This is a genomic window from Streptomyces sp. NPDC014870, assembly GCF_043081505.1.
Classification (GTDB): Bacteria; Actinomycetota; Actinomycetes; order Streptomycetales; family Streptomycetaceae; genus Streptomyces.
In genome coordinates this window covers 545,738-601,217 of sequence record NZ_JBIBWQ010000004.1, presented here as the reverse complement: position 1 = coordinate 601,217, position 55,480 = coordinate 545,738, and the positions used below count along the sequence as shown (strand labels likewise).

The 55,480-nt window shown below is 72.7% G+C and carries 54 protein-coding genes (2 of these 54 cut by a window edge); 24 read left to right on the top strand and 30 right to left on the bottom strand.

The genetic code is table 11. From position 1 onward, the window contains the following. Window positions 1-633: the 5' portion of a siderophore-interacting protein gene (locus ACF09C_RS15225; protein WP_392091925.1), read on the bottom strand. 93 nt of this gene lie to the left of the window's left edge; the window shows 633 of its 726 coding nt (coding positions 1-633); the start codon lies at window positions 631-633; its stop codon lies beyond the left edge, outside the window. A gap of 80 nt (window positions 634-713) precedes the next feature. Here ACF09C_RS15225 and ACF09C_RS15220 point away from each other — a divergent pair, with 80 nt between their 5' ends. Both ACF09C_RS15220 and ACF09C_RS15215 read left to right on the top strand, forming a co-directional pair. Continuing rightward, on the top strand, window positions 714-2,915 hold the full coding sequence (locus ACF09C_RS15220; RefSeq protein WP_392091924.1) for a penicillin acylase family protein: 2,202 nt from the start codon (window positions 714-716) through the stop codon (window positions 2,913-2,915). Then, window positions 2,899-3,486, top strand: a complete 588-nt coding sequence (locus ACF09C_RS15215; RefSeq protein ID WP_392091923.1) for a GNAT family N-acetyltransferase — start codon at window positions 2,899-2,901, stop codon at window positions 3,484-3,486. Before ACF09C_RS15220 ends, ACF09C_RS15215 begins: the two co-directional genes overlap by 17 nt. A gap of 24 nt (window positions 3,487-3,510) precedes the next feature. Here ACF09C_RS15215 and ACF09C_RS15210 read toward each other — a convergent pair whose 3' ends face one another. Both ACF09C_RS15210 and ACF09C_RS15205 read right to left on the bottom strand, forming a co-directional pair. Then, a complete protein-coding gene (locus ACF09C_RS15210; protein ID WP_392091922.1) occupies window positions 3,511-4,596 on the bottom strand; it encodes an amidohydrolase family protein in 1,086 nt (361 codons plus the stop codon). 40 nt (window positions 4,597-4,636) lie between these two features. After that, window positions 4,637-6,184, bottom strand: a complete 1,548-nt coding sequence (locus ACF09C_RS15205; RefSeq protein ID WP_392091921.1) for an esterase — start codon at window positions 6,182-6,184, stop codon at window positions 4,637-4,639. A gap of 250 nt (window positions 6,185-6,434) precedes the next feature. Here ACF09C_RS15205 and ACF09C_RS15200 point away from each other — a divergent pair, with 250 nt between their 5' ends. From ACF09C_RS15200 to thpD, 5 genes are all read left to right on the top strand, one after another. After that, window positions 6,435-7,535: a pyridoxal-phosphate-dependent aminotransferase family protein gene (locus ACF09C_RS15200; protein WP_392092015.1), complete on the top strand. Its 1,101-nt coding sequence runs from the start codon at window positions 6,435-6,437 to the stop codon at window positions 7,533-7,535. Window positions 7,536-7,862: 327 nt separating this feature from the next. Then, entirely contained in the window at window positions 7,863-8,390 is a 528-nt protein-coding gene (gene ectA / locus ACF09C_RS15195) for a diaminobutyrate acetyltransferase (RefSeq protein WP_392091920.1), read from the top strand. Continuing rightward, window positions 8,387-9,682, top strand: coding sequence for a diaminobutyrate--2-oxoglutarate transaminase (gene ectB, locus ACF09C_RS15190; RefSeq protein WP_392091919.1), 1,296 nt, complete (start codon window positions 8,387-8,389; stop codon window positions 9,680-9,682). Before ectA ends, ectB begins: the two co-directional genes overlap by 4 nt. 32 nt (window positions 9,683-9,714) lie before the next feature. Next, window positions 9,715-10,113: an ectoine synthase gene (locus ACF09C_RS15185; protein WP_392091918.1), complete on the top strand. Its 399-nt coding sequence runs from the start codon at window positions 9,715-9,717 to the stop codon at window positions 10,111-10,113. Window positions 10,114-10,115: 2 nt separating this feature from the next. Beyond that, a complete protein-coding gene (gene thpD / locus ACF09C_RS15180; protein ID WP_392091917.1) occupies window positions 10,116-10,982 on the top strand; it encodes an ectoine hydroxylase in 867 nt (288 codons plus the stop codon). A 60-nt stretch (window positions 10,983-11,042) separates the two neighbouring features. Here the strand turns inward: thpD and ACF09C_RS15175 are convergent, their stop codons facing one another. The 4 genes from ACF09C_RS15175 to ACF09C_RS15160 all read right to left on the bottom strand — a co-directional run bounded on the left by ACF09C_RS15175 (window position 11,043) and on the right by ACF09C_RS15160 (window position 15,067). Beyond that, window positions 11,043-12,116 (bottom strand): aminotransferase class V-fold PLP-dependent enzyme, encoded by a 1,074-nt coding sequence (locus ACF09C_RS15175; RefSeq protein ID WP_392091916.1) that lies wholly within the window; start codon window positions 12,114-12,116, stop codon window positions 11,043-11,045. A gap of 110 nt (window positions 12,117-12,226) precedes the next feature. After that, complete coding sequence (locus ACF09C_RS15170; RefSeq protein WP_392091915.1) at window positions 12,227-12,937, bottom strand: DsbA family oxidoreductase; 711 nt, start codon at window positions 12,935-12,937, stop codon at window positions 12,227-12,229. A 65-nt stretch (window positions 12,938-13,002) separates the two neighbouring features. Beyond that, entirely contained in the window at window positions 13,003-13,482 is a 480-nt protein-coding gene (locus ACF09C_RS15165; RefSeq protein ID WP_392091914.1) for a GNAT family N-acetyltransferase, read from the bottom strand. A gap of 79 nt (window positions 13,483-13,561) precedes the next feature. Continuing rightward, entirely contained in the window at window positions 13,562-15,067 is a 1,506-nt protein-coding gene (locus ACF09C_RS15160) for an aldehyde dehydrogenase (NADP(+)) (protein ID WP_392091913.1), read from the bottom strand. Window positions 15,068-15,191: 124 nt separating this feature from the next. On the opposite strand from ACF09C_RS15160, the gene ACF09C_RS15155 reads away from it, so the two are divergent. The 7 genes from ACF09C_RS15155 to ACF09C_RS15125 all read left to right on the top strand — a co-directional run bounded on the left by ACF09C_RS15155 (window position 15,192) and on the right by ACF09C_RS15125 (window position 23,124). Beyond that, window positions 15,192-15,962, top strand: coding sequence for an IclR family transcriptional regulator (locus tag ACF09C_RS15155; RefSeq protein ID WP_361958596.1), 771 nt, complete (start codon window positions 15,192-15,194; stop codon window positions 15,960-15,962). Window positions 15,963-16,099: 137 nt separating this feature from the next. Continuing rightward, window positions 16,100-17,107: a hypothetical protein gene (locus ACF09C_RS15150; RefSeq protein ID WP_392091912.1), complete on the top strand. Its 1,008-nt coding sequence runs from the start codon at window positions 16,100-16,102 to the stop codon at window positions 17,105-17,107. Window positions 17,108-17,166: 59 nt separating this feature from the next. Then, the gene (locus ACF09C_RS15145; protein ID WP_392091911.1) at window positions 17,167-18,390 is read left to right on the top strand and encodes a sensor histidine kinase; all 1,224 of its coding nucleotides are present in this window, start codon (window positions 17,167-17,169) and stop codon (window positions 18,388-18,390) included. A 29-nt stretch (window positions 18,391-18,419) separates the two neighbouring features. After that, window positions 18,420-19,106, top strand: a complete 687-nt coding sequence (locus tag ACF09C_RS15140) for a response regulator (protein WP_392092014.1) — start codon at window positions 18,420-18,422, stop codon at window positions 19,104-19,106. Between the two features lie 109 nt (window positions 19,107-19,215). Next, window positions 19,216-20,664 carry a peptidoglycan D,D-transpeptidase FtsI family protein gene (locus tag ACF09C_RS15135; RefSeq protein WP_392091910.1) on the top strand — a complete coding sequence of 483 codons (1,449 nt, stop codon included), beginning with the start codon at window positions 19,216-19,218 and terminating at the stop codon, window positions 20,662-20,664. Window positions 20,665-20,737: 73 nt separating this feature from the next. Further along, complete coding sequence (locus ACF09C_RS15130; RefSeq protein WP_392092013.1) at window positions 20,738-21,127, top strand: hypothetical protein; 390 nt, start codon at window positions 20,738-20,740, stop codon at window positions 21,125-21,127. After that, complete coding sequence (locus tag ACF09C_RS15125) at window positions 21,124-23,124, top strand: hypothetical protein (protein ID WP_392091909.1); 2,001 nt, start codon at window positions 21,124-21,126, stop codon at window positions 23,122-23,124. The genes ACF09C_RS15130 and ACF09C_RS15125 overlap by 4 nt, the downstream gene beginning before the upstream one ends. On the opposite strand, the gene ACF09C_RS15120 is transcribed toward ACF09C_RS15125, so the two are convergent. Beyond that, window positions 23,117-24,535: an NCS2 family permease gene (locus ACF09C_RS15120; RefSeq protein ID WP_392091908.1), complete on the bottom strand. Its 1,419-nt coding sequence runs from the start codon at window positions 24,533-24,535 to the stop codon at window positions 23,117-23,119. The two genes, ACF09C_RS15125 and ACF09C_RS15120, sit on opposite strands and share 8 nt — an antisense overlap. Before the next feature lie 152 nt (window positions 24,536-24,687). On the opposite strand from ACF09C_RS15120, the gene ACF09C_RS15115 reads away from it, so the two are divergent. Continuing rightward, complete coding sequence (locus tag ACF09C_RS15115; RefSeq protein ID WP_392091907.1) at window positions 24,688-25,875, top strand: MFS transporter; 1,188 nt, start codon at window positions 24,688-24,690, stop codon at window positions 25,873-25,875. A gap of 59 nt (window positions 25,876-25,934) precedes the next feature. On the opposite strand, the gene ACF09C_RS15110 is transcribed toward ACF09C_RS15115, so the two are convergent. Then, window positions 25,935-27,068: a hypothetical protein gene (locus ACF09C_RS15110; RefSeq protein ID WP_392091906.1), complete on the bottom strand. Its 1,134-nt coding sequence runs from the start codon at window positions 27,066-27,068 to the stop codon at window positions 25,935-25,937. Next, entirely contained in the window at window positions 27,065-28,012 is a 948-nt protein-coding gene (locus ACF09C_RS15105; protein WP_392091905.1) for a 5-dehydro-4-deoxyglucarate dehydratase, read from the bottom strand. Before ACF09C_RS15105 ends, ACF09C_RS15110 begins: the two co-directional genes overlap by 4 nt. Window positions 28,013-28,234: 222 nt before the next feature. Here ACF09C_RS15105 and ACF09C_RS15100 point away from each other — a divergent pair, with 222 nt between their 5' ends. Beyond that, entirely contained in the window at window positions 28,235-29,053 is an 819-nt protein-coding gene (locus ACF09C_RS15100; protein WP_392091904.1) for an NAD-dependent epimerase/dehydratase family protein, read from the top strand. A 172-nt stretch (window positions 29,054-29,225) separates the two neighbouring features. On the opposite strand, the gene ACF09C_RS15095 is transcribed toward ACF09C_RS15100, so the two are convergent. After that, a complete protein-coding gene (locus tag ACF09C_RS15095; RefSeq protein ID WP_392091903.1) occupies window positions 29,226-30,164 on the bottom strand; it encodes an AraC family transcriptional regulator in 939 nt (312 codons plus the stop codon). A 100-nt stretch (window positions 30,165-30,264) separates the two neighbouring features. On the opposite strand from ACF09C_RS15095, the gene ACF09C_RS15090 reads away from it, so the two are divergent. Both ACF09C_RS15090 and ACF09C_RS15085 read left to right on the top strand, forming a co-directional pair. After that, complete coding sequence (locus ACF09C_RS15090; RefSeq protein WP_392091902.1) at window positions 30,265-30,504, top strand: hypothetical protein; 240 nt, start codon at window positions 30,265-30,267, stop codon at window positions 30,502-30,504. Window positions 30,505-30,540: 36 nt separating this feature from the next. After that, on the top strand, window positions 30,541-31,761 hold the full coding sequence (locus ACF09C_RS15085; protein ID WP_392091901.1) for a TerD family protein: 1,221 nt from the start codon (window positions 30,541-30,543) through the stop codon (window positions 31,759-31,761). Between the two features lie 86 nt (window positions 31,762-31,847). On the opposite strand, the gene ACF09C_RS15080 is transcribed toward ACF09C_RS15085, so the two are convergent. After that, window positions 31,848-33,422, bottom strand: coding sequence for a TROVE domain-containing protein (locus ACF09C_RS15080; protein ID WP_392091900.1), 1,575 nt, complete (start codon window positions 33,420-33,422; stop codon window positions 31,848-31,850). 351 nt (window positions 33,423-33,773) lie between these two features. Next, window positions 33,774-35,216, bottom strand: coding sequence for an alkaline phosphatase PhoX (locus tag ACF09C_RS15075; RefSeq protein ID WP_392091899.1), 1,443 nt, complete (start codon window positions 35,214-35,216; stop codon window positions 33,774-33,776). Between the two features lie 89 nt (window positions 35,217-35,305). On the opposite strand from ACF09C_RS15075, the gene ACF09C_RS15070 reads away from it, so the two are divergent. Further along, window positions 35,306-36,073 carry an SDR family NAD(P)-dependent oxidoreductase gene (locus tag ACF09C_RS15070; RefSeq protein WP_392091898.1) on the top strand — a complete coding sequence of 256 codons (768 nt, stop codon included), beginning with the start codon at window positions 35,306-35,308 and terminating at the stop codon, window positions 36,071-36,073. 70 nt (window positions 36,074-36,143) lie between these two features. Here the strand turns inward: ACF09C_RS15070 and ACF09C_RS15065 are convergent, their stop codons facing one another. Beyond that, a complete protein-coding gene (locus ACF09C_RS15065) occupies window positions 36,144-37,604 on the bottom strand; it encodes a hypothetical protein (RefSeq protein ID WP_392091897.1) in 1,461 nt (486 codons plus the stop codon). 224 nt (window positions 37,605-37,828) lie between these two features. On the opposite strand from ACF09C_RS15065, the gene ACF09C_RS15060 reads away from it, so the two are divergent. Continuing rightward, complete coding sequence (locus ACF09C_RS15060; protein ID WP_392091896.1) at window positions 37,829-39,667, top strand: endonuclease/exonuclease/phosphatase family protein; 1,839 nt, start codon at window positions 37,829-37,831, stop codon at window positions 39,665-39,667. A gap of 8 nt (window positions 39,668-39,675) precedes the next feature. Here ACF09C_RS15060 and ACF09C_RS15055 read toward each other — a convergent pair whose 3' ends face one another. Continuing rightward, window positions 39,676-40,386 carry an antibiotic biosynthesis monooxygenase gene (locus tag ACF09C_RS15055; protein WP_392091895.1) on the bottom strand — a complete coding sequence of 237 codons (711 nt, stop codon included), beginning with the start codon at window positions 40,384-40,386 and terminating at the stop codon, window positions 39,676-39,678. 83 nt (window positions 40,387-40,469) lie between these two features. Here ACF09C_RS15055 and ACF09C_RS15050 point away from each other — a divergent pair, with 83 nt between their 5' ends. Then, window positions 40,470-40,925 (top strand): GNAT family N-acetyltransferase, encoded by a 456-nt coding sequence (locus ACF09C_RS15050; protein WP_392091894.1) that lies wholly within the window; start codon window positions 40,470-40,472, stop codon window positions 40,923-40,925. Between the two features lie 9 nt (window positions 40,926-40,934). On the opposite strand, the gene ACF09C_RS15045 is transcribed toward ACF09C_RS15050, so the two are convergent. Further along, the gene (locus tag ACF09C_RS15045; RefSeq protein ID WP_392091893.1) at window positions 40,935-41,675 is read right to left on the bottom strand and encodes an SDR family NAD(P)-dependent oxidoreductase; all 741 of its coding nucleotides are present in this window, start codon (window positions 41,673-41,675) and stop codon (window positions 40,935-40,937) included. Window positions 41,676-41,817: 142 nt separating this feature from the next. On the opposite strand from ACF09C_RS15045, the gene dapA reads away from it, so the two are divergent. Beyond that, entirely contained in the window at window positions 41,818-42,696 is an 879-nt protein-coding gene (dapA, locus tag ACF09C_RS15040; RefSeq protein WP_392091892.1) for a 4-hydroxy-tetrahydrodipicolinate synthase, read from the top strand. Here dapA and ACF09C_RS15035 read toward each other — a convergent pair. The 4 genes from ACF09C_RS15035 to ACF09C_RS15020 form a co-directional block, all read right to left on the bottom strand. Beyond that, window positions 42,681-42,902: a hypothetical protein gene (locus ACF09C_RS15035; protein WP_392091891.1), complete on the bottom strand. Its 222-nt coding sequence runs from the start codon at window positions 42,900-42,902 to the stop codon at window positions 42,681-42,683. The two genes, dapA and ACF09C_RS15035, sit on opposite strands and share 16 nt — an antisense overlap. Window positions 42,903-43,004: 102 nt before the next feature. Continuing rightward, entirely contained in the window at window positions 43,005-43,988 is a 984-nt protein-coding gene (gene dapD, locus ACF09C_RS15030; protein ID WP_392091890.1) for a 2,3,4,5-tetrahydropyridine-2,6-dicarboxylate N-succinyltransferase, read from the bottom strand. A gap of 43 nt (window positions 43,989-44,031) precedes the next feature. Continuing rightward, a complete protein-coding gene (locus ACF09C_RS15025) occupies window positions 44,032-44,661 on the bottom strand; it encodes a TetR/AcrR family transcriptional regulator (RefSeq protein ID WP_392091889.1) in 630 nt (209 codons plus the stop codon). Further along, window positions 44,661-44,981 carry a DMT family transporter gene (locus ACF09C_RS15020; protein WP_392091888.1) on the bottom strand — a complete coding sequence of 107 codons (321 nt, stop codon included), beginning with the start codon at window positions 44,979-44,981 and terminating at the stop codon, window positions 44,661-44,663. Before ACF09C_RS15020 ends, ACF09C_RS15025 begins: the two co-directional genes overlap by 1 nt. Window positions 44,982-45,044: 63 nt before the next feature. Between ACF09C_RS15020 and ACF09C_RS15015 the strand changes: the two genes are divergently transcribed. Further along, window positions 45,045-46,127, top strand: coding sequence for an oxidoreductase (locus tag ACF09C_RS15015; protein WP_392091887.1), 1,083 nt, complete (start codon window positions 45,045-45,047; stop codon window positions 46,125-46,127). A gap of 9 nt (window positions 46,128-46,136) precedes the next feature. Here the strand turns inward: ACF09C_RS15015 and ACF09C_RS15010 are convergent, their stop codons facing one another. The 10 genes from ACF09C_RS15010 to ACF09C_RS14965 form a co-directional block, all read right to left on the bottom strand. After that, entirely contained in the window at window positions 46,137-46,502 is a 366-nt protein-coding gene (locus tag ACF09C_RS15010; RefSeq protein WP_392091886.1) for a VOC family protein, read from the bottom strand. A 51-nt stretch (window positions 46,503-46,553) separates the two neighbouring features. Next, on the bottom strand, window positions 46,554-46,892 hold the full coding sequence (locus tag ACF09C_RS15005; RefSeq protein ID WP_362014105.1) for a metal-sulfur cluster assembly factor: 339 nt from the start codon (window positions 46,890-46,892) through the stop codon (window positions 46,554-46,556). Next, window positions 46,889-47,350: a Fe-S cluster assembly sulfur transfer protein SufU gene (gene sufU, locus ACF09C_RS15000; protein ID WP_362014103.1), complete on the bottom strand. Its 462-nt coding sequence runs from the start codon at window positions 47,348-47,350 to the stop codon at window positions 46,889-46,891. Before sufU ends, ACF09C_RS15005 begins: the two co-directional genes overlap by 4 nt. Window positions 47,351-47,359: 9 nt before the next feature. Further along, entirely contained in the window at window positions 47,360-48,628 is a 1,269-nt protein-coding gene (locus tag ACF09C_RS14995) for a cysteine desulfurase (protein WP_392091885.1), read from the bottom strand. Next, window positions 48,625-49,389 (bottom strand): Fe-S cluster assembly ATPase SufC, encoded by a 765-nt coding sequence (sufC, locus tag ACF09C_RS14990; protein WP_384521045.1) that lies wholly within the window; start codon window positions 49,387-49,389, stop codon window positions 48,625-48,627. Before sufC ends, ACF09C_RS14995 begins: the two co-directional genes overlap by 4 nt. Before the next feature lie 7 nt (window positions 49,390-49,396). Continuing rightward, window positions 49,397-49,714, bottom strand: coding sequence for a bifunctional 3-phenylpropionate/cinnamic acid dioxygenase ferredoxin subunit (locus ACF09C_RS14985; RefSeq protein ID WP_362014099.1), 318 nt, complete (start codon window positions 49,712-49,714; stop codon window positions 49,397-49,399). Then, a complete protein-coding gene (gene sufD, locus ACF09C_RS14980; RefSeq protein ID WP_392091884.1) occupies window positions 49,714-50,895 on the bottom strand; it encodes a Fe-S cluster assembly protein SufD in 1,182 nt (393 codons plus the stop codon). The genes ACF09C_RS14985 and sufD overlap by 1 nt, the downstream gene beginning before the upstream one ends. 63 nt (window positions 50,896-50,958) lie before the next feature. Further along, complete coding sequence (gene sufB / locus ACF09C_RS14975) at window positions 50,959-52,374, bottom strand: Fe-S cluster assembly protein SufB (protein ID WP_362420079.1); 1,416 nt, start codon at window positions 52,372-52,374, stop codon at window positions 50,959-50,961. Next, on the bottom strand, window positions 52,371-53,099 hold the full coding sequence (locus ACF09C_RS14970; protein WP_392091883.1) for a helix-turn-helix transcriptional regulator: 729 nt from the start codon (window positions 53,097-53,099) through the stop codon (window positions 52,371-52,373). The genes sufB and ACF09C_RS14970 overlap by 4 nt, the downstream gene beginning before the upstream one ends. A gap of 166 nt (window positions 53,100-53,265) precedes the next feature. Beyond that, window positions 53,266-54,735 (bottom strand): carboxypeptidase-like regulatory domain-containing protein, encoded by a 1,470-nt coding sequence (locus tag ACF09C_RS14965; protein ID WP_392091882.1) that lies wholly within the window; start codon window positions 54,733-54,735, stop codon window positions 53,266-53,268. A gap of 236 nt (window positions 54,736-54,971) precedes the next feature. On the opposite strand from ACF09C_RS14965, the gene ACF09C_RS14960 reads away from it, so the two are divergent. Next, window positions 54,972-55,480, top strand: partial view of an ABC transporter ATP-binding protein gene (locus ACF09C_RS14960; RefSeq protein ID WP_392091881.1) — the 5' portion only. 430 nt of this gene lie beyond the right edge of the window; only the first 509 of its 939 coding nucleotides appear in the window; the start codon lies at window positions 54,972-54,974; the stop codon falls past the right edge of the window.

Below are 55,480 nucleotides of genomic sequence, written 5' to 3'. Positions count from 1 at the left end.
CGTGTCGCAGGCGATCCAGACGTACGGGTCCCGCTCCTCCCCCAGCAGCGCGGGGAGGTCGCCGCAGACCCGCTCGACGAGCGCGGCCCCGCCGCCCTGGCGCGGGACCCGGCGCAGCTCGTGGCGGTCCGCGTCGAGACGCAGCGGCAGTTCCTCGTCCGCCTCGTGCGAGGTCTCGAACCAGAGGGTGGCCGGGACGTCGGGCGCGGCGTCGAGGAGCGAGTTGATGGCGGGCAGCGAGGCGGGGTCGCCGATCACGAACATCCGGCCGGGCCGGGGCTCGGGGGCGGTGAAGCCGGTGCCCTGGAGGGTGGCCTCGACGGTGTCGCCGGGGGCGCAGGAGCGGGCCCAGTCGCTGGCGGCGCCCTCGTGGAGGGCGAACTCCAGGCTGAAGGTGCCCGCCTCGGGGTCGGGGTCGACGAGGGTGTACGCGCGCTGGTGCGGCTTGCCCGCGTTCTCGAACCAGAGCCGCACCCACATCGTCGGGTGGACGCCGGCGGCGGCGAGGAGGCCGCCGTCCGTGAGGTGCACCCGGCGGTAGTGCTCGGTGACCTGCTCCGCCCCGGTCACGGTGAACGTGAAGTCCCGCCCCCGGAACAGCTTGAGGACCACACCTTCCCAGCCATGCCCCACCGCGATCGCCTCCCCTTGCGTTGCCTGTAGATTAATTTAGGCCAGCCTAACCTAAGAGAGCGCAGAGGATCGGGGTCGGAGTGGGTATCGAGGTCTACCGGGACGATTGGGGCATTCCGCATCTGCGGGGGACCGATCAGGACGAACTCGCCTTCGCGCAAGGGCGGGTGACCGCGGTGGACCGGGCCTGGCAGCTGGAGGTCGAGCGCCACCGGGCACAGGGCACGACGGCCGCGTTCCTCGGCGCCGGCGAGACCGGCTGGGACACCTTCGCGCGGCAGGCCAGGCTCGCCGACACCGCGCGCCGCTGCTTCGACCGGCTCGACGAGCGGACGGCGCGCTGGGTCCGGGCGTACGTGGACGGGGTCAACGCGGGCCTGCCGGAAGGCGCGTCGCGCGCGGGCCAGTTCGCGCGGGTCGGACTCGCGCCGGGCCGCTGGGAGCCGTGGACCCCGCTGGCGGTCTGGCTCACCACGCACATCCTGTTCGCGGGCTTCCCCGCCAAGCTGTGGCGCGAGGAGGTCGCGCGCCGGCTCGGCGAGGAGTGGACGGAGCTGTTCGCCACGGACGGCCCCGCCACCTCCGGCTCCAACGGCTGGATCGTCTCCGGCGACCGCACGGCAAGCGGGTCTGCGATCATCGCGGGCGACCCGCACCGCTTCATCGAGGCGCCCGGGGTGTACCAGCAGATCCGCCTCGCGTGCCCGGAGTACGACGTGCTCGGCCTCGCGGTCCCGGGCGTCCCGGGCCTCGCCCACTTCGGGCACACGGGCCAGGTGGCCTGGGCGATCACCAACGCCATGTCCGACTACCAGGACCTGTACCGGGAGCGGCTCCGGCGGACCGCCGACGGCGGCGTGGAGGCCCTGGGCCCGGACGGCTGGCGCCCCGCGAGCGTGCACCGGGAGACGGTGGAGGTGGCGGGCGGAGACCCGGTCGGGATCGAGGTGATCGAGACCGCGCGCGGCCCGGTGATCATCGGCCCGGGCGGCGGCCCGATCGGCGGCCCGGACGCCGCCGAGGGCGAGGACGGCCGGCACGCCGCGGAAGGCCTGGACGGCGGGGACGGCGCGGACGGGGGCGTCTGGGAGGCGATCAGCCTGCGGTACCCGCCGCGGGTGACCGGGGAGCTGGGGTTCGCGGTGCTGCCCGAGCTGCTCGCCGCCCGTACCGTCGCGGACGTGGACCGGGCCGTCGACGGCTGGGTCGAGCCGGTCAACGTCGTCATGGCGGCCGACGTGGACGGCGGACTGCTGCACCGGGTCGCCGGGTACGTCCCGGTCCGCGACCACGCCAACTCCGTCCGGGTGGTGCCCGCCTGGGACGCCGCGTACGACTGGCGGGACGGCGCCGCGGTGCCGACACCGCGCGCGGACGTCGAGGGCCACGCCGTCATGGCCAACGCGCGGGGGCTCGCGGCGCCGCTCGGCATCGAGTTCGCCCCGCCGCACCGGGCGGCCCGGATCGACACGCTGCTCGCCGCCTCCGCGGACTGGACGCCCGAGGCGATGGCCGGCGTCCACACCGACACCGACAACCCCTCCGCGGCCAGGCTCCTCGCGGCGGTCCGCGCCGCGGCCGAGGACGCCGAGGCCCCCGCGCGGGGGCAGGACGTCCCCGCCCTCTCCCCCGCCGCGCTCGCCGTCCGGGCCAGGCTGCTCGCCTGGGACCGCCGGATGGACGCGGACAGCGCCGACGCCGGTCTGTACGCCGCCGTGCGCGGCGCCGTCGTGCGGCGGCTCGCCGGGCACCCGGCGTTCGCGGCGCTCCGTGCGCCCGCCCCGTACCCCGCGGTCTTCCAGCCCTGGCTGGCCCTCGGGCCGCGCGTCGCCCTGGCCCTGGAGACCCTGCTGGTCTCCGGTCCCGTACCGGCCGCCGACGTCGCCGACATCGTCCGCGAGGCGCTGGAGGAGGTCGCCGCCGGCGACGAACCGCCCGCCTGGGGCGTCACCCACCGGCTCGCGCCCTGGCAGGCGCTCCCCGACGAGGACGAGGACGACGTCGACTGGCCGGGCCTCTCCGGGGACCACGACTGCGTGATGTCCTCGACCAGCGTGCCCGGCTACACCGACCGCAGCGCCCGCGCCTCGGCCGCCCGCTACGTCTGGGACCTGGCCGACCGCGAGGCGAGCCTGTGGATCGTGCCGTTCGGCGCCTCCGGGGTCGCCGACGACCCCCACCACCGCGACCAACTCCCCCTGTGGCTGCGGGGCGGACTCGCCCCCGTCACCACCGACTGGCACCACCTCACCAAGGAGCACCCGCATGACGACCGCCACTGAGCCGACCAGCCCGACCAGACCGGTCCACGTCCAGACCGTCGAGGGCTTCGGCACCGTCCGGATCGACCCCGTCGACCCCGAGGGCGACGCCGCCCTCATCCACGGCTGGGTCAACGAGGACCGCGCCCGGTTCTGGGGCATGGGCGGAACGACCGTCGACCAGGTCCGGGAGATCTACGCCCACCTGGACTCGCTCACCACCCACCACGGCTTCCTGGTCCGCCGGGACGGCGAGCCGGTCGCCCTCTTCCAGACCTACGAGCCCTCGGCCGACCGCGTCTCCGAGTGCTACGAGGTGCAGCCGGGCGACATCGGGGTGCACATCCTGATCGCGCCCGCCGACGCCCCCGAACCGGGCTTCTCCGCCCGGCTGTTCGTCGCCCTGACGGAGTTCGCGCTCAACGGCCGCACGCGCGCCGTCGCCGAGCCGGACGCCGCCAACGAGAAGGCGCTCGCCCGGCTGGTGCGGGCCGGTTTCGATCTTGGCCCCGAGGTGGTCCTGCCCGAGGTGGACCTCCCGGAGGTCTTCATCCCGGAGAAGCGCGCCCGTCTGGCGTTCCTCACCCGCTGAGCCCCCGGGCGGGCGGGCGCGCGGTCAGCCGATCACGCGCCCGTTGACGACGACCCTGCGCGGTGCCGCGAGGACGCGGACGTCCGCGCGGGGGTCGTCGGCGTAGACGACGAGGTCCGCCGGGGCGCCCTCCTCCAGGGCGGGCCTGCCCAGCCAGGAGCGGGCGCCCCAGGTGGTCGCCGAGAGGGCCTCGATCGGCGGGATGCCCGCCTTGACCAGCTCCTCCACCTCGGCCGCGACCAGGCCGTGGGCCAGCGAGCCGCCCGCGTCCGTTCCGACGAAGACCGGGACGCCCGCGTCGTACGCCGAGCGGACGGTGTCGTACCGGCGCTCGTACAGCCGCCTCATGTGCGCCGACCAGCGCGGGAACTTCTGCTCACCGCCCTGCGCGAGCTTCGGGAACGTGGCGATGTTGACGAGCGTCGGGACGATCGCGACGCCCCGCTCGGCGAAGAGCGGGATGGTCTCCTCGGTGAGCCCCGTGGCGTGCTCGATGCAGTCGATGCCCGCCTCCACCAGGTCCCGCAGCGAGTCCTCCGCGAAGCAGTGCGCGGTGACCCGGGCCCCGAGCCGGTGGGCCTCGGCGATCGCCGCCTCGACCTCGGCGCGGGGCCAGCAGGCGCCCAGGTCGCCCGCCTCCCGGTCGAGCCAGTCGCCGACGAGCTTGACCCAGCCGTCGCCGCGCCTGGCCTCCTGCCCGACGTACGCCACCAGGTCCTCGGGCTCGATCTCGTGCGCGTAGTTGCGGATGTAGCGGCGGGTGCGGGCGATGTGCCGGCCGGCCCGGATGATCTTCGGCAGGTCCTCGCGCGCGTCGATCCACCGGGTGTCGGACGGCGATCCCGCGTCGCGGATCAGGAGCGTGCCCGCGTCCCGGTCGGTCAGCGCCTGCTTCTCGGCCGTGCCCGCGTCGACCGGGCCGTGCTGGTCGAGGCCGACGTGGCAGTGCGCGTCGACCAGGCCCGGCAGGGCCCAGCCCTCGATCGTGAGCGCCTCGGCGGACGGACGGGTGTACGTGACGCGCCCGTCGACCGCCCAGAGCTCGTCCCGTACGTCCTCCGGGCCGACGAGCACCCGCCCCTTCACATGCAGCACCACGTGATCGCTCATGACTGCACTCTACGAGGGGCGGGCACCGGCCCACAGGGGTTCATTCGTCGATCGCGGCCCCGAAGCGGGCGTCCACGGCCGGTCCGCCGAGCGAGCCCGCGGAGTACGTCCACGAGCCCGACGCCGTCAGCCCTCCCGTACCGGCCGAGAAGACCCAGACGTGCCCGTCGGCGGTGTTCTCGCCGGGGGCCGCCGCCAGCAGTCCGAAGCGGCCGTCGCGGTTCGGGTCGGCCAGCCTGACCTGCGCGCCGAACCGGTCGGCCCGCTCGACCGCGCCGGGCACCGACGGCGAGTCCTGGGTCCACGACAGCGCCCCGGCGGAGGTGAGTCCGCCGCGCGCGCCGCGCAGGACGGTGACCATGCCCGCGTCGGCGACCGTGCCGATGTCCTCCTCGGGCGCGCCGATCGCCACGTCCGCGCGCCCGTCGCCGTTCGTGTCCGCGACGGAGAGGTCGGCGCCCCAGCCGTCGCCGCGCTCGGATGCGCCCGGCACGCCCGGCGAGTCCTGGGTCCACCAGCGCGGCGGGGTGCCGGGCCCCTCGACACCGGCGGGCCCCGAGGGACCGCCCAGGTACACGCCGACCATGCCGCCGGTCATGGACTCGCCGCCGTCGTCCGGGCCGTGCGGCTCGCCCGTGACGAGGTCGTCGTAGCCGTCGCCGTCGACGTCCCCGGACGCGGCGACCGGTCCGCCACGCAGGGCGCGCTCGAAGCGCAGTTCGTCCGCGCGTCCCGAGAGGTACCAGGACCAGCCGTGGCCGGGTTCGGTGCCGGTGGAGACCCCGCTGATCACGAGGTCGGCGAAGCCGTTGCCGTCGTAGTCGCCGGTGGTGAGGGACCGTTCGGAGATCTCCCGCCACTCGTCGGCCGTGCGGGCCGGGCCGTTCAGAGCGGAGCCCCGGTCCGGGCGAGCGGTCGCGCCCGGCTGCGGGGCGGCGGCGAACAGGTGCCGCTCGGCGCCGTTCCGGTCGAGGGTGATCAGTTGGTCGCCCGGGCTCTCCGCGGTGAAGCGGGCGGCGGCGAACGCCGAGCCGAAGCGGGCCCCGGCGGTGGGGCCGAGGAGGCTGTCGAGGCCCTGGGTGCGGGTGCCGACGAGCCCCTTCGGCGAGCCCCAGAGGATCACGGCGCCGCCGGTGTCGGCCAGGGTGCCGATGTCCTCGCCGGGGACGCCGACGATCGCGTCGTCGTAGCCGTCGCCGTCCAGGTCGCCGGTGGCCAGGGCCTGGCCGAAGGCGTCGCCCGCCTCGGCGGTGCCGGGCACGCCCGCGGTGTTCTGGCTGACGACGGCGGCGCGGGTGGTGCCGATGCCCCGGGACGAGCCGTACTGGACGGTGACGAGACCGGCGCCGCGCGCGCCGCCGACGGTCGCGCCGGGCGCGCCGACGAGGACGTCGTCGTAACCGTCGCCGTCGAAGTCGCAGTTGCGGTCGTCCGCGCGGGTGGAGCCGGGCACGCCGGCGTGGGCGGCGGGCGCGGTGACCAGGCCGGCGCCGGCCGTGAGGAGGAAGGTCGCGGCGGTGAGAGCGAGCGCGCGGTGCGTGAGGCGGTGCGTGCCGGTACGGGTGCGGGTGAGGCGGTAGGTGCGCATGGAGCGGCTCCTGGATGCAACAGAGGATGATCCGGGCGGCTGCGGGGGTGTCCGGAAAGGGCCCGTCCCTTGTCCGTCGCACCGTTCGACACCGGATGCCCCGTCAGGGTTGTACGCGCGTGATGACCGGTTTCGGATACGAGAGTCACTCACGTCCCGTAAAGGGGGCGAAGGTCCGAAGCGGTCGGAAACCGGCTCGGTACGCTGAACCGACGCTCGACCCTCCTTTCGAAGAAGGCACCACGTGACCGTGACACACCCGCTGCTGGACCTGGCCCCGCTGACCGCCGCGCACTTCGCGTCCATCGAGCGGCGGGTCGCCGCCCTGCTCTCCACCGAGCAGGACGTGGTGATCACCCAGGGCGAGGCGCTGCTGCCCCTGGAGGGCTGCATCCGCAGCGGGGCCCGGCCGGGTTCGACGGCCCTGAACATCGTCACCGGTCCGTACGGGCAGACCTTCGGCGACTGGCTGCGGGACTGCGGTGCCACGGTCGTGGACCTGGAGGTGCCCTTCCACGCGGCGGTGACGGCCGCGCAGGTGGAGCGGGCGCTCGCCGAGCACCCGGAGATCGACTTCGTCTCCCTGGTGCACGCGGAGGCGGCGACGGGCAACACGAACCCGGTGGCCGAGATCGGCGAGGTGGTGCGGGCGCACGGCGCGCTGTTCTACCTGGACGCGGTGGCGTCGATCGGCGCGGAGCCGGTGCTGCCGGACGCGTGGGGCGTGGACATGTGCATCATCGGCGCGCAGAAGGCGATGGGCGGTCCGGCGGGCGTCTCGGCGGTCTCGGTGAGCGAGCGGGCGTGGGAGCGGTTCGCCGCCAACCCGCGGGCCCCGCGCCACTCGTACCTCTCGCTCCTGGACTGGAAGGAGCGCTGGATCGACGGCGGCCGGAAGGCGCTGCTGCACGCGCCGGCTCAGCTGGAGATGCTGGGCCTTGAGGCGTGCCTGGAGCGCATCGAGTCCGAGGGGCTCGACGCGCTGATGGCCCGTCACGCGTCCGCCGCGGCCGCGACCCGCGCGGGCGCCCTGGCGCTCGGCGGAGGCCTGGAGCCGTACGTCCACGCGGCACGGGACGCGGCCCCGGTCGCGACGACGCTGCGCTCCCCGGACGGCGTGGACGCCTCGGCGCTGGTCGCCGCGGCGCTGGCGGCGGACCCGTCGCTGCCGCTGATCGCGGGCGGCGGGGCCCTGTCGAAGGAGATGATCCGGGTCAACCACTACGGCGTGGACGCGACCCCGGGCGCGGTCCAGTCCTCCCTGGCGGCCCTGGGCGCGGCCCTCGCCGAGACGGGCCGCCCGGTCGACCTGGAAGCGGCCCGTCGCGCGGCCACGGAGGCGTGGAGCTAGGACCTTTCGGGGGCGCGGCCGGCTGTCTTGTCCGGCCGCGCGAATGCCCATTTCCCCCATTTGAATTACGCGCGCATTATTCACTCGAATTCCCGTACACCCTCCGCGCTTCTTCTGCCCGGTTTCCCGGGGCCTAAACGCCAAGGTTCCGTCAGCACTTCCGGCTCATTTCCGTTCTGTGACCGACTCCACATCGCGCCCTTTTCGCCCGGATTTATACGGACAGAACGTCACTGATTCGCGCCCGCGCGAATAACACATCGGGTTTCTCCAGCCCACCCCTCAGGCCCGTGCAATCCGAGAATTCGCTCGGTAAATTCCCTCGCCATGACCGCAGCACAAGCAGCCATGACACTGGAAAGCCCACGCGTGGAGGACGGAGCCGCCATCTGGCGCATCGCCCGGGATTCCCGGGTGCTGGATCTGAACTCCTCGTACAGCTATCTGCTGTGGTGCCGCGACTTCGCCGCCACCTCGCTGGTCGCGCGCGCCGTCGACGGCGGTGAGCCGGTCGCCTTCGTGACCGGGTATCTGCGTCCCGACCGGCCCGGCACCCTCGTCGTCTGGCAGATCGCGGTCGACGAGACCCACCGCGGGCAGGGCCTGGCCGGGGTGCTCCTCGACGCGCTGACCACCCGGGTCCGCCCGGACGCCGTCGAGACGACGGTCACCCCCGACAACACACCCTCGGACCGGCTCTTCAGCGCCTACGCCGCCCGCCACGGGCTGCGCCTGGAGCGCGAAGTCCTCTTCGACGGGGACCTGTTCCCCGACAGCGTCGACGGCGCCGCCGCCCACAAGCCCGAAGTCCTGTACCGCATCGGCCCCTTCCTCACCCCCGGAGCTTCGCTGTGACCATCACCCCGCCCGAACTGAGCGTCTTCGAGACCCTGGAGTCGGAGGTCCGCAGCTACTGCCGCGGCTGGCCCACCGTCTTCGACCGCGCGCACGGCGCCCGCCTCACCGACGAGGACGGCCACGAGTACCTCGACTTCTTCGCCGGCGCCGGCTCCCTCAACTACGGCCACAACAACCCCGTACTGAAACGGGCGTTGATCGACTACCTGGAACGCGACGGGATCACCCACGGTCTCGACATGGCGACGACCGCCAAGCGGACCTTCCTGGAGACCTTCCAGGAGGTCGTGCTGAAGCCGCGCGCCCTGCCGTACAAGGTGATGTTCCCGGGGCCGACCGGCACCAACGCCGTGGAGGCCGCGCTGAAACTGGCGCGCAAGGTGAAGGGCCGCGAGTCCGTCGTCTCCTTCACCAACGCCTTCCACGGCATGTCGCTCGGTTCGCTCGCCGTCACCGGCAACGCCTTCAAGCGCGCCGGGGCCGGGATCCCGCTGGTGCACGGCACCCCCATGCCGTTCGACCACTACCTCGACGGGCAGGTGCCGGACTTCCTCTGGTTCGAGCGGCTGCTGGAGGACCAGGGTTCCGGGCTCAACAAGCCGGCCGCGGTGATCGTGGAGACGGTCCAGGGCGAGGGCGGCATCAACGTGGCCCGCCCCGAGTGGCTGCGGGCGCTCGCCGAGCTGTGCCGGCGCCAGGACATGCTGCTGATCGTCGACGACATCCAGATGGGCTGCGGCCGCACCGGCGCCTTCTTCTCCTTCGAGGAGGCCGGCATCACCCCGGACATCGTCACGCTGTCGAAGTCGATCAGCGGCTACGGGCTGCCGATGTCGCTCTGCCTGTTCCGGCCGGAGCTGGACGTCTGGGAGCCCGGCGAGCACAACGGCACCTTCCGGGGCAACAACCCGGCCTTCGTCACGGCAGCCGCCGCGCTCGACACCTACTGGGCCGACGGCCAGATGGAGAAGCAGACCCTGGCGCGGGGCGAGCAGGTCGAGCAGGCGCTGCTCGCGCTCTGCGAGGAGAACTCGGCGGACGGCGCCCACTACCGGGGCCGGGGCCTGGTGTGGGGGTTGGAGTTCGCCGACAGGACCCGGGCCTCGAAGGTCTGCGCCCGCGCCTTCGAGCTGGGGCTGCTGCTCGAGACCTCGGGCCCGGAGAGCCAGGTCGTCAAACTCCTCCCGCCGCTGACCGTCACCCCGGAGGAGCTCGACGAGGGGCTGCGCACGCTGTCCCGCGCGGTCCGCGAGACGGCCCCGCAGGGCGCAGCGGCCACCACGGCCTGAACAACCGACACACGACAGGGAGTTGCACCACCGTGATCGTCCGATCGTTCAAGGACATCGAGAACACCGAACGCCACGTCCGGGCCGCCTCCGGCACCTGGGAGAGCAAGCGGATCGTCCTCGCCAAGGAGCGGGTCGGCTTCTCGCTGCACGAGACCGTGCTCTACGCGGGCACCGAGACGTCCATGTGGTACGCCAACCACGTCGAGGCCGTCCTGTGCGTCGAGGGCGAGGCCGAGCTGACGAACGACGAGACCGGCGAGACGCACTGGATCGAGCCGGGCACGATGTACCTGCTCGACGGCCACGAGCGGCACACGCTGCGCCCGAAGACCGACTTCCGCTGCGTCTGCGTCTTCAACCCGCCGGTCACCGGGCGGGAGGACCACGACGAGAACGGGGTGTACCCCCTGCTCACGGAGGAGGGCTGATCATGACGGACGTCCTGACCGACCTGTACCCGACCCGCGGCGCCTCCGAGGTGCTGACGCCCCGCCGCGACCCGGTGGTGTGGGGCGACGCACCGGGCCTGGAGTCGTACGACCGGGACGGCTTCCTCGTCGAGCCGGAGCTGCTGACCGACGACGAGGTCGCCGAGTACCGCCGCGAGCTGGACCGTCTTGTCGCCGATCCGGCCGTACGGTCCGACCCGCGCGCGATCGTCGAGTCGAGGTCGGCGACGGTACGGTCCGTCTTCGAGGTGCACCGGATCAGCGAGGTCTTCGCCCGCCTCGTCCGGGACGAGCGGGTGGTGGGCCGGGCGCGCGAGATCCTCGGCTCGGACGTGTACGTCCACCAGTCGCGGATCAACGTCAAGCCGGGCTTCGGCGCCTCCGGGTTCTACTGGCACTCGGACTTCGAGACCTGGCACGCGGAGGACGGCCTGCCGCGGATGCGCGCGGTGTCGGTGTCGATCGCGCTGACCGAGAACCACGACACCAACGGCGGCCTGATGATCATGCCGGGCTCGCACCGGACGTTCCTGGGCTGCGCGGGGGCGACCCCGAAGGACAACTACAAGCGCTCGCTGCAGATGCAGGACGCGGGCACCCCGTCGGACGAGGCGCTGACCTCGCTCGCGGACGCGCACGGGATCCGGCTCTTCACGGGCCGGGCCGGCTCGGCGACCTGGTTCGACTGCAACGCGATGCACGGCTCGGGCGACAACATCACGCCGTACCCGCGCAGCAATGTCTTCCTCGTCTTCAACAGCGTGGAGAACGCGGCGGCGGAGCCGTTCGCCGCGCCGGTGCGCAGGCCGGAGTTCATCGGGGCGCGGGACTTCACCCCGGTGCGCTGAGGGCTCGCAGGTGACGGGTGGGGGACGGGGCCGGACGGGGCCCCGTCCCCCACCCGCGTCTCAGCCCGCGAGGATCTCCAGGGCGCGGTCGACGTCCGCCGAGCCGTTGTAGAGGTGGAAGGACGCCCGCAGGTTGCCCGCGCGGGCGGCCATCAGGACGTCGGCGGCGCGCAGGTCGGGCAGCCGGTCGCCGAGGCCCGGGACGCCGACCACACCGGAGACGTCCGCCACGGGGGCGTGGCCGAGCGCCACGAGGCCGGCGCGGAAGCGGGCCGCGAGGGCCTTGTTGTGGGCCTCGATCCGCTCGATGCCGATCTCTTCGAGGAGGGCGAGCGAACGGGCCGCCCCGTGGTACGAGAGGAACGCCGGCGGCTCGTCGAACCGCCGTGCGGAGGCGGCCAGTTCGCGGACCGGGCCGTAGCTGTTCGCCCACAGCTCCGTTCCGGTGACCCAGCCGGCGTGGATCGCGACCAGGGAGTCCTGCGCCTCCTCGGTGACGGTGAGGAAGGACGTTCCGCGCGGGCTGAGCAGGTACTTGTAGCCGCCGGCCACCGTGTAGTCCCACTCCCCCGCGCGCAGCGGCAACCAGCCGGCGGACTGGGTGGCGTCGAGGAGCGTACGGGCGCCGTGCGCGGCCGCCGCGGCCCGTACCGCCGCGAAGTCCACCGTCCGTCCGTCCGCCGACTGGACGGAGGAGAAGGCGACGAGCGCGGTCTCGGGGCGGACGGACTCGGCGAGCCGCTCCAGGGGCACGAAACGGGTCTTGAGGTCGCCGCGGACGGTGAACGGGGTGATCAGGGAGGAGAAGTCGCCCTCGGGAAAGAGGATCTCGGCCCCGGCGGGCATCGACTGCGCGATCATCCCGACGTGGACGGAGACCGAGCTGCCGACCGCGACCCGGTCCGGGTGGACGGCCACGAGCCGGGCGAAGGAGGCGCGGGCCTCGTCGACGACGTCGAAGCTGCCGGAGCCGTCCGGGTTGCCCGCCGCGACAGCCTCGCAGAGCCGCGTGACGGCCTCGACCGTGCGGCGCGGCAGCAGCGCGCAGGTGGAGGTGTTGAGGTACGTCCCCCGGGGAGCGAACTCGGCTCCGCCGAGGGGTTCGATGACATCCGTGACATCCGTGGCGTCCATGGCCCAAGACTGGGCTCCCCCTCCGCCCCCGTCAATGGCGAATGATCATGGGGAAGCCCCAATCGGGGCTTATAAGCCCAGGTCCGGGGCGGTGCGACGGGTCGAAGCCGTCAGACTTCGCAGGTGCCGTCCGCGTCGCAGGCGGGGGCCGCCGTGTCGGCCGCGCCGCCGATCGGCTGGAGCACCCGGCCCTGCCACGCCTGCTCAAGGGCCTGTGTGAAGACCTCGGCGGGCTGGCCGCCGGAGACGCCGTAGCGGCGGTCGAGGACGAAGAACGGCACACCGTTCGCGCCGAGTTCGGCCGCCTCGCGCTCCTCCGCCCGTACCGCGTCCGCGTACGCGCTCTCGTCGGCGAGCACGGCCTTGACCTCGGCCTCGTCCAGGCCGGCCTCGACGCCGAGCCGGACGAGCGTCTCAGCGTCGAAGACGGACCGCTCCTCGGCGAAGTTCGCGCGGTAGGCGAGGTCGAGCAGTTCGTTCTGCCGGCCGCGCTCCCTGGCGAGGTGGAGCAGGCGGTGGATGTCGAAGGTGTTGCCGCTGTCGCGACCCTCGGTGCGGTACTCCAGCCCCTCGGAGCGCGCGTTGGACGCGACGTGCTCCTCCATGGCGCGGGCCTCGTCCAGGGTCCGGCCGTACTTCTTCGCCAGCGTGTCGATCACCGGCGCGGTGACACCCTTGGGCAGGTTCGGGTTGAGCTCGAAGGAGCGGTGCACGACCTCGACGTCCTCGCGGTGGGCGAAGGCGGCGAGGCCCTTCTCGAAGCGGGCCTTGCCGATGTAGCACCACGGGCAGGCGATGTCGCTCCAGATCTCGACGCGCATGATTCGGCTTCTCTCCGGGGTCGGCGGGTGGGGTCCGAGGGCGCAAACGCCCCCGCCGACCGGATTCATTCCGCCACGGGCGCCAGTGTGAGCCGGAGCACGAGATGGGTGCCGGAGCGCGGGGTGTCGGGGTCGGGGGTCCAGGCGTGGGCGGCGTAGAAGGACCGGGCCCGCTCGTTCTTCTCGAAGACGAGGAGGCGGGCCTCGGCGAAGCCCTCCGCGCGCCACGCGTCCAGGCAGGCCGTGTGCAGCTCGGTGCCGACGCCCCGGCGCCAGCGGTCGGGGCGGACGTGGAGCTGTGTGAGGGTGACGGTTCCGCCGTCGCCTCTGCTGTACGCGGCGACGCCGGCCGGCTCGCCGTCCCGCTCGGCCACGAGCACGTCGCCCCGCTCGACGGCCCTGCTCCATCCCTCCCGGGTGCGGGCGAGCTCTTCGGGTCCGGCGAACTCGGTCTCGGGGAGGTGGCCGCGGTAGTAGGTGGCGCGGGCCTCCAGGTGCAGGGCGGCGATGGCGTCGAGGTCGTCGGGCGTCGCGATTCTGATCATGACAACCGGGACGCGCGGCGCCGGGTCGGCGGTTGCGGGCCGACCGCGCCCGGTGCCCGGCGACCCGCGCGCCCCGGCTTCAGCGGCGCGGCAGTCCGAGCGGGTTGCCGTCGCGCAGCTCCGGCGGGAGCAGGTGCTGCGGGGTCGACTGGTACGTGACCGGGCGCAGCCAGCGCTCGATCGCGGTGGCGCCGACCGACGTGGAGGTGGAGGTGGTGGCCGGGTAGGGCCCGCCGTGGTGCTGGGCCGCCGAGACCGCGACACCCGTGGGCCAGCCGTTGACGAGCACGCGGCCCGCCAGCGGGGTCAGCTCGGCGAGCAGGGAGGCGGCCTCCGGGTCCTCCTCGGCCATCTGGAGGGTGGCCGTGAGGTTGCCGGGGAGCAGCCCGAGGACCGCGGTGACCTCGGCCCGGGAGGCGTAGCGGACGACCAGGGTCACGGGGCCGAAGTACTCGCTCACGAACGCCCCGTGGTACCCCTCGCGGTGGCGTGCGAGCAGGAGCCCGGCGTCGAAGGTCACGAAGCCCGCCCGGACGGTGGACGGACTGGCCGGTCCGGGGTGGACGGGCGCGGTGACGCCCTCGGACGAGGCGAGCTCGTAGGTCCCGGTGAGGAAGGTGCCGCGGATCCGCCGGTCGAGCATCACCCCGGGCTCGGCCGCGCCGATGGCGTCCGTGAGGGCGGCCACGAAACGGTCGCCCGCCTCGCCGGCCGGCGCCAGGACGAAGCCGGGCTTGGTGCAGAACTGGCCCTGGCCGAGGGTCACGGAGGCGGCGAGGCCGGTCCCGATCTCCGCGGCCCGCTCCTCGGCGGCGGCCTCGGTGATCACAACCGGGTTGAGGGAGCCCAGCTCGCCGTGGAAGGGGATGGGCACGGGCCGGGCTGCGGCCGCGTCGAAGAGCGCCCGGCCGCCCCGGACCGAGCCGGTGAAACCGGCCGCCGCGACCAGCGGGTGCCGGACGAGCGCGACGCCCGCGTCGAAGCCGTGGAGCAGGCCGACGACGTCCTCGGGCAGCCCGACCTTGGCGGCGGCCCGGCGGAGCAGGGAGGCGCAGAGCTCCGAGGTGGCGGGGTGGTCGGGGTGGGCCTTGACGACGACCGGGCAGCCGGCGGCGAGGGCGCTGGCGGTGTCGCCGCCCGGGACGGAGAAGGCGAGCGGGAAGTTGCTGGCGGCGTAGACGGCGACGACGCCGAGCGGGATCTTCCAGCGGCGCAGGTCGGGCCGGGGCGGGGTGGCCGTGGGGTCGGGCAGGTCGATCCGTACGTCGAGGAAGGAGCCCTCGTCGACGACGTCCGCGAAGGCCCGCAACTGGGCGGTGGTCCGGGCGAGTTCACCGGTGAGGCGGACGGGGCCGAGCGCCGTCTCGGCGTCGGCGGTCTCGACGACCTCCGGCCTGGCCTCGTCCAGGAGGTCGGCGGCGGTGCGGAGCAGGGCGGCCCGTACCGCGCGGTCGGCGAGCGCCTCGCGGGCGGCGGACGCGGCGGTGACGGCCCGGTCCACGTCCTCGACTGTGGCCTCCACCGCAACCTGCTCCCGCGGCTTCCCCGTCCGGGGGTCCACACTCCACACTGGTTCAGCTGTCACGGCCCTGCCCCTCTTCACGCGACACCCCGTTCGGTATTCTGAACGGGGTTCCAGTAGATGAATCTGGACTCTATTGACGGGTGTGCCGACTCCACAAGAGGCACCAGGAAGAGGGGTGAGGGCGATGTCGACAGCCGACACGGGTGGGGCCCAGGTCAAGTCCGCGGTGCGGACGGTGGAGTTGCTCGAGTATTTCGCGGGGCGCCCCGGAATGCACTCCCTGGCCGCCGTCCAGGAGGCCGTCGGATACCCCAAGTCCAGCCTGTACATGCTGCTGCGCACCCTGGTCGAGCTGGGCTGGGTGGAGACGGACGCGACGGGCACGCGGTACGGCATCGGGGTCCGGGCCCTGCTCGTCGGCACCTCGTACATCGACGGCGACGAGGTGGTGGCCGCTGCCCGGCCCACCCTCGACCGCCTCTCCGACGACACCACGGAGACCATCCACCTCGCCCGGCTCGACGGCACCAACGTGGTCTATCTGGCGACCCGTCAGTCCCAGCACTACCTGCGGCCGTTCACCCGCGTCGGGCGCAGGCTGCCGGCCCACTCGACCTCCCTGGGCAAGGCGCTGCTCGCCACCCACAGCGACGAGCAGGTCCGCAAGATGCTCCCGGAGACGCTGCCGCCGCTGACCGAGCACACGATCACCGACCGCGAGAAGCTCATCGAGGAGCTGCACCTCATCCGCGAGCAGGGCTACGCGGTGGACCGCGAGGAGAACACCCTCGGGCTTCGCTGCTTCGGCATCGCGATCCCCTACCGCACGCCGGCGCGGGACGCGATCAGCTGCTCGGTGCCGGTGGCCCGGCTGACCCCGGGACACGAGCAGATGATCAAGGACGCCCTCTTCGACGCGCGCGACCGCCTGACCCTGGCGACGCGCCGCCTCTGAGGCCCCGCCGGACGACCGGGCATCCGACGGGGCCGACCCGACCCGGCCCTGGGGGACGCGCCTCTCCCCCGCGCGGCGGAGGCGGTTCGTCTGCGGGCAGGACGTGCGGGGAGGGGGCCGGGCGGGAGCGTGGAGCCATGACGCAGACCGCTCCCCAGCTCCCCGTCCCGAAGCCCCCCGTCCCGAGGCCGACCCGCCGTCCGGACACCGCCCGCCGGATCCTCCGCACCCTCGCCGGTGTCGCCTGCCTCCCGTACATCTCACTCAAGATCGCCTGGGTGGCGGGCAGTGAGATCGGCATTCCGGCCGGGAGCACGCTTCTGGAGCACCGGACCCTGCTCATCGTCGCCAACTCGGTCTCCGTGGTGATGGACGCCGTGGTGGCCGTTCTCGCCCTGCTGCTCACCCAGCCCTGGGGCCTCAGGGTGCGTGCCTGGCTGCTCGCGTTCCCGCTGTGGGCCGCGACCGGCCTGCTCGCCCCGATCATGATCGGCTTCCCCGCACAGCTCGCCGTCTCCCTCTTCACCGGCCCGTCGGAGCCCGTCGCCGACGGTGAACCCTTCCTCGACGACTGGGTGTTCGGGGTCGTCTACGGCGGCTTCATCGTCCAGGGACTCGCGCTGGGCACCCTGTTCGTCCTCTACGTGAGGGACCGCTGGTCGCACGTGTGGCGCGGCACCCTGGGCGAGCTGCCCGCCCGGCTCTGCGGCACCGGTGCGCGCGTCACGGCCGTCGTCGCCTCGCTGCTCGCCCTGGCCCCCGCCGCCGTCCGTCTGATGTGGGCCCTCGGCTCGACGCACGGGCTCTCCCCGGCCCAGATCGCCCGGCGTACGGACGACTTCTACGTCCTGGAGTGGATGCGCGCCGCCTTCGTCGCCGTCGCCGTGGTCACCGTGCTGCTCCTCGTCCTCCAGCGGGCCCGGTCGTGGCCGGTCCGCACTGTCCTGGCCCTGGCCTGGGTCGGTTCGGGCGGCGTGGGGTGCTGGGGCGCGTACATGACGCTGGTGACGTTCATGCCGGACACCGATCCCGACAAGACGTTCACCGGATTGGCGCAACTGACCTACGCTGGCGAAATGATCACGGGGTTCCTGCTGGCCGGCTGCCTTGCCCTCTTCCTGCGCCGCCGGAGCGCGGGCGCGTGAGAGGGCGTGGCAGAGGCCCGCTCATACCGGTCCTGGGACGGCGGGCCCGGCTCCGCTGGGTGCATCTGATCCTGGGCGGCGCCCTGTTCATGCCGTACTGGCTGGTCGGCACCGTGGTCATGGGGATGGTCCTCGAGGACGGCGGTTCGCTGTTCGGGGGGAGCCTCTCCCTGCAGTTCGGGGCGTACGCGGTCGGCCTGCCGCTCGCCGCGATCACCGCGCTCTTCCCGCTGACCCGGCCGATGTCGGTGGCGGCCGTACGGGCGCTCTGCGGAATCGCGGACGACCCGCTCGCGGGCGACCGGCTCGCGGACGGACCCGCCCGTGGGCGGAGCGCGAAGGCGCGCACGGCCGGCTGGTTCACGCTCCACCTCGGCGTCGGCGCGCTGATCAGCGGGGCGACGCTGGCCCTGCCGCCGTTCGCGGTCGCCGTGATGGCCCTGCCGTTCTCCCCTTCGCTCCAGAAGTCGGCGGCGGCCGCGCACTGGGGCCTGCACCGGCCATGGGTCCAGTGGGCCGGGCTCCCCGCCGGGCTGCTGATGCTGCTCGCGCTCGCCGCCACCGCGGCCGGCGCGGGGGCACTGCTCGCGCGCCAGGCGCCCCGACTGCTCGGCCCGAGCCCGGCGGACCGTCTCGCGGCGGCCGAGCGGCGCGCCGCCGAGCTGGCCGTGCGCAACCGGCTCGCCCGCGAACTGCACGACTCCGTCGGCCACGCGCTGAGCGCGGTGACGCTCCAGGCGAGCGCCGCGCGCCGGGTCCTGGACAGCGACGTGGAGTTCGTACGGGAGGCGCTGGCCGCGATCGAGGAGACGACCCGTCGCACGGTCGGCGAACTCGACTCGGTCCTCGGCCTGTTGCGCGACGGCGAGGACGACGGCGAGCTGCCCGCTCCCCGGCTGGACGCGCTCGACGCGCTGGTGCGGGGCGCGGGCCGGCACGTGGCGCTGACGGTGACCGGTCCCCTGGACCGGGTGCCGGACGCGGTGTCGAGGGAGGCGTACCGGATCGTGCAGGAGGGGCTGACGAACGCGGCCCGGCACGCGGGCGGGGCGCGCGTGACGGCGCGGATCGCCCTGGACGACGACGAATTGGAGATCACGATGGAGAATCCCCTGCCCGACCGCGCCCCGGTGACCCGCCCGGGCGGCGGCCGGGGCCTGCGCGGTGTCGGCGAACGCGCCCGCCTGCTCGGCGGCACGTCCGAGGCGGGCCCGCTCGACGCGGTCTGGCGCCTCACGGTGCGGCTGCCGCTCGGCCCGGCGCGGGCGGGCGGTGGCCGGTGATCCGGGTCGTGCTCGCGGACGACGAGCGGATGGTGCGGACCGCCCTGCGGGTGATCCTGGACGCGGAGCCGGACCTGGAGGTGGTCGGCGAGGCGTCGACCGGGGCCGAGGCCGTCTCGGTCGTGCGCGAGACGCGGCCCGACGTGGTCCTGATGGATGTGCGGATGCCGGAGATCGACGGGATCCGGGCGACCGAGCAGATCCTGGCGGATACGGCGCGGACACCGGAGCCGGGCGGGACGGCGGCGCAGGTGGCGGGGACACCGGGGACGGCGGCGCGGGCGGCGGAACCGCCGCGGGTCGTGGTCGTGACCACCTTCGAGAACGACGCCTACGTCTACGACGCGCTCCGGGTGGGCGCGGCAGGCTTCCTGCTCAAGCGGGCCGGCGCGGAGGAGCTGGTCGACGCGGTCCGGCTGGTCGCCCGCAGCGACTCGCTGCTCTACCCGGCGGCGGTGCGGAGCCTGGCCGCCGAGCACGCCCGCCGCAGGCCGCCCGCGGCGCCGCCCTGGGTGACCCGGCTGACGGAGCGCGAGGCGGAGGTGCTGCGGCTCGTGGCGACGGGGCTGACCAACGCGGAGATCGCCGGGCGCATCGGCGTGGGTCCCGCGACCGTGAAGACCCATGTGGCGGCGGTGCTTGCGAAGACCGGCGCACGGGATCGTACGCAGGCGGTGATCCTGGCGTACGAGTCGGGCTTCGTCGGCACGCGCTGAGGCGGCGGGGTGGCGTGGGTCACGTCCTCCCCCGCCCCGCATGAACGTTTCCTGAGAAACCGGACACAGCCGGAACGGAATGCCTCCCTCCGCTCGTCCCGCATATGGGATGAACAAGACGATCAGGCGCGCCTCGGTCTTCTCGCTGCTCCTGGTGCTCGCCCTGCTGGGCCGGGCGACCTGGGTGCAGGCGTACGAAGGCAAGGCCCTCGCGGACGACAAGAAGAACCGGCGGAACGTGATCGCGCAGTACGCGCAGCCGCTCGGGAACATCGTCGTGGCCGGTTCTCCGGTCACGGGCTCGAAGAGGACGGAGGGTGGTGATCTCGCGTACAAGCGCGACTACACCGACGGCGAGCTCTACGCGGCCGTCACCGGCTACAGCTCACAGGCCTACGGCGCCACGCAGCTGGAGGGCATCTACTCCGACGTCCTGGACGGCACCGACACCCGGCTGAAGAACCCGCTCGACGCCCTCACCGGCAAGCAGCAGGAGCCCGGTGATGTGATCACGACGATCGACCCGGCCGTGCAGAAGGCCGCGTACGAGGCGCTCGGGAACAAGAAGGGCGCGGCCGTCGCCGTCGACCCGAGGACCGGCCGGATCCTCGGGATGGTCTCCACCCCCTCCTACGACCCCTCCGGGATCGCCGGTCTCACCGACGGGTCCACCTGGAAGCAGCTGACCGAGGACAAGGACAAGCCGCTGGTCAACCGCGCCCTGCGGCAGCCGCTGCCGCCCGGTTCGACCTTCAAGCTGGTCGTCGCGGCGGCGGCGCTGGAGAGCGGGCTCTACGGCTCCGTCGACATGGCGACGAACAGCCCGAACCCGTACAAGCTCCCGGGCTCCACGCGCTACCTGGAGAACGAGAACCCCTCCGCGCCCTGTGAGAACGCCACGATCCGCACGGCGCTGCAGTACTCCTGCAACAACGTCTTCGCCAAGATCGCGGTCGACCTCGGCCAGGACAAGGTGAAGGCGATGGCGGAGAAGTTCGGCTTCAACGACAAGGAGCTGGACGTGCCCGTACGCGCGTACCCGAGCGTGTATCCGTCCGGGATGGACAAGGCGCAGACGGCGCTGACCGGCATCGGCCAGTTCGATGTGACGGCGACCCCGCTCCAGATCGCCATGGTGTCCGCCGCCCTCGCCAACGACGGCCTCATGGCGGCGCCGCACATGGTCTCGCAGGTCGTGGACTCCGACGGGGACGCGCTGGAGACCTTCGAGGACGGGGACACGAAGCGGATCGTCTCGTCCTCGACGGCGGAGCAGCTGCGCAGCGCGATGGTGACGGTGGTCGAGAAGGGCACGGGCACGAACGCGGCGATCTCCGGCGCCGAGGTCGGCGGCAAGACCGGTACGGCCCAGCACGGCGAGAACAACAGCAAGACGCCGTACGCCTGGTTCACCTCGTACGCCAAGGACGCGGACACCGGCAAGGAGGTCGCGGTGGCGGTGCTGATCGAGGACTCGGGCGCGGCGCGCTCGGAGGTCAGCGGCAACGGTCTGGCGGCCCCGGTGGCCCAGAAGATGATGAAGGCGGCGCTGAAGTAGCCTCGCGGGGCACACACTTGCGAGAAAGCGGAGGACCGCCGTGCGCCTGCCCCGTTCCCTGTCCGGATGGACCATGGCGGTCTTCGGGCTGCTGGCCTCGTCGATGGGGGTGGTGGGTCTGGTGTCCCCGGACACCATGCTCACCGCCATGGGCTTCGAGCCCGTACCGGGCGACGGGCGCGCGGAGGGGGACCACACCCTCGTCTTTCTCACCGCCTCCTCGATGGCGGCGCTCAATATGGGCGTGTACTACATCCTGGCCGCGTTCGCGGACTGGAAGGCCTTCTTCCGCTGGACGGTCCCGTTCCGGCTGCTGACCTGTGCCGTCTTCACCCTGGCGGTCGTCTCGGGCCGGGCACCGGCCGGCTTCCTCGGCGTGGGCCTGTGGGAGGGCGTCGGCGCGCTGGCGACGGGGGCCGCGCTCCGGTACGAGGGCCGGGCCCGGAAGAGCGCGGTGGCGTGAACGGCGACGCGCTCGCGGGCCTCGACGACATCGACTGGGCCCCGCTCCGGCACGCCTACGGATCGGCCGAGGACGTGCCCCTGATGCTGCGGGACCTGTACCGACCGGAGAAGGCGGCCCGGGCCTGTGACGACCTGCTGACCCACGTCCACCACCAGGGCGGCTGCGTGGAGACCTCGGCGGCACCTGCCCTGCCCTACGTGCTCCGGGCCGCGGCCGACCCGGCCGTGGCACCGGCGGTCCGTCAGGAACTCGTCGAGCTGGTCGGGTGCCTCGCCCACTCGGGGAACACCGCCGCGCCCCGTTTCGTCGACCCGGCCTGGCACGCCGCCTGGGATCTGGCGGTGACGGAACTCCTCCCGCGGCTCGAAGCGCCGGAGGCGGCGATCCGCCGGGCCGTGGCGGACGCCCTCGCGGAGGCCCGTCACCGGGCCGACGAGGTGCTCGCGGCGCTGCCGGCCCGGTGGGCCGTCGAGCCGGACCCGGACACGCGGCGCCAACTCGTCGAATCTGTCGGCTCGTTGACGCCACACGCCGGCGAGCGGCGGCATGCGTCCCTCGGCTGGCTGCGCGGTCTGGCGGACGGCGGCGAGCCGGCCGACCGTCTGGCCGCCGTGCAGGCTCTGCACACCGCCCTGGGAGGAGCGGCGGACGCCGCGTACGCGCGGACCCTGTCCGAGGTGCTGCTGGGCAGCGATCCGGCCACCTGGCAGCCTGACACGGTCCACGTCGAGTTCACGGTGGCGCGTACGGTCCGCCTGCTCGGCGCCGACCCCGCGGAGCAGATCGCCGCCGTCCGGAGACTGCTGGCACATCCGGACGCGGCCGTGCGCACCGGTGCGCTGAAGGCGGCGGCCGAAGCCATGAGCCGAAGGCGCTCCGCCGTACCCGCGCTGCTGCCGGCGGTCGCCCGTCTGCTGTCCGCCGCCGAGCCCGACCACCGTCTCTTCGCCGCTCGCCTCCTCGGCATGTGCGGTCACGCCGCACGCCCCTGGGCCGACGCACTCGCGGTCATGGTCACGGACGAGGGCGAGACCCACCTGCCCGCCCAGGACCACGCCGTCTGGGCGCTGTCCCGGCTCGGGGACGCCCGGTGCGTACCCCCGCTCGTGGAGCGTCTCGCCGGGGAGCGGCTGGGGTTCGCGGACCACGAGACGCACGCCGACGGCTGGTGGACGTACGAGCTGAGCCTGGTCGAGACCGCGGGCCCTCTCGCCGCCCACGCCGAGGTCCTGCTGCCGCCCCTGCGGTCCCGGCTCGCGGCCGCCCAGGCCCTCGGCGAGCGCCGCGCGCTCTGCCAACTCCTGGAGCGCTGGGGCCCCGCGGCGGCTCCCGCGGTCCCCGAACTGGCGCACCTTCTGGGCACCGACTGCGCCGTGTGGGCCCTGGACGCACTCGCCGCGATCGGCCCCGCGGCGGCGGAGGCCGTGCCCCGGGAGCGGCTGCGGGCCCTGGTCCCACCCCCCGCCGAGGGCTGGTCGTTCGAGGGGCCCGCTCTGGCGCGCGCGTACGGCCGGCTCACCGGCGACCGGGAGCCGGCCCTCGCCCACCTGCTGCCGACGCTCGACAAGCCGTACGGCGGGGAGGGCGCCGCCACGCTGCTCGGGGAACTGGGGCCCGCGGCGGCGTCGTACGTCCCCCGGCTTTGCGAACTCCTCACCCGGCACAGGACGAGCTGGCTGCCGCTGCGCGTCGGCGCGGCGCTGTGGCGGATCACCGGAGAGACGCACGAGGTCGTCCCCGTACTGGTCGGGGCGATCGAGCCCTTCGCCGGGGAGGGCGGGAAGGCCACCCGCGCGGTCACCGAGACGATCAGGCTGCTCGGCGAGATCGGCCCGCCCGCCGTCGAGGCCGTTCCCCTCCTGCGGAGGTATCTCGACGCCGACGAGCGACCGGTGCCGCACGGTTCCTGGCGCTCGGTCCCGGACGACGACGAACTGTGCGACGCCACCCGCGCCGCACTGCTCGCCATCTCCGGTCCCGGCAGGGCTACTTGACGCCGAGCAGTTGCTCGATCGGGTCGATCGCGAAGTAGACCGCGAACAGCGCGGCCGCCGCCCACAGCAGCCCGTGCACCTCGCGCGCCTTGCCGAGGACGGCCTTGATCACGACATAGGCGAGGAAGCCCGCGCCGATTCCGTTGGTGATCGAGTACGTGAACGGCATGACCGCGATCGTCAGGAAGGCCGGGATGGCGATCTCGTAGCTCGCCCAGTCGATGTGCCGCACCTGGGCCATCAGCAGGAAGCCGACGGCGACCAGGGCCGGCGCGGCGGCCTGGGCGGGTACGACGGTGGCCAGCGGGGTGAGGAAGAGGGCCAGGGCGAAGAGGCCGCCGGTGACGACCGAGGCGAAGCCGGTGCGGGCGCCCTCTCCGACGCCGGCCGCCGACTCGATGTAGGAGGTGTGGGAAGAGGCGGAGGCCGCCCCGCCCGCGGCGGCCGCGGCGCCGTCGATGAGCAGGATCCGGCCGAGGTGCGGGACCTTGCCGTTCTCGTCGAGGAGCCCGGCCTCGCTGGAGACGCCCACGACGGTGCCCATGGTGTCGAAGAAGTCGCTGAGAAGCAGGGTGAAGACGAGCAGGACGAGGGTGACGAGCCCGATCTGCTCGAAGGCTCCGAAGAGGCTGAAGGAGCCGACGAGGCCGAAGTCGGGCGCGGCGACGATGTCCTCGGGTACGGCCGGGACGGTCAGGCCCCAGGCGGCTGCCGGGATGTCGGCGATCCTGTCGATGACGATCGCGACGACGGTCATGGCGACGATGGAGACGAGGATCGCGCCCTTCACCTTTCGGGCCATGAGCGCGACGGTGAGCAGGACGCCGAGGCAGAAGACGAGGACGGGCCAGCCGGAGAGGTGGCCGCCCGCGCCGAGCTGGACGGGCACGGCGCCGGTCTCGCCGGGGATACGGGTCACGAAGCCGGCGTCGACGAAGCCGATGAAGGCGATGAAGAGGCCGATGCCGACGCTGATGGCCTGCTTGAGGGCCTGCGGGATGGCGTGCATCACGGCCTCGCGGAGCCCGGTGGCCACGAGAGCGCAGATCAGGAGGCCTTCGAGGACGACGAGCCCCATCGCGTCCGGCCAGCTCATGAGGGGTGCGAGCTGGAAGGCGACGACGGCGTTCAGGCCGAGCCCGGCGGCGACGGCGAGCGGGAGGTTGCCGCCGACGCCCATGATGACGGTCATGACGGCCGCCACCAGGGCGGTGACGGTGGCCAGTTGGGCGCCGCTGAGCGTGTGGCCGAACTTGTCCTCGGCGCTGCCCAGGATGATCGGGTTGAGAACGAGAATGTAGGCCATGGTGAAGAACGTGGCGAAGCCGCCGCGTATCTCCCGGCCCAGCGTCGACCCTCTCGCGCTGATCGCGAAGTAGCGGTCGACGAGGTTGGTTCTGGTGTCGAACATGGCTCTCCTCCGGACGGCTGGCTGGATTGTGCCCAGCGGCGGTCCCGTTCAGATGTCCCGCGTGTTACGGACCAGGTCCCCGCGCCCGGAGAGGCACTTCCTAGGGCATCCGCCCGATCCGCACCGGCCACCTCAGACGACAGGCTGCCCCCATGAGAGGAACAGCGGGGCTGTATCTGACCGGGGTGCTGGTGTCGGGCTTCGGCTCGACGGCGATGTGGCTGGCGTCGGGGATCTGGGTCAAGTCGCTGACGGGCTCGGACAGCCTCGCGGCGCTGACCGTGTTCGCCCTGTGGGCGCCCGCGCTCCTCGGCCCGCTGCTCGGCACGGTCGCGGACCGGGTGCGGCGACGGCCCCTCATGGTCGGGTCGAACGTGGCGATGGCGGCGCTGCTGCCGACGCTGCTGTGGGTCGACTCGGCGGACCGGGTGTGGCTGCTGTTCGCGGTGCTCCTGCTGTACGGGATCCAGGGCACCGTCCACGACGCGGCGGAGGTCGCGCTGGCGGCCGGCGCGCTCGACAAGCGGCTGCTCGGGGACTTCAACGGGCTGCGGATGACGGTCAACGAGGGCGTGAAGCTCGTTGCCCCGCTGCTCGCGGCCGGTCTCTTCGCACGGTACGGCGGAGCGGCCGTGGCGCTGCTCGACGCGGCGACGTTCGCGCTCGCGGCCGGGGTGTTCGCGCTGATGCAGGTACGGGAGGAGAAGCCGGCCCGGCCCGCACCGGGGCGCTGGGCGCGGGACGTCGGGGAGGGCCTGCGCACGATTCGCGCCTCTCCGGTGCTGCGCCCGCTGGTGCTGACGGGCTCGTTCACGATGCTGCTCGCGGGCGTCAACGGGGCCGTGATCTACGCGGTGGTGGACCGGGGCCTCGGCCACTCCCCCACGTACACGGGCGTACTGTACGCGGTCCAGGGCGCGGGCTCGGTCGTCGCGGGGCTCGCGGCGGGGCCGCTGCTGCGCCGGGTGCCGGGACGGGCACTCGCCGCCGCGGGTCTGGCCCTCTTCGCCCTGGCGGCGGGCGCCCGCGCCGTCCCGCACGACGGCGTGGCCCTGGCGGCGAGCGGTCTGATCGGGGTGGGCCTGCCCCTCGTCCTGGTCTCGGCGATGACGGCGGTCCAGCGGGAGGCCCCGGCGGACGCGGTGGGCCGCACGGCCGCGACGGCCAACACGCTCCTGTTCGTCCCGAACGCGGTCGCCCTCGCGGCGGGGGCGGGCCTGGTCGCCCTCGTCGACGTTCGGGTGCTGCTCCCGCTGCTCGCTGCGGCGGGCCTGGCGGGGGCGGCCGTCCTGGCGACCCGGCGGACCGCCCCTCCGGTACACAGCCGTCCTCAGCCCTAGGGCCTTTCGTTTGGATCATGCCGGGCTCGCGGGATCCGGCCTGATCCAAACGAAAGACCCTAGCCAAGCGCCCGCAGCGCCTCCGTGACCGCTGCCAGGTCCGCGTCCGAGGCCAATCCCGCGTGGTACAGGCGCAGTTCGGTGGCGCCGTGCGCCGCCGCCCGTTTCGCGTCCTCGGCGAGCGTGCCGGGCGAGCCGCCCATCCCCGCCACCACGCCGACGTTGGCCGCGAGGACGGTCCCGGGGCGGGCCCGGGCTCCGAAGGGGCCCGCGGAGGCCGCCGGGGTGACGACCCCGTCCGCGAGCGCGAGCACGTGCGCCGGGTCGGTCCCCACGTTGGCGCCGCAGCGGTGCGGCTCGGGGTCGGCGTGGAGCAGCACCCGGAAGCCGGCCGGGGCGGCCGCGCGGACGGCGGCGACGGCGGCCTCCTGGAGCGCGCGGGCGGTTCCGACGCGCCAGTCGAGCACCGGCTCCTCCAGCGCGCCGAGCCCTCCGGCGGTCCCGGCGCCCGCCCAGACCGGCTCCAGGGCGCCGCGCACCGCCGCCGTCAGCGCGTCGGGGTCGACGCCCCCCGCCTCGTACCCCTGTCGGCAGGCGGAGCAGAAGCAGAGGGACATCAGGTACTGCTCGCGGTCGCCGAGCGGGACTCCGGCGGTCTTGTCGTGGGCGTGCAGGTGGGCGAGGCCGTACCAGCCGCAGGACTCCAGTTCGGTGCCGGCCGCCCCGGGCCGTACCGCCGCCTCGGCCGCGAGGTCCACGAGGTAGGCGCGGACATCGGGCCGCGCGATGCAGGGCGCCCAGGGGTAGCGGTCGCCGTAGGCGTTGACGACCGAGGTCTCCGGACGCTCCGCACCCAGGCGGGAGTTGTGGGCGAGGACGACCCAGGTGTGGACCTCCAGGCCGACGTCCGCGAGCGCCCGGCCCGCCTCGCCGTACGCGTCGCCCGGGGCCCACTCACCGGCCTCGTACGGCCGCAGCGCCCGGCCGGACCAGCGGGCCGGGTCCGGTGGGTAGAGCACGGCCGCGTGCTCGGCGGTGACGATCCGGTGCGCGGGGTGGCGGGGCGTCACCGCGCGCGTGGAGTGGTAGGCCGTGGCGAGGGTGACGCTCGCGAGGCCGAGGCCGGCGAGGAGGCCCGGCGCCGCGGGGTCGCCGACGATGTCCCACGGATAGACGAAGGCCCCGGCCCTCACGCGTCGTCCCCCGGAAGCTCCTCGGCGCCCAGCAGCGCGCGGCCGCGCTCGATGATCGTGGCGAGTTCCTTCAGGTGCTCGGGGGCGGGCTCGCTGAGCGGCGGCCGGACCTCGCCGACGTCCAGGCCGCCCATCCGTACCGCCGCCTTGACGAGCGAGACCGCGTAGCCGCGCCCCTTGGCGCGCAGTTCGACCAGCGGCCGGTAGAAGCCGTCGATGAGCCGCTCGGCGGTCGCGTCGTCGCCGGTCGCGAGGGCGTGGTGGAAGGCGAGGGCGATGTCGGGGGCGAAGCAGAAGACGGCGGAGGAGTAGAGGGTGACGCCGATGCCCCGGTAGGCGAGTCCGGTGAGTTCGGCGGTCGGCAGGCCGTTGAAGTAGAGCAGGTCGAGGCCCTCGGCGCGGACGGCGCTGACGATCCGCTGCATCAGGTCGAGGTCGCCGAGGCCGTCCTTGATGCCGATGACGCCTTCGGCGCGGGCGAGGGCGACGGCGGTCTCGGGGGTGAGGACGGCGTTGTCGCGCTGGTAGACGACGACGTCGAGCGAGGTGGCGGCGGCCAGTTCGGTGTAGTGCCGCAGGAGTCCCCGCTGGTCGGCGACGACGAGGTACGGGGGCATGGCGAGGAGCCCGTCCGCGCCCGCCTCCTCGGCGAGCCGCGCGTACCGGACGGCGAGCGCCGTGCCGTACCCGGCCCCCGCGACGACAGGGACGCGGCCTGCCGACTCCTCGACGGCGGCGGCGACGCAGTCGCGGAACTCCTCGGGCGTCAGGGCGTGGAACTCGCCCGTTCCGCAGCAGGCGAAGACCGCGCCGGCGCCCGCCTCGATGCCGCCGCGGACATGGGCGCGGAAGAGGTCGAGGTCGACGGTGCCGTCCGGGGCGAAGGCGGTGACGGGGAAGAACAGCAGGCCGTCGAGCCGTTCGGCGAGCGGGGCTGTGGTCACGGGCGCTCCCAGGGAAGTCCGTCGTGCAGCGTCGTGCACAATTATGATTACCGTCCATATTCTTGAACACCTTCACGCTAGAGCAGCCGCGAAGCGCCGGTCAAGGCGCAAACCAGGCCCACCTGTGCGGTCTTGACGGTCCGTGCGCGCTCTTGACGCTCGACGATCACCCTCCCTACCGTGTCCACGGTTGTGAATGTGATCCATGGACGGAGACTTTCGATGCCCACACCCCGTACCGTCCTGCTCACCGGCGCCGCCGGTGGCGTCGGCACGCTGATGCGCGAGCTGCTGCCCGCGTACGGCTACGAGCTCCGGCTGCTCGACAGGGCGCCCGTCGAGGGCGCGCCGGACGCGGTCGTCGCCGACCTCGCCGACCTCGCCGACCGCGAGGCGCTGCGCGAGGCCGTCCGGGGCGTCGACGCGATCGTGCATCTCGCCGGGATCTCCCTGGAGTCGACCTTCGAGAAGATCGTGGCCGCGAACATCACCGGCCTCCACCACGTCTACGAGGCCGCCCGCGAGGAGGGGGTGGGCCGGATCGTCTTCGCCTCCAGCAACCACGCCGTCGGCTTCACCCCGCGCCCGCGCGGGCACGACCCGGTGATCCCGGTCGACACCCCCCACCGCCCGGACACCTTCTACGGCCTGTCCAAGTGCTTCGGCGAGGACCTGGCCCAGTTCTACTGGGACAAGCACGGCCTTGAGACCGTCTCCGTACGGATCGGCTCCTGCTTCCCCGAGCCGACCTCGGTGCGGATGCTCTCGATGTGGCTGAGCCCGGCCGACTGCGCCCGGCTCCTGCACGCGGCGCTCACCGCCGAGGGCGTGGGACACACCGTCGTGTACGGCTCCTCCGCCAACACCCGGCTGTGGTGGGACCTCTCGTCCGCGCGGGCGCTCGGCTACGAGCCGCGCGACGACTCGGAGCCGTACGCGGAAGGGATCATCGCCGCCCAGGGCCTACCGAAGGCGGACGACCCCGCGGACGCGCACATCGGCGGCCACTTCTGCACGGAGCCGCCGCGCTGGCCGCACTGAGCGCCGCGAAGAGGAAACTCAAGGCCCGGCCGGACTTATGCGGGGGCGCCGGCCGGGCCCGGGTCGCACCGCGCGCTGGCACAGGCGACAGAGGGAACGCTACGGCGGTGACAGGGACCCCCGCGATCCGCTCAGCGCGGCGGCCATCCGCGGAACGCGGCCGGTCCGCCGCTCATAGCGTCGAGCGCAGCGTCTGGGACGGCGTCTCCCCGAACCGCGTGCGGTACTGCGCCGCGAACCGCCCGTGGTGCGTGAAGCCCCAGCGCCAGGCCACCTCGCTCACGCTCAGCTCCCCCGGCCCCGCGCCCCGCAGCTCCTGGTGGACCCGTTCGAGCCGGACGTCACGGACGTACGCCATCGGAGACATGCCCACGCACTCCCGGAACGACTCCTGGAGCCTGCGCACGCCCACCCCGGCCAGCTCGGCCAGCTCCGTCGTGGTGAAGGGGTGCTCGGGGCGGGCCCGTACGGCGTCCATCGCGCGCTTCACGGACACCGGCCGCAGCTGCCCGCCCGGGTGGGCCAGCTCGTCCCGCCACGGGTGGTCGGCCGCCAGCAACAGCCCGTTGAGCAGGGCCTCCTGGAGCGGACGGGCGACCAGCGCGTGCTGGGCCAGGCCGTCCCCGGCGAGCGCGTCGCGCGCCACCTGGAGGGCGAAGCGCGCCCAGGCGCGACCGGGGCCGCCGGTGAGGTCCAGGTACGGAGCGAAGGCGAGCCGGGCGCGCGGCGGGCGGCCGATGAGCCGTTCGAGCCGCTCGCCCAGCGCGGCCGCGTCGATCTTCACGGAGAGCGTGCGGCAGTCGCCGCTCCAGCGCTCCAGGACCGTGTCGCCGTACGGGTCGAGCACCACGGCCTCGCCGGCCGTCGCGACCACCGGCGCGGCCCGGCCCTGGCGCAGTTCCATCGTCCCGCCGAGCGGCGCGTTGACGTGGAAGGCCCCGAGTTCACCGAAGCGCATCCGCACGTCGGCCCCGCACGACAGGTCACCGATGACCAGCGGCCCCAGCTGCACGGTGTCGAAGGTCGCGGCGAAGGGACGTTCCCGTTGTTCGATGACGTCCATGAAGTTGGCGTAGTAGCGCGCGTCGATCTCCTGCCGCGCCTCGTCCACGTCCCGTGTCCTGAAAGAGCTCCCACCCACGGGCCACAAGAATACGATCATCGCGAAATTCGCTGGGAGGCGGCCGCCCTCGCACGGCACCATGGCCGCCATGCCCCGACCTCATGGATTCAGCTACGCGCAGCGCGCGGACGGCACCGTCGTGATCACCCATCAAGGGCGCGCGGCGAGCACCCTGCGCGGCGGACGCGCCGAGAAGTTCCTGGCGGAGGTGGGAGTGGGCGACGACCAGCTGGTCATGGCCCGCTGGACGGGCGCGTACAAGTTCGGCAACGAGCGCGCGGCCCGGAACCACCCGCGTAACCGGAGTGGCCGAAGGGACCCCAGGTAAGGGAACGGCAAAGCCGTCTCGCTCGTTACCCCTGGCATGACCGCTATGACCCCCGGCTCGAACATCCCGCTCACCGCCGCGCGCGTGGCGGTGGACGTCGCCGCTCCCGTACGGCTCGACGTCTCGGGCCTGCTGCTCGGCGCCAACGGCAAGGTGCGCTCCGACGACGACTTCATCTTCTACAACCAGCCGGCCGGCCCCGGTGTGACCTACCGCTCCGGCGGCGGCACGGCCCCCGACGCGATCGTCGTGGACACCGGCGCGGTGCCGCCGGGCATCGAGAAGATCGTCGTCACGGCGAGCCCGGACGCCGCGGGCCAGACCTTCCAGGGCATCGAGCCCACGGCGACCGTCCGGAACGCGGACGACGGCAGCGTCCTCGCCACCTTCACCCCGCCCCGGCTCGGTGCGGAGACGGCGCTGGTGGTCGTGGAGATCTACCTCCGCAACGGCGCCTGGAAGGCCCGCGCCGTGGGCCAGGGGTATGCGAACGGCCTCGCTGGCATCGCCACCGACTTCGGCGTCTCGGTGGACGAGGAGCCGGCCGCCGCCACGCCCGTGGCGCCCCCCGTCGCGCCGCCCCCGCCGGCCGCCCCCGTCGACCCGCGGGTCGCCGCCCCGACGCCTCCGCCGCCGCCCGCTCCCCCGGCGGCCCCCGCCGCCGCCCCGGTCTCCACGGGCAAGATCAACCTGGACAAGGGCCGGGTCAGCCTCCAGAAGAACCAGACGGTCTCCCTGGTCAAGGGCGGCCGCCCGCTGCTCACCCAGGTCAAGATGGGCCTCGGCTGGGAGCCCGCGTACCGCGGCAAGGACATCGACCTCGACGCCTCCGTCATCGCGTACGGACCCCAGCGCAACCACCTGGACAGCTGCTACTTCGGCAAGCTCTCCATCCTGAACGGCTCGATCAAGCACTCCGGCGACAACCTGACGGGCGAGGGCGCCGGGGACGACGAGGTCATCGTCGTGGACCTCGGCCGGCTCCCCGCCGACGCCACGGGCCTGGTCTTCACGGTGAACTCCTTCTCCGGCCAGAAGTTCACCGAGGTCGCCAAGGCCTACTGCCGGCTGATGGACGCGGCGACCGGCGAGGAGCTGGTCCGCTTCGACCTGACGACGGCGGAGCCGCAGACCGGCGTGATGATGGCCAAGCTCATCAAGCAGTTCTCCGGCGAGTGGGAGATGACGGCGCTCGGCGACTTCGTGAAGTCCCGCACGGTCCGGGGCATGGTGAAGCCCGCCGCCCAGGCGCTCTGACGCTCAGCGGTACGAGGAAGGGCCCGCCGGTCGGTGACCGGCGGGCCCTTCGTCACAGCTCACGGCTCACAGCTCCCGGCCACAGGTCACAGCCAGGGCCAGTCGGCCCGCCCGCCGGCCTCCAGCAGCGGGACCATCCGGAACGCGGCGTCGGTCAGTCCCGCGAAGGTGTGGCGCCGGCCGGTCCCCGAGGGCGCGTGGCCGACCCGGTGGCCCGCCAGGTTCCAGGTGTAGACCGGCACCTGGTCCGGCACCTGCGCGGTCGGGTCCCCCCGGTGGCTGTACGCCGCCTGCTCGTCGGTGACGATCAGGACCCGGTCGTGCCCCTTGTAGTGCGCCCGCACCGCCTCGGTGGTGTTCGTGCCACCGAGGTCGCCGAACCGGTCGAGCACCTTGAGCACGGACTCACCGGCCTGGTACGTCACCGTCCGGCTGCTCGTGCCGAACTCCACCAGGTCCGCCTCGGCTGCCCGCATCGCCACGGCCGTGCCGAACACGGCCGCCGCGTCGGCCCGGTTGAGCTCGGAGCGGTTGGAGAGCCGCGACCACATCGAACCCGAACGGTCGACGAGGACCAGCGTCCGGCCGGGCAGCGCGGGCACGTTGGCCAGCGAGTGGCCGAGCGCCCGCTCCAGCGGGTACGCCCAGCGCAGCGAGGGCGCGTGCCGGTACGCGGCGAGGTAGCGGAACGGGAACTGCCGGGAGGCGGCGACCTCCGCCGGGTCCGCGACCCGGGCCGCGACCCGGGCCGCGACCTCGTCGGAGACGCCGGCCTGGTCGAAGTTGCGCAGGTTCCGCAGCAGCGCCATGGCGCCCATGGACGGGATGACGGCCTCCCAGGCCGCCGCGTCCATCGGCCCCTGCAGCCAGCCCGCCAGCGCCTCCCAGGTCATCCCGGCCGCGGCCAGCCGCTCCGCCCCGCCGGGTCCGGTGACCACGGCACGCCGCTCCTCGACCGGGAGCGCCATGAGGGCCCGGTGCGCGGTGAGGACGGTGCCGGCCTCCGGGGGCACGGCGGTCTCGGGGTGGTGGCGCCGGTCGAGCGCGTACCGGAACAGCTCGCCCTGCCACGCCTTCTCGGGGTGGGGCGTCGCGTGCACGAGGTTGAGGACGTCGCCGAAGCGGTAGCCCTTGGACTCCGTGTCGTACTTCAGCAGGGACTTCGCGGAGTACAGCCGCCGTACGGCGTCGGCGACGCCCCGCTTGACGGGCTTGGGGATGTTCCGGCCGTACGTCGCGGTCCAGTAGCCGAGCAGTTCGCCGGGCTCGTCGGCGCGGAGCAGCACGGAGTCGACGACCTGCCGGTTGGTGGGGCCGGTCTCGACGCCCGCGTCGAGCCGCGCCCTGACGTACTCGGCGGCGCCGACGAGGGAGGCGGTACGCATGTGGGCGTCCCTCCGCAGCCAGCCGAGCAGGCCGGCCGTCCACTCCGGGTCCTCGACGGCCAGCTTCCGTACGAGGGCGGCGAAGCGGTCGTCGCGCTCCTCGCCGCTCTCGTAGAAGGTCTTCTGCGTGACGAAGTTGGCCACCGCGAGCAGGAAGAGTTCGGAGCGCGGGTCGCGCAGGACACCGGTGCCACCCTGATGCGTGCGGGCGGGGGCCGCGGAGGTCACCGGGGACGTCGCGCGGGCCCTGGTGGCGCGGAGGTTGAAGCGTGCCATGTGAATTCCCCCGAATTCATGCGTGCGGGGACGGCACAGGGTTCAGGGACGACGAGGGTGCCCGAGATCAGGAGTCGACGACGGCGACAAGTCAGCTGCTCTAACCGATTGAGCTACACACCCCAGGGGTGCGACGGGACTCGAACCCGCAACCCGCTGATCCAGGAAGTATCCGTCGCCTGCGCACCGGGCACCCTCGTGTCCATGCTGTGCCTCCCGAGATCAAAAGGGGCGGCGGCGTGATTTCGTGGAAGAAGGAGCCGCAGCCGGCGCACCGGGAGGTGCATGAGTGAGACCTTAGGCGGGTGGCACGCCCACCCGCCAGGGGTTTTTCCGGCGGCTGACGAGCGGTCAGCGGCGCGGCTGGCGGCGCCAGGGGCCCGTGATGGCGACCATGATGCCCGGGTCCTGGATGTTGGCGAAGAGGGTGTCGCCGTCGGGCGAGAAGACGACGCCGGTGAACTCGCTGTCGTTCAGGTCGTTGCGCGCGATCGGGTAGGTGCGGCCGCGCTCGGTGGCGCCGAAGAGGTGCTGGACGCCCTCGCCGTCCTCGGCGATCACGAGCCCGCCGTAGGGGGAGACGGTGATGTTGTCCGGGCCGTCGTAGGCGCCGTCCTTGTCCGGGTCGGGGTTGACGCCCAGGAGGACCTGGAGGGTCAGGGTGCGCCGCTTGGGGTCGTAGAACCAGACCTGGCCGTCGTGCGCCGCGCCGGGGCTCTCCTCGCGGGCGTACGAGGAGACGATGTAGGCGCCGCCGTCGGCCCACCACATGCCCTCCAGCTTGCGGGCGCGGGTCACCTCGCCGGGGCCGAACTGCTCGCGGACCTCGACCTCACGGCCGTCGCGGTCCGGCACGTCCACCCAGTCCACGCCGTAGACCGTGCCGATCCGGGTGGCGCGGGAGAGGTCGTCGACGAAGCGGCCGCCGGAGTCGATGCAGCGGGGCGCCTGCAGGACGCCCGCGTCGTCGGCGAGGGTGCGGAGCCTGCCCCGGCCGTGCTCGAAGCCGCGCGGCGGCACCCAGCGGAAGAAGAGGCCGTTGGGGCCCGAGGCGTCCTCGGTGAGGTAGGCGTGACCGCGCTTGGGGTCGATGACGACCGCCTCGTGGTCGTACCGGCCGAAGGCCTTGATGGGCTTCGGGGCGCGGTTGGCGCGGCGGTCGCGCGGGTCGACCTCGAAGACGTAGCCGTGGTCCTTGGTCATGCCGTTCTCGCCGGCCCGGTCGGAGTTCTCCTCGCAGGTGAGCCAGGTGCCCCAGGACGTACGGCCGCCGGCGCAGTTGGTCGAGGTGCCGGCGATGCCGACCCACTCGGCGACGGTGCCGTCGCGGTGCACCTCGACGACCGTGCAGCCGCCGGACGCGGCGGGGTCGTAGACGAGCCCCTCGGTGAGCGGGACCGGGTACTTCCACTTGGAGCGGACGCCCTTGAGCTCGTGGTTGTTGACGAGCAGGGTCGTGCCGCGCGGCCCGGCGAAGGTGGCGGTGCCGTCGTGGTTGGACGGGGTGAACTCGCCGGACTCCAGCTTGGTGACGCCGCTGTGCGTGATGACCCGGTACGTGAACCCGGCGGGGAGCGCGAGGACGCCCTGGGGGTCCTCGACGAGCGGGCCGTAGCCGAGCCGGTGGTCGTGGTGCCGGTCGCCGGAGGCCGTCCGCTCCTCGGCGTCGAGGCGGTCGTCGGGGGTGGCGAGCGCCTCGGGCGCGGTCGCGAGCGCCGCGACGGTGCCGGTCAGGACGAGGCCCGCTCCGGCGGCGGTGGACTGCTTGGCGAACTCTCGGCGGTTGAGGGGCATGGCGTGGTCGTCTCCCTGTCGTCACCCGGTGTCGGGGCACACGGTCCCGCCCGCGTATAAACGACAGTTGAACAGAGAGGCGGCCTTCCATGAACCTGCCCACCACCGGACGGCGCGTCCTCGTCAGCGGCGCCTCCCGGGGCCTCGGCCGCGCCGTGGCGCGGGCCTTCGCGGAGAACGGCGACCGGGTCGCCGTCCACTACGGCTCCCGCGCCGACGAGGCGCGGACGACCCTGGCGTCGCTGCCGGGCTCCGGACACGTCCTGGTCCAGGGGGACCTGGCGGATCCGGCGGGCGCGGCGGCGGTGGCGGACGCCGCGGCGGAGGCGCTGGGCGGGATCGACGTCCTGGTGAACAACGCGGCGGTCAACGAGCGGCACCCGCTGCCGGAGACCCCGTACGACGACTGGGTGGCGATCTGGCAGCGGCACGTCTCGGTGAACCTGCTCGCGACGGCGAACCTCAGCCACCTGGCGGCCCACCGCATGATCGCCCAGGGCGGGGGCGGCAGGATCGTCAACATCGGCTCCCGGGGCGCGTTCCGGGGCGAGCCCGACCACCCGGCCTACGGTGCGACCAAGGCCGCCGTCCACGCGCTGGGCCAGTCCCTGGCGGTCTCGCTCGCCCCGCACCGCATCGCGGTGGCGTCCGTCGCGCCCGGCTTCTTCGCCACGGAGCGGGTGGCGCCGCGTCTCACGGGTGAGGAGGGCGACGCCATCCGCGCCCAGAGCCCCTTCGGCCGGGTGGCGACCCCGGAGGAGATCGCCGCCGCGGTCCTCTGGCTCGCGTCCCCGGCCGCCGAATGGTCCTCGGGCACGATCCTGGACCTCAACGGCGCGTCCCACCTACGGACGTAGCCGACCCCCCTCGGCCCGCCCGAGGGGCACCGCGGGGCCACCCGCCCTGCGGCGAAGCCCCCGGAACCCCTCACGCGCCGCCGCGGGACCTCGCCTTGAAGGCCGCCTTGCGGGCGTCCTTCGCCGCGGTCTTGTCCGGGTGCAGGCGGCCCATGGCCTCCAGGACCTCCGCCGTCGCCGGGTGCTCCACACGCCAGGCCGCCTCGAAGAAGCCGCTGTGGCGGCCCGTCAGGCCCTCGATCAGGTCCCGCAGCTCGTCCAGTTCGCCCCGCGCGTCCAGCTGGGCGGCGATCGTGTCGATGGCCAGCCAGAAGATCATCGCCTCCGAGGGCGCCGGCACGTCCGCCGCCCCGAGCTCCGCGAGCCAGACCCGGGCCAGCCCGCCCAGCTCCGGGTCGTCGAGCACCTCCCGTACCGCCGGCTCCGCCTCCGCGCCCACGAGCGAGAGCGCCTGCTGGCAGTGGAGCCGGCGCAGCGGGGAGCCCTCGTCGGCGCCGCGCGCCGCGCCGAGCAGCTCCCGTGCCGCGTCCACCGGGTTCCGGCCCTCCAGCCAGCCCACGGTCTCGGCGCGCGCCGCCGTCTCCGGGTAGGACGCGAGCCCGTCGAGGAGCGCGTCGGCACCCTTGTCGGCCAGTTCGCCGACGGCCGGCGCGTCCACGCCCGCCTCCAGCATCCGGGCCCGGACGCCGTAGAGGCCGAGCGGGGTGAGCCGGACCATGCCGTACCGGCTGACGTCCTCGTCGTCGAGCTCGTCGGTCTCCTCGAACCGCGCGACGGTCTCCTCGCCCTCCTCGACCATCAGCGCCTCGTCGACGGGCTGGTACGCGACGAGCCCGATGGGCTCGAGGAGTCGGAACTGGTCGTCGAGGCGCATCATCGCCTCCGAGACCTGCTCCAGGACGTCGTCCGTCGGCTCGCCCATGTCGTCCGGGACGATCATCGACGCGGCGAGCGCGGGCAGCGGCACCGGGCCCTCGCCCGGCCCGCCCTCGCCGACGGTGAGCAGGTACAGGTTGCCGAGCACGCCCTCCAGGAACTCGGCCTCCTCCTCCGGGTTCCAGTCGAGCCGCTCGAAGTCGATCTCGCCGTCCTCGCCGATCACGTCCGCGATGTCGTCCAGGACGGGCGCGGTGGCGTCGGCGAACACCACGTCCAGCGCGTCGAGCCAGATCCCGAGGACGTCGAGCGGCGCCCCGCCGGTGAGGACCGCGAGGTTCTCGCCGACGCTCACCCCGCCGGGGGCGTCGTCGTCGCCGTCCTCGGCCTCCACGAGCCCGGTGTCCACCGCGAGGCGCCAGGCCTCGCTCGCGTAGGCCTCGCCGTCCTCGTCCGCGCCGAGACCCAACACCTCGGCGGCGGCGGGCAGTTGCTCCTCGACGAGTTCGCCGCCCGCACCGACCCGGGTCTCCGGGCCGGCCCAGCGGGCGAGCCGCGCCGCGCGGGACAGGAGGGGTGTGGCCAGGGCTTCCCGCGCCAGCTCCGCGTCCGAGTGCAGCTGAACGGGGGGCAGGATGGGGTGGTCCGGTGCCATCTGCGGTCTTCTCCTCGAAGGGCGTGTGAGCCTGGGTGGCGATCCGTACGCGCCGCGCGCGCCGAACGCGCCTCAGCGTAGACGCTTTTCCCGATCCACCTTCCGGTTCATGGAGCCGTCAGCCTTCGTACACCCGTCGAGCCTTGACAAGTGACCCGCCCAGCAAAGAGATTGACGCGCGTAGATCCATCGACCGATTCTCCAAGCGTCTCCGGAGCACCCTCATGCCTTCCTCCATACCGAGATCCGCGGCCGTCGCCGCCGTCGTGTCGGCCGCGCTCGCGGCCGGACTGCTCGCCTCCTCCGGCAGCGCCGCGGCCGAGGACACCGCCGCCGTCCGCATCCACGACATCCAGGGCACCACCCGCGTCTCGCCCCTCGTCGGGACCCAGGTCACCGGCGTCACGGGGATCGTGACCGGTGTGCGGACGTACGGCTCGCGCGGCTTCTGGATCCAGGACCCGCAGGCGGACGACAACCCGGCCACCAGCGAGGGTGTTTTCGTCTTCACCAGCTCCGTCCCGACGGTGGCCGTCGGCGACTCCGTCAGCGTGAACGGCACGGTCGGGGAGTACGTCCCGGGCGGCCTGAACTCCGGCAACCAGTCGGTGACCCAGATCTCCAAGCCGACCGTCACCGTGGTCTCCTCCGGCAACCCGCTGCCTGCCCCCGTGACGATCTCCGCCTGGTCGGTCCCGAGCGCGTACGCCCCCGAGGGCGACACTGCGGCGGCCGGCTCGATCAACGGCCTCACGCTGCAGCCGCGGAAGTACGCCCTGGACTACTACGAGTCCCTGGAGGGCACCAACGTCCGCGTCGGCACCTCCCGCGTGGTGGGCGCCACCGACCCGTACGCCGAGCTCTGGGTGACGGTGAAGCCCTGGGAGAACCGCAACTGGCGCGGTGGCACGGTCTACGGCTCGTACACCGCGCAGAACACCGGGCGGCTGCAGATCCAGTCGCTGACGCCGATCGCCCAGCAGCCCTTCCCCAAGGCGAACGTCGGTGACGTGCTCTCCGGGTCGACCGAGGGCCCGCTGGACTTCAACCAGTTCGGCGGCTACACGCTGACCGCCCGCACCCTGGGCACGGTCGTGGACCGCGGCCTCGAGCGCGAGGTCACCGACAAGCAGCACAAGAACGAGCTGGCGGTCGCGACGTACAACGTCGAGAACCTCGACCCGTCCGACCCGCAGGAGAAGTTCGACGCGCTCGCGAAGGCCGTCGTGGAGAACCTGGCCTCGCCCGACATCCTCGCCCTGGAGGAGATCCAGGACAACACCGGCGCGAAGAACGACGGCACGGTCGCCGCCGACCAGACGGTGAAGAAGTTCACCGACGCCATCGTGGCGGCGGGCGGCCCGGCGTACGAGTGGCGCTCGGTCGACCCGGAGAACAACAAGGACGGCGGCGAGCCCGGCGGCAACATCCGCCAGGTCTTCCTCTTCAACCCGGAGCGGGTCTCCTTCGTCGACCGCGCGGGCGCGAGCGCGACCGCCGCGACGGGCGTGGTGCGCGGCGCGACCGGCCGCCCCGAGCTGACGCTCTCCCCCGGCCGCATCGACCCGGCGAACACCGCCTGGGAGAGCAGCCGCAAGCCGCTGGCCGGCGAGTTCACCTTCCGGGGCCGTACGGTCTTCGTGATCGCCAACCACTTCGGCTCCAAGGGCGGCGACGAGTCGCTGACCTCGCACCACCAGCCGCCGGTCCGCTCCTCCGAGGCGAAGCGACTGCTCCAGGCGCAGTCCGTGAACGCCTTCGTCAAGGACGTCCTCGCGATCCGCAAGGACGCCGACGTCGTCGTCGCCGGTGACATCAACGACTTCGAGTTCTCCGCGACGACGAACGCGCTGACGGACGGCGGGGCGCTGTACCCGGCGGTGAAGTCGCTGCCGCGCTCCGAGCGGTACTCGTACGTCTACCAGGGCAACAGCCAGGTCCTCGACCAGATCCTGACCAGCCCGGGCATCGGCCACTTCGAGTACGACAGCGTCCACATCAACGCGGAGTTCGCCGACCAGAACAGCGACCACGACCCGCAGGTCCTGCGCTTCCGCCCGTAGAGCCCCGGCTACGCGCCCGCCCGGAGACTCAGGGCGGGCGCGTAGCGCCGTACGCCGCCGCCGACGACTCCGGGGTAGGACTGCACCTTCGCCCACTGCGGGGTCGCCGAGCCGACACCGTCCCCGGGCCGGGCGAGCGCGTCGATGTGGGCCTGCTCGCTCTCCCACTCCGCGTAGTTCAGGACCCTGGTCCCGTCGGTGGAGAGGTGGAAGTGGCCCGCGATGCCGCCGGGCACGGGCGCCGGGTCCGTCTCCATCGCCTCGAAGACCCCGTCCACCCAGTCGCGCTGGCGCGCGGCGTCCGGGCCGTCGAACTCGACGTCCACGACGACCACGCAGCCCGGGATCCTGGCGTCCTGGGCCGGGAGCGAGCGGTAGGGCGGCGCGAACCGGTGGAGTACGACCCGCTCGATTCCGGGCACGGCCGCGTCGATCTCCGCGTTCCGGTCGTCGCGGAAGGTGCGGACGAACTCCTGGTGCGCCTCCGCGTCGGTCCACTGCGAGTAGTGGAGCAGGGTCTCGCCGTCGGTGCCGAGGTACACCGAGTACGACAGCAGACCGAGGTCGGGCCAGTCCCGGCTCTGCCAGGCCTTGGCGATGGCGTCGACCGCGGCCCGTTGCCGCTCGGGCGTGCCGACCCGCCAGGTCGTGACGAGCACGAGCCCGACGCCGGGGCGCGTGAGGTCGGGACGGGCGTCGGTCTTGAGTTCGGCGTTCATGAGGGAAGCTCCTGTCGTCGGATGACTCCACCCTCCTACCTCAAGCATGCTTGAGGTCAAGCGCCCATGGGAGACTTCCGGCCATGCTCCTGCGCCCCGCCACCCGTGCCGAACTGCCCGCCGTGCTCGCGCTCCTGGCCGACGAGGAGCGGGTCGTGGACCCCGCCTCCGTCCTCGTCACCGAGGCGTACGAGCGGGCCTTCGCGGCGATCGAGGACGACCCGCGCAACGAGATGCTGGTCCTCGTGGACGAAGGCGAGGACGAGGACGTGGTCGTCGGCTGTCTGCAGGCGACGTACATCCCCGGTCTCGGCAAGGGCGGCGCCGAGCGGGCGCTGATCGAGGCGGTCCGGATCAGGGCCGACCGGCGGGGCGGCGGGCTCGGCCGCGAGCTGATGCGCCGCGCGGTGGAGCGAGCGCGCGGACGTGGCTGCGCGCTCGTCCAGTTGACCAGCGACAAGCGCCGGTCGGAGGCCCACCGTTTCTACGCCTCCCTGGGCTTCGCCCGCAGCCACGACGGGTTCAAGCTCGCGCTCTGAGCCGCCGGGTCAGCCCAGCAGGTGGCCGCCACCGTCGACGAGCAGCACCTCGCCGGTGATGTACGAGGCGTTGGTGAGGTCGTGGACGGCAGCGGCGATGTCCTCGGGCCGCCCCACCCGGCGCATCGGAACCGCCCCCGCCACATGGGCCTTGGCCTCGTCGGCGCCCTCCACGCCGTCGAACCAGGGGGTGTCGATGAAGCCCGGCGCGACCGCGTTGACCCGGATGTCGGGGCCGAGCGTCTTCGCGAGCAGCTTCGTCATGTGGTTGACCGCCGCCTTGGAGACGGCGTACGGGATGGAGCTGCCGCCGGGCCGGACGCCGGCCTGCGAGGAGATGTTCACGACGCAGCCCGCGCCGCCTGCCCGCAGGTGCGGGACGGCCGCGGTGACGGTCTGCCAGACCCCGATGACGTTGACGTCGTACAGCCGGCGCCAGACCTCGGGCGAGGCCGCCGCCAGGTCGTCGTGCGGGATGAAGCGGGTGGTGCCCGCGCAGTTGACGAGGATGTCGAGCCGTCCGTACGCCTCGACGGCCGCGGCGACGAGGGCCGCGGACTGCGCCTCGTCGGAGACGTCGGCCTGGACGTAGACGGCGTCGGGCAGTTCGGCGGCGAGCGCCTTGCCCGCCTCGACCGATCGGCCCGAGTTGACGACGACCCGGATCCCGGCGGCGGCGAGGCGACGGGCGACGGCTGCCCCGATGCCCGAGGACGAGCCGGTGACGAGTGCGACGCGCTGTTCGGTCATGGTGTGGTGTGCTCCCTGCTGGCCTGGTCCTCCTGTCGCGTCCCGCCCCGATCATGCCAGACCGCACACTTCAGCACTGCTTACCTCTCACCCCAAGCAGAACTAAGTGGACCTTCACCGTCGAGCCCCGCAGACTTCTCGAATGAGCACTGAACGCCCCTTCGGCCGGGCCCTCTGCGCGATGATCACCCCCTTCACCGCCTCGGGCGAGCTGGATCTCGACGCCGCCGGCGTGCACGCCGCCCACCTGATCGCCGAGGGCTGCGACGGCCTGGTCCTCAACGGCACCACGGGCGAGTCCCCGACCACCACCGACGCCGAGAAGGCCGCTCTGATCGAGGCGGTCCGCGCGGCCGTCGGCCCCGGCCCCTCGGTCGTCGCGGGCGTGGGCACCTCCGACACCCGTCACACGGCCGAGCTGGCGCGCCAGGCCGAGAAGGCGGGCGCGGACGGGCTCCTGGTCGTCACCCCGTACTACAGCCGTCCCCCGCAGGCCGCCGTCGAGGCCCATTTCGTCAAGGTCGCGGAGGCGACGGACCTGCCGGTGATGCTGTACGACATCCCGGGCCGCACCGGCACCCGGATCGAGCCCGCGACGATGCTGCGGCTCGCCGACCACCCGAACATCGTCGCGGTCAAGGACTGCGCCTACGACCTGCTGGGCTCCTCGAAGGTGATCGCCCGCACCTCGCTCGCGTACTACTCGGGCTGCGAGGAGCTGAACCTGCCGCTGTACGCGGTGGGCGGCGCCGGATACGTCAGTACGGTGGCCAATGTGGCGCCGCGTCAGCTGCGGGCGGTGCTCGACGCCTTCGACCGGGGCGACACGGCGGAGGCGGCCCGGCTGAACGGGCTCACGCTGCCGCTGGCCGAGCTGATGATGGCGGCCGGCCTTCCGGGCACGGTGACGGCGAAGGCGCTCCTCGGCGACTACGTCCGGGAACCGCTGCAGCCCGCCGACCGGGAGGCGGTCGACGGGCTGCGGGCGGCGTACGAGGATCTGGTTCAGTCGAACACGTAGGTGGTGCCGAACAGCGCCGCGTGCTCCAGGACGTCCTCCAGCGGGTCATCGATCTGACCGGTGTGGAGCGTGAGGCTGGGGCCGTTCTGGATCGTCGGGCCGTTGTGCGTGCGCGTGTGCGTCTCGTCCGCCGACGCCGCCCCCACGGGCAGCAGTACGGCGGCGGCCACCGCCAGGGCCCCGACAACGATGGGCCTCGTCCTCATGTCGACTCCTCGCCTTGTCTGTTCGTGTGACTCCACGTCGTTCTGTTAACGCAGAGTCACACGTCCAGGTCACGTGCGGGGCGTCGGCACTTCCGACCGCCGTCAGTTGTGGCTGTGCAGGATCTCGTTGAGTCCGCCCCACACCGCGTTGTTCGGGCGGGCCTCGACGGCGCCGGTCACCGAGTTGCGGCGGAAGAGGATGTTGTCGCCACCCGAGAGCTCCCGGGCCTTGACGACCTGGCCGTCGGGCATCGTGACGCGCGTACCGGCGGTGACGTACAGACCGGCCTCGACGACACACTCGTCGCCCAGGGCGATGCCCACGCCCGCCTCGGCGCCGATGAGGCAGCGCTCGCCGATGGAGATGACGACGTTGCCGCCGCCGGAGAGGGTGCCCATGGTGGAGGCGCCGCCGCCGATGTCGGAGCCGTCGCCGACGACGACGCCGGCCGAGATCCGGCCCTCGACCATGGAGGTGCCGAGCGTGCCCGCGTTGAAGTTGACGAAGCCCTCGTGCATGACGGTGGTGCCGGCGGCGAGGTGCGCGCCGAGGCGGACCCGGTCGGCGTCGGCGATCCGGACGCCCGCGGGGGCGACGTAGTCGGTCATCCGCGGGAACTTGTCGATGCTCGTCACGGCGAGGTGCAGGCCCTCGGCGCGGGCGTTGAGGCGGACCTTCTCGACGTCGTCGACGGCGACCGGGCCGAGCGAGGTCCAGGCGACGTTGGCGAGCAGGCCGAAGACGCCGTCCAGGTTCTGGCCGTGCGGCCGGACCAGGCGGTGGCTGAGCAGGTGCAGGCGCAGGTACGCGTCGTGGGCGTCGAGCGGCTTGTCGTCGAGCGAGGAGATGACGGTGCGGACGGCGACCACCTCGACGCCGCGGCGGGCGTCCACGCCGAGGGCCTTGGCCGCGCCCTCACCGAGGGCGTTGACGGCGGCGTCGGGCGTGAGCCGCTCGGTTCCGGCGGGCCCGGGGGCGTCGGTCAGCTCGGGGGCGGGGAACCAGGTGTCGAGAACGGTGCCGTCACCGGCGATGGTGGCGAGGCCGGCGGCGACGGCGCCGGTGGTGCGAGGAGCAGTGGTCATGCGGAAAACCTAACGGTCCGAGCGGCGCCCGGGCCAACCGGTCTCAGGTGTCGGTCGACGCCTCCGGCGTTTCCGACGACACCCGGGCCGCCCCGCTCGTGGGATCCCCCGGGGCGCCCGGGCGGTCCGCCAGGAGCCGGGCCAGCATGGCGCGGGCGTACGCCTCGTCGTACTCCGCGCCCGTCAGCAGCACCTGCAGACAGATGCCGTCCATCAGGGCGACGAGGGCGCGGGCGGTGACGGGGTCGGTGTGGCGGGAGAGTGCCTGGGTGACGGCCTCGGTCCACTCCGCCGCCACCGGGCGCAGGGCGGGCCTGCGCAGGGCGGCGAGGTAGAGCTCGTACTCCAGCTCCACCCCGGTCCGCTCGCCGCCGACCCACTCCCCCATCAGCCGGGCGAGGGTGCCGGCGAGGTCGGCCTCCATGGCGGGGAGCGCGGCGCGCTCGCGCAGTTGGCGGCCGAAGCCCTCGTTGGCCTGGCGCAGCGCGGCGACGAGGAGTTCGTCGAGCGAGGCGAAGTGGTACGTGGTGGAGCCGAGCGGCACGTCCGCCTCGGCGGCGACCGTACGGTGGCTCAGCCCGGCGATGCCCCGGGCGCCGACCACGCGCAGCGCCGCGTCGACGATCCGCTGCCGCCGCTCGGGGTCGTGGCGCCTGGCCCGCGCCGCGGCCATCAGTGGGCTCCCCCCAGGTTGAGCACGAGGACGCCCGCGACGATGAGGACCACCCCGGCGATCTTGGCGGTGTTGAGGGTCTCGTTCATGAAGAGGATTCCGATCATGGCGACGGCGGCGGTGCCGACGCCGGACCATATCGCGTAGGCCGTCCCCACCTGGAGGGTCTTCAGCGCCTGCGCGAGCAGGGCGAAGGCGATCACATAGCCAAGACCTGTGACGACCGACGGCCAGAGCCTGGAGAAGCCCTCGCTGTACTTCATGGAGACCGTCGCGACGATCTCGGCCGTGATGGCGCCTGCCAGCAGTCCGTATCCCATGTGTACCAGCGTACACAACGATGTGTACGGCCGTACACAACGGCGGTCGATATCGTATGGGGCATGACAATTCCCACGGGGTCCTACGGTGGTTACGGCTACGGCTACCCGCCGCCGCCCCCTCCGCCGAAGCCCGGCGTGATACCCCTGGCGCCACTGGGTCTGAGCCAGATCCTGACCGGCGCCTTCGCCACCATCGGCCGCCACTGGAAGCAGCTCCTCGGCGTGGCCGCGGCCGCCTACGGCGGGGCCCTGCTGCTGCTCGGCGCAGCCGTCTCCATCGCCTACGCGGTGGTCTCCGACCACGTCCCCCGGGTCTTCGACCTGCCCGGCGGCCAGGAGCCGAGCTGGGACGACGGCCGCCCGCTGCTGATCGCGTTCGGCGCCGTGTGGCTGGTGGCCATGGTCGGAATGCTGCTCGCGAGCGCCGTGGTGTACGCGGCGTCCCCTGCCGTCCTCCAGGAGGCGGTGCTCGGCCGGCGGACGACCTTCGGCGCGATCTGGCGCCGCTCCTGGTCACGGGTTCCGGCCGTGATCGGCACGGTCCTGCTGTCCGCGCTGGTCGTCGTGGTTCCCATGGTGCTCTTCGTGCTGGCCGTGGTCGGCTTCGTGGCGGCGATCGTGGCGTCGGGCTCCTCGTCCGACGCGGGGGTGTTCTCGCCCGTCGTGGCCACGGTGTTCTTCCTGCTGGCCCTGGCCACCATGCCGCTGGCCACCTGGATCTGGGTGAAGGTCAGCCTGGCGCCCTCGGCGGCCGTCTTCGAGAACCAGGGCGCGGTGGCCTCGCTGCGGCGCTCCAACGAGCTGGTGCGCGGCTCGTGGTGGCGGATCTTCGGCGCGCTGCTCGTGGCGGGGATCATGTCCTCGGTGGCGAACTGGATGATCCAGCAGGTGCTCAGCCTGCTGCTCTCGGTCCCCGTCTCGTTGACGGACACCACCGACTTCGACACCCCGGGCGAGGTACTGCTCGCCTTCGCGCCGGTGATGGTGGTCCTCGCCCTGTGCGCGATGGCGGCCCAGGCCTTCTGCTCGTTCTTCCCGCCCCTGGTGACCAGCCTGGTCTACGTCGACCAGCGGATCCGCAAAGAGAACCTGGCCCCGGCCCTCGCCCAGGCGGCCGGGACGCCGTACCCCTTCACCGGCTGAGCCGGCGCCTCAGTCCGTCAGGGACCGCTTCGGCCTGAGCACGCAGAACTCGTTCCCCTCGGGGTCGGCGAGGACGGCCCAGGTCGCCTCCGGACCGGCCCCGACATCCACGCGCCGGGCACCGAGGGCGAGGATCCGCTCGACCTCGGCGTCCCGGTCGTCGGGCGTCAGGTCGAGGTGGAGCCGGTTCTTGACGGTCTTGGACTCGGGCACCCGCAGGAAGCACATCCCGGGCAGGGTGAACTCGTCGGCGCCGATGACGACCTCGTGCTCGTCCTCGTAGAGGACCTTCCAGTCCAGGACCTCGGCCCAGAACCGGGCCTGACCCGAGATGTCGTGCGAGTCGACGGTGACGTGGTACATGCGAACGGCCATGATCACCAGTCTGCCTGGTGATCATGGCCGTGCGCGAGAGGGAGTCCGCGATCAGACGTTGAAGCCGAGCGCGCGCAGCTGCTCGCGCCCGTCGTCCGTGATCTTGTCCGGTCCCCACGGCGGCATCCAGACCCAGTTGATCTTCAGCTCGCTGGCGATGCCGTCGGTGGCGGCCTTCGCCTGGTCCTCGATCACATCGGTCAGCGGACAGGCCGCCGACGTCAGGGTCATGTCCAGCGTGACGACGTTGGAGTCGTCGATGTGGATGCCGTAGATCAGGCCGAGGTTGACGACGTCGATGCCCAGCTCGGGGTCGACGACGTCGTACAGCGCCTCGCGGATCTCTTCCTCGGAGGCCGGCTTCATGGTGGCCTCGACGTTCTCGGTCATGCCGACTTCCCTTCCGCGTCGCCCAGCGCCTGGGCCGTCGCGTCCTTCCACGCCATCCAGCTGAGCAGCGCGCACTTCACCCGGGCCGGGTACTTCGAGACACCGGCGAACGCGACCGCGTCCTCCAGGATCTCCTCCATCGCGTCATCGGGCTCGATCTGGCCCTTGGACTGCATCAGCTCCAGGAACGTGCCCTGGATCTTCTGCGCCTCGGCCAGCTCCTTGCCGACGAGCAGCTCGTTCAGCACCGAGGCCGAGGCCTGGCTGATCGAGCAGCCCTGACCCTCGTACGACACGTCCTCGATCCGCGAGCCGTCGTACTTCACACGGAGCGTGATCTCGTCGCCGCACGTCGGGTTGACGTGGTGCACCTCGGCGTCGCCGTCCCGAAGACCGCGCCCGTGCGGGTGCTTGTAGTGGTCCAGGATGACGTCCTGGTACATCGAATCCAGCTTCACGAGGTTCCCCTAGCCGAAGAAGTTCCGTACGTGCTCCAGACCCTCGACCAGCGCGTCGACCTCGCCGGGGGTGGAGTACAGATAGAACGACGCTCGCGTGGTCGCGGGAATTCCGTACCGCAGGCAGACCGGCCGCGCACAGTGGTGGCCGACCCGGACCGCGATGCCCTGCTCGTCGAGGACCTGGCCCACGTCGTGCGGGTGGATGTCGCCGAGCGTGAAGGAGATCGCCGCGCCGCGGTCCTCGGCCGTGGTCGGGCCGATGATCCGCAGGTCCGGCACCTCCTGGAGGCGGCGGACGGCGTACTCGGTGATCGCGTGCTCGTGGCGCGCGATGTTCTCCATGCCGATCGCCGACAGGTAGTCCACGGCCGCGCCGAGGCCGACGGCCTGGGCGATCGGGGGCGTACCCGCCTCGAACTTGTGCGGGGCCGGCGCGTAGGTGGAGGAGTGCATCGAGACGGTCTCGATCATCTCGCCGCCGCCGAGGAACGGAGGCAGGTCCTCCAGGAGCTCCTGCCGTCCCCACAGCACGCCGATGCCGGTCGGGCCGCACATCTTGTGACCGGTGAAGGCCACGAAGTCGGCCTGCAGCGCCTGCACGTCGAGCACCATGTGCGGCGCCGCCTGCGAGGCGTCGATGCAGACCAGCGCGCCGACCTCCTGCGCACGCCGGACGATCGTCTCGACCGGGTTGACCGTGCCCAGCAGGTTCGAGACCAGCGTGAACGAGACGATCTTGGTCTTCTCGGTGATGACCTCTTCGATGTTGGAGAGGTCGAGACGGCCGTCGTCGGTCAGGCCGAACCACTTCAGCTTCGCGCCGGTGCGCTGCGAGAGCAGCTGCCACGGCACGATGTTGGAGTGGTGCTCCATCTCCGTGATGGCGATCTCGGTCTCGTGGTCCACGCGGTAGGGCTCGTCGGCCCAGCCCAGCATGTTGGCCACGAGGTTGAGCGACTCCGAGGCGTTCTTGGTGAAGATCACCTCGTCGCGGCTCGGCGCGTTGATGAACGCCGCGACCTTGTCACGGGCGCCCTCGTACAGCGCCGTCGCCTCCTCGGCGACCGTGTAGACGCCGCGGTGGACATTGGCGTTGTGGCGCTCGTAGTACGTGTTGAGCGCGTCGAGCACCTGGCGCGGCTTCTGCGAGGTCGCCGCGGAGTCCAGGTACACGATCTTCTTGCCGTCGTGGACCACGCGATCCAGGAGCGGGAAGTCCTTGCGGATCGCCTCGGTGTCGAGGAGGCCGGAGAGCCCCTGATGGGCAGATGTCACGCGGATGCGCCACCCTTCACGTACTTGTCGTAGCCCTCGTTCTCCAGCTGGTCGGCGAGCTCGGCGCCGCCGGACTCGGCGATGCGGCCGTTCGCGAAGACGTGCACGAAGTCGGGCTTGATGTAGCGGAGGATCCGCGTGTAGTGCGTGATCAGCAGCGTGCCGACCTCGCCGGTCTCGCGGACGCGGTTGACGCCCTCGGAGACGATGCGCAGGGCGTCGACGTCGAGGCCGGAGTCGGTCTCGTCGAGGATCGCGATCTTCGGCTTGAGCAGCTCGAGCTGGAGGATCTCGTGGCGCTTCTTCTCACCGCCGGAGAAGCCCTCGTTGACGTTACGCTCGGCGAAGGCCGGGTCCATCTGGAGCTTCTCCATGGCCTCCTTGACCTCCTTCACCCAGGTACGCAGCTTGGGCGCCTCGCCGCGGACGGCGGTGGCGGAGGTGCGCAGGAAGTTGGAGACCGAGACACCGGGGACCTCGACCGGGTACTGCATGGCCAGGAAGACGCCGGCGCGGGCGCGCTCGTCGACCGACATCTCCAGGACGTCCTCGCCGTCCAGGGTCACGGTGCCACCGGTGATCGTGTACTTCGGGTGGCCCGCGAGGGAGTACGCCAGGGTCGACTTGCCGGAGCCGTTGGGGCCCATGATGGCGTGGGTCTCGCCCTGCTTCACGGTCAGGTCGACGCCCTTGAGGATCTCCCGGGGGCCGTTCTCGGCCTCGACGGAGACGTGCAGGTCGCGGATTTCAAGCGTTGCCATGGGTGACTCAGGACTCCTGGGTGACGGAGACGAGCACATCGTCCCCTTCGATCTTTACGGGGTATACGGGGACGGGGCGCGTCGCGGGAAGGCCGGACGGCTTGCCGGTGCGGAGGTCGAACGCGGAGCCGTGCAGCCAGCACTCGATCTGGCAGTCCTCCACCTCGCCCTCGGAGAGCGAGACGTTCGCGTGCGAGCAGATGTCGTGGATCGCGAACACCTCGCCGTCCGTGTGGACGAGGGACACCGGCGTGCCGTCGAGTTCCACCCGCTTCGGGGTGTCCTCCTCCAGCTCGCTCAGCGCACAGGCGCGTACGAAGGCCATCAGACGGACGCCTCCAGCTCGGCCTCGATCTTGGCGATGAGGCGCTCCTCGACGTCCGGCAGACCGATCTGCTGGACCAGCTCGGCGAAGAAGCCGCGGACGACGAGACGGCGGGCCTCGGCCTCCCCGATGCCGCGGGACATCAGGTAGAAGAGCTGCTCGTCGTCGAAGCGGCCGGTGGCCGAGGCGTGACCGGCGCCGGCGATCTCGCCGGTCTCGATCTCCAGGTTCGGCACCGAGTCGACCCGGGCGCCGTCCGTGAGGACCAGGTTCCGGTTGAGCTCGTAGGTGTCGGTGCCCTCGGCGGCGGCCTGGATGAGGACGTCGCCGATCCAGACGGCGTGCGCGTCCTGGCCCTGCAGCGCGCCCTTGTAGGCCACGTTCGACTTGCAGTGCGGGGTGTTGTGGTCGACCAGGAGGCGGTGCTCCTGGTGCTGGCCCGCGTCGGTGAAGTACAGGCCGAAGAGCTCGGCCTCGCCGCCGGTGGCCGCGTACTGGACCCGCGGGTGGATGCGGACGACGTCGCCGCCGAAGGTGACCACGACCGACTTGAAGGAGGCGTCCCGGCCGACCAGCGCGTTGTGCTGGGCGACGTGGACGGCCTTCTCGTCCCAGTCCTGGACGGAGACGACGGTCAGCTTGGCGCCGTCGCCGAGCACGTAGTCGACGTTGGCGGCGAGCACCGCGTCACCGGTGTGGTCGATGACCACGACGACCTCGGCGAAGGCGCCGAGCTCGATGACCTGGTGGCCGAAGGCGACCCCGCCCTCGCCGTGCACGGCGATGCGGATCGGCTCGGTGAGGACGGCCTCCTTGGCGACGGTGACGACCGAGGCCTTCTCGAAGGAGGAGTACGCCTGGGCGGCGACGCGGTCGACGGGCGTGCCGGCCCTGCCGAGCCGCTCGTCGTCACGGCCGACGGTCTCCACCGTGACGCCCTCGGGGGCCTCGATCTCGACCTTGACGCCCTCGCCGGTCGCGACGGCGGTGCCGTCGTGCAGGCCGCGCAGCCGCTCCAGCGGGGTGAACCGCCACTCCTCCTCGCGACCGTGCGGGACGGGGAAGTCCGCGACGTCGAAGGACGGGGGCGCGCTCATGCGCGTGGCGACGGTCGACTCGGCGGCCACCGCGATCGAGCCGGCGGTGGTGGAGCCCGCCGGGATGTTCTGAGCCTCAGCCATGGCTGTCGTGTTGCTCTCTTCCTCGTTACTACGCAAGTCGGTACGGACGGACGGTGGCGGGTGTCAGCCCACCGAGCCTTCCATCTGCAGCTCGATCAGCCGGTTGAGCTCAAGGGCGTACTCCATCGGGAGCTCCTTGGCGATCGGCTCGACGAAGCCGCGCACGATCATCGCCATGGCCTCGAACTCGGTCATGCCGCGGCTCATCAGGTAGAAGAGCTGGTCCTCGGAGACCTTGGAGACCGTGGCCTCGTGGCCCATGGAGACGTCGTCCTCACGGACGTCGACGTACGGGTAGGTGTCCGAGCGGGAGATCGTGTCCACGAGCAGCGCGTCGCAGAGCACGTTCGACTTGGCGCCCGGGGCACCCTCGCCGATCTCGATGAGACCGCGGTAGGAGGTGCGGCCGCCGCCTCGCGCCACCGACTTGGAGACGATGTTGGAGGAGGTGTTCGGGGCCATGTGGACCATCTTGGCGCCGGCGTCCTGGTGCTGGCCCTCGCCCGCGAAGGCGATGGACAGGGTCTCGCCCTTGGCGTGCTCGCCCATCAGGTAGACGGCCGGGTACTTCATGGTGACCTTGGAGCCGATGTTGCCGTCGACCCACTCCATGGTCGCGCCCTCGTAGGCCACGGCACGCTTGGTGACCAGGTTGTAGACGTTGTTCGACCAGTTCTGGATCGTCGTGTAGCGGCAGCGGCCGCCCTTCTTCACGATGATCTCGACGACCGCGGAGTGCAGCGAGTCGGAGGAGTAGATCGGGGCGGTGCAGCCCTCGACGTAGTGGACGTAGGCGTCCTCGTCGACGATGATCAGCGTCCGCTCGAACTGGCCCATGTTCTCCGTGTTGATACGGAAGTAGGCCTGCAGCGGGATCTCGACGTGCACGCCCTTCGGCACGTAGATGAACGATCCGCCGGACCACACGGCCGTGTTCAGCGAGGCGAACTTGTTGTCGCCGACCGGGATGACCGTGCCGAAGTACTCGCGGAAGAGCTCCTCGTGCTCCTTCAGCGCGGTGTCGGTGTCGACGAAGATGACGCCCTGCTCCTCCAGGTCCTCACGGATCTGGTGGTAGACGACCTCGGACTCGTACTGGGCCGCGACACCGGCGACGAGGCGCTGCTTCTCCGCCTCCGGGATGCCGAGCTTGTCGTACGTGTTCTTGATGTCCTCCGGCAGGTCCTCCCAGGACTCGGCCTGCTTCTCGGTGGACCGCACGAAGTACTTGATGTTGTCGAAGTCGATGCCCGACAGGTCGGAGCCCCAGCTCGGCATGGGCTTCTTGTCGAAGAGGCGCAGACCCTTGAGCCGCAGCTTCAGCATCCACTCGGGCTCGTTCTTCTTCGAGGAGATGTCGCGGACGACGTCCTCGTTCAGACCGCGCTTCGCGGTGGCACCGGCGGCGTCGGAGTCGGCCCAGCCGTACTCGTACCGACCCAGGCCCTCGAGCTCGGGGTGGCTGATCTCGGTGGTCATGCGGGGTTCCTCCCGGCCGTACTTGCGGATGCTTCTGATTCGGTGGTCTGTGGGGCGCTGTGCGGGATGAACGTCGTGCAGACGCCGTCACCATGCGCGATGGTGGCGAGACGCTGGACGTGCGTTCCCAGGAGGCGGGAGAAGATCTCCGTCTCCGCCTCGCACAGCTGGGGGTACTGCTCGGCGACATGGGCGACCGGGCAGTGGTGCTGGCAGAGCTGCTCGCCGACCGGCGCGTTCCGCGCAGTGGCAGCGTACCCGTCCTTGCTCAGCGCCCTCGCGAGCGCCTCCGTGCGCTGCGCCGGCTCCGCCGACTCGACGGCCTCGCGGTAGGCCTCGGCCTGGTGCTCGAGCCGGTCGCGGGCGAAGGCCGCGACGGCGGCTTCCCCTCCCGCGTTCTTCTCGATCCAGCGCAGGGCGTCCACGGCGAGCGAGTCGTACGACTGGTCGAAGGCGTCCCGGCCGCAGTCGGTGAGCGCGAAGACCTTGGCGGGGCGGCCGCGCGTACGGGCCCCGTACACGCGCTTCTCGCGGGCTTCGACGACATTGTCGGCGACGAGCGAGTCGAGATGCCGGCGGACGGCGGCCTGGGTGAGGCCGAGCCGCGTCGCCAGGTCGGCGACCGTCGACGGGCCGTGGTCGAGGATGGAGCGCGCGACGCGGTTGCGCGTGGAGCGCTCACCGGTCGCGAGTTCCTCCACGGGAGCCTCGCCGACGTTTTTCACAACGCCATTGTTGCGTAATTCCTCGGAGAGTGACAAGCGGCGTCCGGGTGGGCCCACGGTGCCGTGCATCACTCAGGTAAGGCTTACCTGACCTGCGGAAATGATCTCCGGGACGGCCGGCGGCCGCACCCGGCGAAGGGTGCGGCCGCCGCCGTCGAGAGGGGCCTCAGAGCCCTTGACCGGCCTCCGCGGAGCCCTGATGACCTCGGACGATCACCTTCACCGGGAGCTCGATCACGGGCTCGCGCCCGCTGTCCGAGACGACCCGCACTGTCCCTTTCAGGACGGTGCCGGGGGCCACGCCCGTCGTGTCGACGGTGAGCGTCACGGCCACTCGGTCGTACGGCGCCTGCCCGGCGCCCTCCAGAGCGCCGTCGGCCGGGGAGGCGGTGAGCCAGGGCTGCCCGTCCTTCTCGGCCACCGTGTACGTGGTGGGGATGCTGCCCTCGTTGGTCAGGACGAGCGTCCGGGTGGTCCGGGTGTCCGCCGGGGCCCGCACGGTCAGGGACCGCTGGTCGGCGGTGACCCGGCCGGTGCCGAGCTCGCCGTCGACCAGGCGGACGCTGCCGGGCACGGCGGTGACCGTGATCCGGTCGCCCCAGTAGTGCGCGGCGCCGAGGACGACGTCGTAGTCCTGCCAGTTCGCGGGCACCTGGAACAGATAGGCGCCGTCGGCGTCGGCGCGGCGGGACGGCCCCACGCCTCCGCTGTACGCCCCGACGTGGGCGCCGGCGATCGGGAGCAGGTCGTTGGCGTCCGTCACCCGGCCGAGGATCACGGCGGTCCTGGTCTGGCGGAAGGAGATCACCGTGCCGTCGCGCAGCGCGGCCTCCTCCCGGGAGTAGATCAGCGCGCCCGCCCCGGTGTGGCTCTCGGCGCCGATCGTCGCGGACGAGCCGGTCTCCCGGCCGGCCCCGGAGAGGTCCCGGTAGTGCAGGGAGGCGGTGCCGTCCTCGCCGATCACGGCGGAGAAGCTGATCCGCTCCCGGGCCGGGGGCCCGGCGATCCGCACGTTCCGCCATTCGACGACGACCGTCCGGTGCGGGGCGGTGCCGGTGGCGGCCCAGTACACGCCCGACCGGCCGTCGACCGCGAGGTCGTCCCCGAAGGCGTGGAACGTGCCGTCGGGCGTCTGCGCCCCGGGCGCGGCGAAGGAGAGCGTGCCGTCGACGGAGGCGGTGAGGGAGCGGTACGCCCGGCCGTAGAACGGCACGGGGAACGGCAGCGCGATGTCCGCCGTGCCGGACGCGCGGTCGGCGAAGCGGAGCTTGGTGGTCCCGCTCGGGAACGCGCCGCCGGTGGCGACCGAGCAGGCGGTGCCGAAGGTGTCGGTACGGGACGCGAGGGCGACGTCCTCGGCGCCGCCGGCCGCGGTCACCTCGACCTGGACGTCCGCCGGGGAGGCGCAGTGGTGGTCCGGGGTGACGGCAAGCCGGTACTCGCCGGCCGCCGGGAGCCGCAGGGTGTAGCGGCCGTCGGCGCCGGTCGTCACGGTGGCCCCGGAGGGCGTGGCGGTGACGACGGCGCCCGCCTCGACGCCGGTGGCGCCGGTCACCACCCCGGTGAGGTCGAAGGCGGCGGGGTCCTCGGCCCGCGCGGGCGCGGCGGCCAGGGCGAGTGCGGCGGCGGTGAGCACGGAAAGGGCTCTCCGGCGGTCACGTCGGTGTGGTCGAACCAGGTGCACGGACTCTCCTTCACGGAAGGTGCGTTCACGGAAAATGCGCCACATGTGCGCACGATCACCCGATCGTGAAGGACGGACGGGGCTCGTGGGAAAGCTTTGGCCCGCCACTTTCGGCCATTCCTCGGGCCCGGAAGCGGCCGGTGTCCCCGCCGACCGGAGCACCCGGACGGCTCTCTAGACTTCCGGGCATGAAGAACGAGTCCGTCGACCGCGCCGCCGTCCAGGTCCGTGGCCTGGTGAAGCGGTACGGAGCCAAGACCGCCGTCGACGGCCTCGACCTCGACGTCAGGACGGGCACCGTGACCGCCGTGCTCGGCCCGAACGGGGCCGGCAAGACCACGACGATCGAGACCTGCGAGGGCTATCGGAAGGCCGACTCCGGCAGCGTCCGCGTCCTCGGCCTCGACCCGGTCGCCGACGCGGCCCGGCTGCGCCCGCGGATCGGCGTGATGCTCCAGTCCGGCGGCGTGTACTCCGGCGCCCGGGCCGACGAGATGCTCCGCCACATGGCGAAGCTGCACGCCCACCCGCTGGACGTGGACGCCCTGATCGAGCGCCTCGGCCTCGGCTCCTGCGGCCGGACCACCTACCGCAGGCTCTCCGGCGGCCAGCAGCAGCGCCTGGCGCTCGCGATGGCCGTCGTCGGCCGCCCCGAGCTGGTCTTCCTGGACGAGCCGACCGCCGGCCTCGACCCGCA

Bases quoted from the DNA above. Each gene is read 5' to 3' on its own strand.
- ACF09C_RS15005 (WP_362014105.1), bottom strand. From the start codon at position 46,892: ATGACCGAGAACGTCGAGGCCACCATGAAGCCGGCCTCCGAGGAAGAG.
- dapA (WP_392091892.1), top strand. From the start codon at position 41,818: ATGAGCACTGAACGCCCCTTCGGCCGGGCCCTCTGCGCGATGATCACC.
- ACF09C_RS15130 (WP_392092013.1), top strand. From the start codon at position 20,738: ATGGCGGTCTTCGGGCTGCTGGCCTCGTCGATGGGGGTGGTGGGTCTG.
- ACF09C_RS15170 (WP_392091915.1), bottom strand. From the start codon at position 12,937: ATGCGCGTCGAGATCTGGAGCGACATCGCCTGCCCGTGGTGCTACATC.
- sufB (WP_362420079.1), bottom strand. From the start codon at position 52,374: ATGACCACCGAGATCAGCCACCCCGAGCTCGAGGGCCTGGGTCGGTAC.
- ACF09C_RS15100 (WP_392091904.1), top strand. From the start codon at position 28,235: ATGCCCACACCCCGTACCGTCCTGCTCACCGGCGCCGCCGGTGGCGTC.
- thpD (WP_392091917.1), top strand. From the start codon at position 10,116: ATGACGGACGTCCTGACCGACCTGTACCCGACCCGCGGCGCCTCCGAG.
- ACF09C_RS15050 (WP_392091894.1), top strand. From the start codon at position 40,470: ATGCTCCTGCGCCCCGCCACCCGTGCCGAACTGCCCGCCGTGCTCGCG.
- ACF09C_RS15150 (WP_392091912.1), top strand. From the start codon at position 16,100: ATGACGCAGACCGCTCCCCAGCTCCCCGTCCCGAAGCCCCCCGTCCCG.
- ACF09C_RS15165 (WP_392091914.1), bottom strand. From the start codon at position 13,482: ATGATCAGAATCGCGACGCCCGACGACCTCGACGCCATCGCCGCCCTG.
- ACF09C_RS15060 (WP_392091896.1), top strand. From the start codon at position 37,829: ATGCCTTCCTCCATACCGAGATCCGCGGCCGTCGCCGCCGTCGTGTCG.
- ACF09C_RS15210 (WP_392091922.1), bottom strand. From the start codon at position 4,596: ATGAGCGATCACGTGGTGCTGCATGTGAAGGGGCGGGTGCTCGTCGGC.
- ACF09C_RS15020 (WP_392091888.1), bottom strand. From the start codon at position 44,981: ATGGGATACGGACTGCTGGCAGGCGCCATCACGGCCGAGATCGTCGCG.
- ACF09C_RS15025 (WP_392091889.1), bottom strand. From the start codon at position 44,661: ATGGCCGCGGCGCGGGCCAGGCGCCACGACCCCGAGCGGCGGCAGCGG.
- ACF09C_RS15055 (WP_392091895.1), bottom strand. From the start codon at position 40,386: ATGAACGCCGAACTCAAGACCGACGCCCGTCCCGACCTCACGCGCCCC.
- ACF09C_RS15080 (WP_392091900.1), bottom strand. From the start codon at position 33,422: ATGGCACGCTTCAACCTCCGCGCCACCAGGGCCCGCGCGACGTCCCCG.
- ACF09C_RS15120 (WP_392091908.1), bottom strand. From the start codon at position 24,535: ATGTTCGACACCAGAACCAACCTCGTCGACCGCTACTTCGCGATCAGC.
- sufD (WP_392091884.1), bottom strand. From the start codon at position 50,895: ATGGCTGAGGCTCAGAACATCCCGGCGGGCTCCACCACCGCCGGCTCG.
- ACF09C_RS15175 (WP_392091916.1), bottom strand. From the start codon at position 12,116: ATGGACGCCACGGATGTCACGGATGTCATCGAACCCCTCGGCGGAGCC.
- ACF09C_RS15070 (WP_392091898.1), top strand. From the start codon at position 35,306: ATGAACCTGCCCACCACCGGACGGCGCGTCCTCGTCAGCGGCGCCTCC.
- ACF09C_RS15205 (WP_392091921.1), bottom strand. From the start codon at position 6,184: ATGCGCACCTACCGCCTCACCCGCACCCGTACCGGCACGCACCGCCTC.
- ACF09C_RS15035 (WP_392091891.1), bottom strand. From the start codon at position 42,902: ATGAGGACGAGGCCCATCGTTGTCGGGGCCCTGGCGGTGGCCGCCGCC.
- ACF09C_RS15115 (WP_392091907.1), top strand. From the start codon at position 24,688: ATGAGAGGAACAGCGGGGCTGTATCTGACCGGGGTGCTGGTGTCGGGC.
- ACF09C_RS15085 (WP_392091901.1), top strand. From the start codon at position 30,541: ATGACCGCTATGACCCCCGGCTCGAACATCCCGCTCACCGCCGCGCGC.
- ectA (WP_392091920.1), top strand. From the start codon at position 7,863: ATGACCGCAGCACAAGCAGCCATGACACTGGAAAGCCCACGCGTGGAG.
- ACF09C_RS15015 (WP_392091887.1), top strand. From the start codon at position 45,045: ATGACAATTCCCACGGGGTCCTACGGTGGTTACGGCTACGGCTACCCG.
- ACF09C_RS15090 (WP_392091902.1), top strand. From the start codon at position 30,265: ATGCCCCGACCTCATGGATTCAGCTACGCGCAGCGCGCGGACGGCACC.
- ACF09C_RS15075 (WP_392091899.1), bottom strand. From the start codon at position 35,216: ATGCCCCTCAACCGCCGAGAGTTCGCCAAGCAGTCCACCGCCGCCGGA.
- ACF09C_RS15045 (WP_392091893.1), bottom strand. From the start codon at position 41,675: ATGACCGAACAGCGCGTCGCACTCGTCACCGGCTCGTCCTCGGGCATC.
- sufC (WP_384521045.1), bottom strand. From the start codon at position 49,389: ATGGCAACGCTTGAAATCCGCGACCTGCACGTCTCCGTCGAGGCCGAG.
- dapD (WP_392091890.1), bottom strand. From the start codon at position 43,988: ATGACCACTGCTCCTCGCACCACCGGCGCCGTCGCCGCCGGCCTCGCC.
- ACF09C_RS15135 (WP_392091910.1), top strand. From the start codon at position 19,216: ATGAACAAGACGATCAGGCGCGCCTCGGTCTTCTCGCTGCTCCTGGTG.
- ACF09C_RS15155 (WP_361958596.1), top strand. From the start codon at position 15,192: ATGTCGACAGCCGACACGGGTGGGGCCCAGGTCAAGTCCGCGGTGCGG.
- ACF09C_RS15065 (WP_392091897.1), bottom strand. From the start codon at position 37,604: ATGGCACCGGACCACCCCATCCTGCCCCCCGTTCAGCTGCACTCGGAC.
- ACF09C_RS15215 (WP_392091923.1), top strand. From the start codon at position 2,899: ATGACGACCGCCACTGAGCCGACCAGCCCGACCAGACCGGTCCACGTC.
- ACF09C_RS14985 (WP_362014099.1), bottom strand. From the start codon at position 49,714: ATGGCCTTCGTACGCGCCTGTGCGCTGAGCGAGCTGGAGGAGGACACC.
- ACF09C_RS15010 (WP_392091886.1), bottom strand. From the start codon at position 46,502: ATGGCCGTTCGCATGTACCACGTCACCGTCGACTCGCACGACATCTCG.
- ACF09C_RS15140 (WP_392092014.1), top strand. From the start codon at position 18,420: ATGGTGCGGACCGCCCTGCGGGTGATCCTGGACGCGGAGCCGGACCTG.